This window comes from Frateuria sp. Soil773 (assembly GCF_001428405.1).
In the GTDB taxonomy this organism is placed as follows: Bacteria; Pseudomonadota; Gammaproteobacteria; order Xanthomonadales; family Rhodanobacteraceae; genus LMSL01.
The window spans coordinates 1-57,671 of the sequence record NZ_LMSL01000036.1 but is presented as its reverse complement, the minus strand read 5'-3'; the positions used below and the strand labels follow the sequence as shown (position 1 = coordinate 57,671).

Annotated in this window: 13 protein-coding genes (1 of these 13 running past the window's edge); all 13 read left to right on the top strand. The window is 63.2% G+C overall.

What is annotated here, in order from left to right; translation table 11 throughout:
* A protein-coding gene (locus ASG87_RS11460) for a ketoacyl-ACP synthase III (RefSeq protein ID WP_162258361.1) crosses the window boundary here: on the top strand, positions 1 to 362 show its end. It extends 667 nt beyond the left edge of the window; 362 of the gene's 1,029 nt are visible here — the last part of the coding sequence; its start codon lies beyond the left edge, outside the window; its stop codon occupies positions 360 to 362.
* A complete protein-coding gene (locus ASG87_RS20155; protein WP_157511051.1) occupies positions 359 to 688 on the top strand; it encodes a hypothetical protein in 330 nt (109 codons plus the stop codon). The genes ASG87_RS11460 and ASG87_RS20155 overlap by 4 nt, the downstream gene beginning before the upstream one ends.
* A gap of 136 nt (positions 689 to 824) precedes the next feature.
* The gene (locus ASG87_RS11450; protein WP_056005034.1) at positions 825 to 1,085 is read left to right on the top strand and encodes an MbtH family NRPS accessory protein; all 261 of its coding nucleotides are present in this window, start codon (positions 825 to 827) and stop codon (positions 1,083 to 1,085) included.
* A gap of 251 nt (positions 1,086 to 1,336) precedes the next feature.
* A complete protein-coding gene (locus ASG87_RS20150) occupies positions 1,337 to 1,711 on the top strand; it encodes a hypothetical protein (protein WP_157511050.1) in 375 nt (124 codons plus the stop codon).
* 375 nt (positions 1,712 to 2,086) lie between these two features.
* Positions 2,087 to 4,144, top strand: coding sequence for an AMP-binding protein (locus ASG87_RS11445; protein ID WP_162258360.1), 2,058 nt, complete (start codon positions 2,087 to 2,089; stop codon positions 4,142 to 4,144).
* Positions 4,141 to 5,382 carry a cytochrome P450 gene (locus ASG87_RS11440; RefSeq protein ID WP_056004980.1) on the top strand — a complete coding sequence of 414 codons (1,242 nt, stop codon included), beginning with the start codon at positions 4,141 to 4,143 and terminating at the stop codon, positions 5,380 to 5,382. The genes ASG87_RS11445 and ASG87_RS11440 overlap by 4 nt, the downstream gene beginning before the upstream one ends.
* Complete coding sequence (locus ASG87_RS11435) at positions 5,379 to 12,782, top strand: type I polyketide synthase (protein ID WP_082582922.1); 7,404 nt, start codon at positions 5,379 to 5,381, stop codon at positions 12,780 to 12,782. Before ASG87_RS11440 ends, ASG87_RS11435 begins: the two co-directional genes overlap by 4 nt.
* On the top strand, positions 12,779 to 18,526 hold the full coding sequence (locus ASG87_RS11430) for a type I polyketide synthase (RefSeq protein WP_056004976.1): 5,748 nt from the start codon (positions 12,779 to 12,781) through the stop codon (positions 18,524 to 18,526). The genes ASG87_RS11435 and ASG87_RS11430 overlap by 4 nt, the downstream gene beginning before the upstream one ends.
* Positions 18,523 to 27,843 carry a type I polyketide synthase gene (locus ASG87_RS11425; RefSeq protein ID WP_056004974.1) on the top strand — a complete coding sequence of 3,107 codons (9,321 nt, stop codon included), beginning with the start codon at positions 18,523 to 18,525 and terminating at the stop codon, positions 27,841 to 27,843. Before ASG87_RS11430 ends, ASG87_RS11425 begins: the two co-directional genes overlap by 4 nt.
* 2 nt (positions 27,844 to 27,845) lie before the next feature.
* Entirely contained in the window at positions 27,846 to 36,668 is an 8,823-nt protein-coding gene (locus tag ASG87_RS11420) for a type I polyketide synthase (RefSeq protein WP_162258359.1), read from the top strand.
* On the top strand, positions 36,665 to 44,503 hold the full coding sequence (locus ASG87_RS11415; protein WP_056004970.1) for a non-ribosomal peptide synthetase: 7,839 nt from the start codon (positions 36,665 to 36,667) through the stop codon (positions 44,501 to 44,503). Before ASG87_RS11420 ends, ASG87_RS11415 begins: the two co-directional genes overlap by 4 nt.
* Positions 44,504 to 44,505: 2 nt before the next feature.
* Positions 44,506 to 51,162 carry a type I polyketide synthase gene (locus ASG87_RS11410; RefSeq protein ID WP_082582921.1) on the top strand — a complete coding sequence of 2,219 codons (6,657 nt, stop codon included), beginning with the start codon at positions 44,506 to 44,508 and terminating at the stop codon, positions 51,160 to 51,162.
* Positions 51,159 to 57,671: condensation domain-containing protein (locus tag ASG87_RS11400; RefSeq protein WP_157511049.1), on the top strand; the 6,513-nt coding region annotated here is incomplete at its 3' end. The genes ASG87_RS11410 and ASG87_RS11400, both read left to right, overlap by 4 nt.

Here is a 57,671-nt window from a genome sequence, read left to right as displayed (position 1 = left end):
GGTTCTGTATGCGTGCCATACCGCGCAGCATCGGGCGGACGTTGAGCAAGAACGGCCTGTCAATCGATCAGATCGGTATGGTGGTGCTACACCAAGGCAGTCGATTCATAGTCGACGGTATTGCCAGCGAACTGGGAGCTACCGGAAAAACCCCTTTCAGTGCGGTCACCATCGGAAATACCTCCTCGTCGTCCATTCCATTGGCATTGAGCGGCCTGCTTGACGAGGCGGACGAACAGTCGACCGATACTTTCGTTCTATCCAGTTTCGGTGTTGGCATGTCTTGGGCCTCGACCGTCATCAAGCGGCACAGAGGGGACAGTCCAAACGATCGCGCTACACCTCTCGGAGGAAGGCTATGAGCAAAACACTTGGTTTATATTGCAAGGCATACTACCTTCGTGACCTGAGGGGATTTCCGAACTGGCACGAGTGCGCAGACCAGGCGCGACCGGTCTCGGAATCGGTAAAAACGCCGAGACAGCTCGATGCAGATTCGATCGTGTACCTGCAGGCCGATCATTCGGTGACTGATGGGATTTTCATGGGAGAGCACGTGCTGTTTCCCGGCACGGCAGCGGGATGGCGCCAGTTTTGTGAGGAGACGCTGGGTTTTGCTGTGCCCGAAGACGTCCTCGAGGCGGAAAGGCAGGTCCAGAAGGATCTCGAAGCCTTGCAGGTTGCCTGAAAAAAATTCCCCGAGCGTCGCGGGCCCAACGGGGCGGCCTGCGGAAGGGGAGTTGTCGTTGATGCTGCGGTTGCATGCTTCATGGGCCGCGAGGCTTGAGTTGCCCGCGAGGGTCAGGAAACGAGTGGGGGAGATCATGGCTATTGATCAAGAAGAAGATTTGCGCGACTACAACGTCGTCGTGAATCACGAAGAGCAGTATTCGATCTGGTTCAAGGATCGGGAAATTCCCGCAGGATGGCATATCGTAGACATCCCGGCCGACTGGTGGCATGCGTATCAGGAGCAGCATGCGAATGTGCGCGGGCCGCATGCCAAACAGGTATGCCTTGACTACATCGAAGTCATCTGGACTGACATGCGGCCGCTGAGTCTGCGGCGCGCGATGGATGCCTGATTCCTGGTCGGGCCCAGGGGAGCCGTAGTGTTTTGTGCCTTGCGGTGCGATGGGTTCACGATCGAGCAGAGAGCAACGCGCACATAGCGGACCGTTTTCCGGACCGGGGGTCCATGTGCCATGACCCGCCGCCCGCCAATGCCGAGCGACCCGTCGTGGCGAGGATGGAAAAGATCGTGCCGTTGTTGGGGTTTGTAGGCTGATGGAATTGACGTAGGCGGGAGGGTTTGGACCGCCGGGGGCTGGAGCAGATGCCATGCATCTACTTTCTGCGGCAAGGGAGCGAGCTGTACGGTTCGGTGGAAAAACTGTACGGCCTGCGGGGGCTGTATCGATTCGAGAGCTTCGGTTCGGGCGGAGAAGACGCTCCGAGCGAGAACATGAGTGTGCAAGTTCCGGCAATCTGGGCATCACGGTCGCTGCTGCGGCGGCCTGATGAAGGGCCGGAACGGTGCACGCTGTCTGGAGTGCTGCGTGGCCAAGGGGGCAGCCAATGGAATGTTGGGGTGAAGGCGCACATCGGCCTATACAGTCGAGCCAGGCAGATTCGCTCTGTCGTCGTCGCAACGACGAATGTGCACGATTCGCAGATATCCGGCGATCTCCTGCGCGGTCAGGAGACGTAGTTCTGGAGCAACCAGATTCAAAGTGGCCACGGCAAGTCGATCGCCCAAGCGATGCCGTGTGCGAAGGGCTTTGTGCACAGTGCGCGACAGCACAATGCGCCGCGATCTTTCGCCACGAATGGGCCGGCAAGTTCATGCTGGGTTCGGCGAGCGTGGTTTCGTCCGAAACGGGGCATTGCGCCCGGGTCCCTTCGAAAAGGCGGAAGGTGCAGCGAAAGCGGCCTGAAACGAGGGCAAGAAGTGAGGTAGGGCGTTCCATTCGAATCAGGCGCTCTGGTTCGCCTTCAGGCGACGAACAATCCAGGCACTTCCCAGGAATGAACGCCTCGCTATATGCGAGGCCGCGTGTGCTTTGTCTCTGCGCTGAGGTCAACCATGTCTGCAAGTCATGAAACTCTTGTCACGCGTGCTCGGCAATGGGCCCATCTCCACGCGGAAAAAACAGCCTATACCTTCCTCCGCGATGGTGAACTGATCGAAGACTCGATCAATTACGAGGAGCTCGACAATCGCGCCAGGGCGCTGGCGGCCTCGTTGCAGCAACGTTTCGGACGCGGTTCGCGCGCCTTGTTGCTGTTTCCTTCCGGAATCGATTTCATCGTTGCGTTTGTAGCCTGCCTATATGCCGGAGTCATTGCCGTTCCGGTAAACAATCCGAAGCCAAAGCAACTGCATTGGCGGCGGCTGGCCTCCATCGTCACCGACGCTGGCGTGACCGTCGTGCTGACCACGGCCGAGAATCTGGCCAAGAGCGGAGATTGGCTCAGGGACCCGGAGGTTTTCGGTCAGCTTCCCCAACTGGCGGTCGATGCCATCGAGATGGCGTCGCCGGACACTTGGGAGGATCCTGGAGTGTCGCATAGCGACATCGCGTTCCTGCAATACACTTCCGGTTCGACCGGTACGCCAAAAGGCGTCATGGTCAGTCACGGCAACCTGATCCATAACTCCAACCTGATCGAGCGCGCTTTTGGCCACAGCACGCAATCGGTGTTCGTGACCTGGTTGCCGTTGTTTCACGACCTGGGGTTGATCGGCAACGTCCTCCAGGCGCTGTACCTTGGCGCAACTTGCTACCTGATGACGCCGGTGGCGTTCCTTCAACAGCCGGTTCGTTGGCTGCGTGCCATTTCGACTTACCGTGGCACGACGAGCATGGCGCCGAATTTTGCCTATGAGCGTTGCCTGAGCATTCCACTCGAGCAACGCACCGGCTTGGATCTTTCCAGTTGGTGCCTGGCGCTGAATGGCGCGGAACCTATCCGCGCCCAGACGGTACTCGATTTCGAGGCAACATATGCCGCCCACGGTTTCCGTCGGACAACGACATTCCCGGCCTATGGGCTGGCGGAGATCACGTTGATTGCGCTGACCGCCGATCACGACGGACTGGCCCAGATCGTGGATGCCGACGCCGACGCGTATCGGAATGGCCGCATGGTGGACCATGGCGAGACGAGCCACGCTTCGGCCATGGCCTTGATTGCTAGCGGCAAACCACGCTCCGACCTGAGGATCGTGATCGTTGATCCCGAGACTATGGCGTCCTTGCCGGACGGCCACATCGGCGAGTTATGGATTCATGGGGGCAGCGTATGTAAGGGCTACTGGAATAAGCCCGAAGAGAGCGCACGCATTTTTGCCGCACGTACCGTGGATGGGGATGGCCCGTTCCTCCGCACCGGCGATATGGCGTTCCTCCGGAACGGCGAGGTCTTCATTTCCGGCCGCCTAAAGGAAATGGTCATCGTCCGTGGCCAGAACCATTATCCGCAAGACCTCGAAAACATCCTGCAGCAATCGCATCCGGCGCTCCGTGAGGACTGCGGTGCAGCGTTCGCGGTCGAAGTCGATGGCGAAGAGCGGCTGGTCGTGGTGCAGGAAGTCGAGCGCACCGCTTTGCGCAATCTGGATGCTGATGCGGTCTGCGCTGCGATTCGTTCATCCGTTGTGGAAGCTGCCGACATCCAGGTCCACGGAATCGTGCTGATCAAGCCGGCGACTTTGCCGAAAACCTCCAGTGGCAAGATTCAACGCCGTCAGTGTCAGGCGACGTTTGTTTCCGGGGGGATTTTTGAAGGCGAGATTGTGCGCGACATCGCCTCGTCCAGCGATGTGAGCCAAGTGGATGCCGATGTTCGTCTGCCGTTCGATGCCGATATCGATCACGTCCATGCCTTGATCGTAGCGAAACTGGCCAAGCAGCTCCGCATGCCCGTGGCACGCATCGATCCCGGTGCCTCGTTCTCCGACCTGGGCCTGGACTCGTCCGCCGCAGTCGGGTTTGCCAGCGACGTCGAACGCTGGATCGGCAGGCGGCAGGATTCAAGCCTGTTGTGGATCTATCCGAATATCGATGCGCTCTGCAATCACGTGTTGCATGAACTGGCCAGCGTTCGCACCCATCACCAGCAGGCCGAGATGTCTGCATGAGCGCCGTGCCGCTCTACAACCCGTTTCTGCCGGAGTTCCGGCGGGATCCTTATCCTGTGTACGCGGCGATCAGGGCCAAGGAGCCCGTGCATCGATTTGCGGGGTTCCGCGGGGAACAGTGGTTGTTGGTACGGTATCGGGACGTTCGATCGTTGCTCGCGGACGCGCGCTTTCGAGTGGACGATCTTCCGGAGCAGATGGCAACCAAGGCTGCGTTGGCGGGAACCAACTTCGATCGTTTGATCGCATGCATCAAGCATTGGTTGTTCTTTCGCGATCCACCAGACCACGACGTGGTGCGGAGGCTGTTTAGCCGCGACCTTTCACCGGGCGGCGTCGAGCACCATCGTGCCCTGGTGTTGAACATCGTCGACGCGCTGCTCGACCAGGCATTGCTCCAGGGCAGTTGGGACCTGATCCGGGACCTGGCCCATCCGCTACCAACCTTGGTCATGGCCGCGCTGCAAGGAATTCCGGCGGCCGAGATGCCGCTGGTGGTGGAATGGTCCAGACGCCTCTTCGGCGTGCTGGTGCCACCGCAGCCGTTGGATTCCTATCGGCGCATGGACGAGGTGGTACATGACTTCGTACGGTTTTTTGCACCGCATGTGGCCAAGGCCCGCGCGGAGTCGCCAAGGAACTTGCTGGGTCTCCTGACACGCGCGGAAGCGGACGGCCAACTTGACGAAGCGGGGGTATACGCGTTCGCGATCATGTTGTTCAGCGTCGGCCAGGAGACGACCGAAAACCTGATCGGCAACGGCATGCTTGGATTGCTCAGGCATCCAGACCAGGCCGACATGCTCCGCAATGACGTTGGCCTGTGCGCCGATGCCGTCGATGAAATGCTTCGCTACGACACGCCGGTACAGGGTGTGGCTCGCCTGAGCACCGAACCGGTGATGATCGATGACATCGTGATACCGGCCGGCGCGCGTGTGAATTTTTCACTCGGCGCCGCCAATCGCGATCCGGTGCAATTCCAAGACCCCGACCGGTTCCTGATTCAGCGCACCGAGCGGAGCAAGCTGCCATTCGGCGCTGGCATCCATTTTTGCCTGGGCGCGCATTTGGCGCGCCTGCAGGCGGAGTGCGTGGTTCAGCGCCTGTTTGAGCGTGCGCCGGACATCCGGTTGCATGCCAGCGAGTTCGAATGGCGTGAAAGCGTGCTGTTGCGCGGCATAAAGGCACTGCCAGTGGTGACTTCACCGATACCGAAACGAGTGGCGGCACAATGATCCGGCGCGCGCCAGTCGCCATCGTCGGGATGGCAGCCCGTTTCCCGGGCGCACCGAACCTGCGTGCATTCTGGAAACTGCTGCGCGAAGGCCGCGATGCCGTGCGACCGATTCCGGAGGATCGACGGTTCGATCTCGCCGATCTGTTGCCACGGCTGACACCCGAGCAAAAGGCGGCGGTCGGCTTTGGCGGTTTCATCGACGACATCGATCAGTTCGACGCGCCGTTTTTCGGTATTTCCGCTACGGAAGCCAAAGCGTTGGACCCCAAGCAACGACTAGCGCTTGAGGTGGCATGGTGCGCACTCGAAGACGCGGCCATCGCACCGGACAGTTTGCGTGGCTCGCGCACCGGCGTATACATGGGCACCTCGGTTTACGATTACTACGAACGCCTTTTTGATGCGCAAGCCGTCGATACTTACTTCGGGTCCGGCAATTTCAACTGTGTCATCGCCAACCGTATCTCCTACCTGCTCGACCTGCGGGGGCCGAGCATGGCCATCGAGACCGCGTGCTCGGCATCGTTGACGGCATTGCACCAAGCCTGCAGCGCGCTGCACGATGGCAGTTGCGACCTGGCCTTGGCTGGTGGCGCGATGAGCCTGCTGTCGCCGGCGGTGACGGTCAGCTTCGCTCTCGGCGGTTTCCTGGCACCGGACGGGCGTTCCAAGGCATTCGACAACAGCGCCGATGGCTACGTTCGTGGTGAAGGTGCCGGCATGCTGGTGCTGAAGCGGCTTGATGAGGCCGTGCGCGACGGTGATCGCATCTGGACGGTAATCGAAGCCAGCGCGCTTAATCAGGACGGCCGCAGCAATGGGCTGACCGCACCGAATCCAAAAGCCCAGGAAGCTCTGCTGCGCGAAGCCTATGCGCAGGCGCGGGTCGCACCGGCACGCATCGATTATGTGGAAGCTCACGGGACCGGCACACGCCTCGGAGATCCGATCGAAGTCAATGCACTCGGCGCTGTCTTGGGGGCGGAGCGTGATCCGGCCAAGCCGCTGCGTATCGGTAGCGTCAAATCCAACATCGGCCATCTGGAGGCGGCGGCAGGCATTGCCGGCATCATCAAGACCAGCCTGGCGATGTACCACGGCGAGTTGCCACCCAGCCTGCATTTCCGGCAACCCAATGCGTTGATTGCGTTCGAACGCATGTGCGTACGTGTCCAGGATCGTCTGGAAGCCTGGCCTCTTGGTGCTGATGGTCGTCGTTGGGCAGGGGTGAGCGCGTTCAGTTTCGCCGGCGCCAATGCCCATGTGGTGTTGGCCTCTGCTCCGGCATCGCCGCACGGGATCACCGCGGCCCCGGCGGGTTCGCCAGAACTGTTGGTGCTATCCGCTAAATCAGAAGCAGCGCTGGATGCGCAGATCCGCAACTTTGCTGCGCACCTGGATGAATCTGATTGCCCCGATCTGGCAGCTGTTTCGTTGAGTCTTCAACGCGGGCGAGCATCGTTCAGGCATCGTGCCGCATTCGTCGCCCGGTCGTTGCAGGATGCACGTGTACAGTGTCGAGATGGATCGTCGGTATGCCGTGGCGAGGCAGGGATGCGCCCCCCAAAGGTAGCGTTCCTGTTTCCGGGGCAGGGCGCCCAATATGCTGGCATGGCACGCTCGTTGTATGAGACCTGGCCGGCGTTCCGAAAGCGGCTTGATCAATGTGCGGCATGGATGGCTGTCGCTCTGGACGGCAACCTGATCGATCTTTGCCTGCATGCCGACGATCGTCGTTTGGCAAGGACCGAGAACACGCAGCCGGCGTTGTTCGCGATGCAATGGGCACTGGCTGACGCGTTGCGTGAGCTTGGCATGATGCCGGCCGCCGTGTTGGGCCACAGCGTCGGCGAGTACGCTGCGGCGGTGATGGCCGGCATCATGGATGCCGAAGCGGCGGCCTTGGCCGTTTGTGCGCGAGGACATGCGATCGCAGCCATTCCTGACGATGCCGGCATGACGGCCGTGCGTCTTGACGATGCCACCGTGTCGGCGCTTGTCGCCGAAATCGGTCAGGCACTCGCTATAAGCGCGATCAACGCGCCTGACGCTGTGACGGTTTCTGGCGGCTTTGCCGCGCTTGCGGTATTGGAGCGGCGCCTGTCCGAACTGGGTGCATCGTGGAAACGTCTCGACGTTTCCCGCGCTTTCCACTCGCCTTGGGTGGCCGGTGCGCAGGAATCCTTGGCGCAGGCATTCGACGGGGTGGTATTGCAATCGTCGCAATTGCCCACCTATTCGAGCAGGGATGGCGGTCTGGATCGTGGCGCCATGTCGGAATCCGACTATTGGGTTTCCCAGATGGTTGCGCCTGTGCGCTATGCCGACGCGGCGAAGGCATTGATGGCGTCCGGAGTCGATCTTGCCATCGAGATTGGACCGAGCTCCGGCTTACCAGGTTTGACGCGCCGAAGTGCGCCGGACTCCAAGGCCGTACTGCAGGTGACACAGAGCCGCCAGATCGACGGCTGGACTGGCATGCTGCAGGCGTTGGCGCGTTGGTATGTCGCCGGTGGCGCACCGGACTGGTCGATCTTGGGCCTTGTCGGACGCACCCAGCCGGTGTCGCTGCCGCACTATCCATTTCAGCGCCAGAGATTCTGGTACGACCAGGTGCCTACATCGACTTCCCTGGCTGGGGATGCAGGCACCGCGCCAGATGATCGTATTGCCCATACCGATATCCAGCTCGCCGTGCCGCAACGAGTCCGTGCCGGCAAGGTAGGTTTGAAGCGGTTACCTGCACTGGCCGGCCACTTCGTGTTCGGCGAGGTCGTCATCCCCGCTTCGCTCAGCCTGGTCGCTGCATTGGAGGCTATCGCCGATAGGCACGGCCACGTTGCACTCGACGACGTGCATTGGCCAGCCGCCGCGACTTTGGCTACCGGCCTACCGGATCTGGATTTGCAGGTCGTGCAGGCCGACGACCAGGTATCGGTTCACGTGCGTGCACAGGACGATCAGGGATCCTGGCAACGCTTGATGCATGCAGGCGCCATCGGTCGGATCGATACCATGGTCGTACCTGTCACGATTGAGTGGCCCGAGGCGCAACGCTTGCTCGAGCAAGCTCCGAATCTTGGCGGCGATGCGTTGTACGAGACCCTGGAGGAGCTTGGACTTGGCTATCGGGCACCGTTCCGCGCCGTACAGGCTTTGGTCGGTCACGAAAGCACTATCGTCGCCCGCATTTCGGCCGTAGACGGGCTTTCGCCGGCTTTGCAACGGGTTGTCTTGCTGGATGCGGCCATGCATCCGGTTGCCATGTTTGCGCCCGGCACAGCGCACGTTCCGTTTGCCCTGGAGCGCTTGCAACTGGGTCGGCTCGATATGGACCACTTGACGGTTTGCTGGCGGCGGCGTCCCTCGTTGCAGGCGAACAACGACGATTTGATTGTCGACGGTGTGGCATTCGATCCGCAGGGCGAGAAGGTGCTGGCATGGCAGGGCCTGCACCTGCGCCGGGCACAGCAGTTTCATCTGGTTTCGTCGCCCCGGCCGGTGCATTGGAAACTGCCGTCCGCAGACAGCCTGTTCAGCGCTGAATGGTTGGCGATGGATGGCCCGGAGACCAGCATGCCGGTGCCGATGCCCTTCGAGAAATGCGATGCCTTGACGCCGCCATTGCTGGGCTACCGGGATGCGATGGCGGCCCTCGAGTCGCGGGTACTGCACTGGCTGCCGGCGGTGTTGGTCCAGTTCGGTATGCCGGCGGCCTTCGGCACCACAATCTCCGATTCGGCGGTCGACGCCTTGGCCCATCGGCTGCCGGGCCATCGTGCCCGACTGTTTCGACGTTGCCTCGCGCGAGCCGTTGAAACCGGAATATTGAACCGTTCGGAACAGGGCCTGGATTGGTCGGCAGATGCCCGGCTTGGAATACGGTTGGCCGAAGTGTCCGACGTGGGCCTGGCCGAGTCGGATTACGAGGCGCGCCTATTGCATCGATGCCTCAGGGCTCTGCCGGAGATCCTGGCCGATGGCCGGGATGCCGTGGAACTCCTGTTTGAGGGCGACGGCCGTGCGCTGCTCGCCGGCGTGTACGGGCAAAGTGTCGGTGCTCAAGCATGCAATCGGGAACTGGCGAAAGCACTCCACGCCCTGCAGCAACAACTCCCGGAAGGGCGCGCGCTCAGCGTCCTGGAGGTTGGCGCCGGGACGGGAGCCACCACGGGCGTAGCCCTGGAGATCCTGGATGGTGCTCGGCTGAATTACATGTTCTCCGACGTTTCCGCCGCCTTCATGGCCGGAGCACGTGAGCGTTTCGCCGATCATCGAAGCTTGCGCTGGCGAGTCTTTGATCTGGAGAGCGACGAATCGGTCGCCGGGTTCGACGGCGAACGCTTCGACGTGATCGTCGCTGCCAATGTCGTGCACGCCACAAAGGATATTCCTGCCAGCCTGGCGCGCCTGCATCGACTGCTTCGGCCTGGCGGCTATCTGTTGCTCTTGGAAGTGACGGAGCAACAGCTTTGGCTGGATCTTGTTTTTGGACTCACCGGTGGCTGGTGGGCCTTTACCGATGCGCGTCAGGACAGTGCCCTGCTCGATGCCCAAGCGTGGGATGAGCGCTTGCGTGCCTCGGGCTTTACCGAGGTGGGGCGGCGTGCGGCGCACTGGAAGCTGCACCAGCAGGTATTGATCGCGCGCAAGCCCGAGCTGCTGGAGACGGTCTGCCTGCGTCCTGCGCAATTTCCGTCCAATGAAGGGGCGACTTCCTTCAGCGTGCCCGTACCTGTTTCGGCAAGCACGTATTTGAGCGCGGATGGCAGAGCGCTGGCCCAGGTACTGGTGGTGCCGAGTGGCGTGGCCCCGCTCGACGCGGGCACTGCCGTGCTTGCGACACTGAACGCCTTGGCCAGGGACGCAGAGATTGCGCCGCCTCGGATATTCGTGCTGACCAGCGGCGGACAGGCGGTGTTGCCCAACGAAGCCGTTAACGATCTCGCTGCGGCGAGCATCCAAGGTCTGGTCCGTGCGTTCGATCTTGAGCGTCCGGAATTTGGGGCGACGCTGATCGATGTGGATACGGTCGAACCACTTAGTGCGGAACGCCTTGTGGCGTACCTGGAGTGCGAATTGCAAGCGGGCTCGCGCGAGCGCGAGCTGGCATGGCGCGACGGACAGCGCTTCGTACACCGCGCGCACGTATGGGTGCCTGCCGCGGCTGGGTGCGACAAACGCCTCCTGGCAGGTGGCGCGAGCCTTGATGATATCAAGCTGGTCGATGCAGGAATTTCGGCACCGGCGGCAGGGCAGGTGCGCATACGCACGACCTGGTCCGGCATCAATTTCCTCGACTTGCTCGACGCACTGGGTGCGTTGCCATTCAAGCGGCCGGAAGGTTTGGGCAGCGAATGCGTAGGACAGATCGAAGCCATTGGCGACGGGGTCCATGGGCTGGCTGTCGGCGATTGGGTTATGGCCATTGCACCAGGATCCATGGCCAGCGTTGCGACCATCGATGCTCGCTATACGCATCCGGTGCCCAGGCACTGGCCGCTGGAGCGTGCGGTCAGCGTGCCGGTAGCGTTCCTGACCGCGCTGCGCGCGCTCGATCTTGCCGAGGTTGCGCATGGCGAGTTGGTACTGATCCATGCTGCGGCCGGCGCAACGGGATGGGCAACGTTGCAACTGGCACGCGCGCGCGGCGCGCGCGTGGTCGCAAGCGCCAGTCGTCACAAGGCTGATTGGGTGCGCTCGCAAGGCGCCGAGGCCGTATTCGATTCGCGGCGTACCGATTTCGCCCAGGAAGTTTTGGGGTATACGCAGGGGCAGGGGGTCGCAGTCGTCGTCAATAGCCTGACTTCACCGGGATTCATCGATGCAAGCCTTGCCTGCCTTCAACGGGGCGGACGGTTCGTGGAACTCGCCAAGCAGGGCATTTCGAGCGATGCCGAGATGGCATCGAAGCGTCCGGATGTCCGCTATCACGTCTTGGATCTCTACCGGGAGACTGCGAGCTGTCCGGAACTCGTCGCCAATGGCCTACGCGACATCGTCGCGACGATCGATCGTGCACGGCTTCCCTTGATGCCGGTACGCACGACGTCTCCGGAACAGGCAACCAGTCTGTTTCGGCGCATGCAGCGCGGCCAGCACATTGGCAAGCTGGCCATTCAATGGCGTGCCAGCTTGTCGACACGGCAACTGGCGACTGACCTGGATGGCTCGTACCTGATTACCGGCGGCACGGGCGGCCTGGGATTGATCGTAGCGGACTGGCTAGCCTCGCGGGGTGCCAAGCATCTTGTGCTGGTGAGTCGTCGCGGCCCCGTCGATGCCAGGGCTACGGCAATGGTTGAATCCTTGCGGGAGCGAGGCGTCATGGTTGAGCTACCGGTGCTCGACCTGAACGACGACACCGCCCTGACCACGCTCTGTGCCCGCTTTGGTCAAGACTGGCCACCGGTACTTGGCGTCTTTCACGCAGCAGGTGTGCTATCCGATGGTCTCCTGCCGCAGCAGGACGGACATACGCTAGCGCCCGTACTTACGACCAAGCTCACGGCCGCATGCCAATTGGCGAACCTGCTGGCGGCGCAACCGCTGCAGTATTTCGTGCTGTTCTCTTCGGTCGCGGGTGTCTTCGGTTCACCTGGACAGGCCAACCATTCGGCAGCCAATGCTGGCCTCGATGGGTTGGCCGCGCAACTTCGTGCCCGCGGCGTCCCAGCGTTGAGCATTGCGCTCGGCACGGTGTCGGAGGTTGGTTCGGCGGCGTCCCTGGGCGCAGATCGGCGTGCCACCGGAAAGGGCATCCTTCCGCTTCAACCGGCAGAGGCACTGGCGGCTGTCGAACTGGCCATTGGCAGTGGTTTGGCCTGGCTGGCCGCCGTACCGATGAATTGGTCGGAAGCCGATCCTTGCTTACGGCAACGCGCCATGTTTTCGAACCTGGTGACGAAATGCACGCCAGCGGCCATCGATCCTGGGAAGGTGGGCACGGCCGCCTCGACCCCGACGCCGGCGATGCCAGATTGGCAGCGCATGTCAGATTCAGAGCGCCTGCCTGCGCTGGTCAGACTTGCTCAACAAGAACTCGCCAGAGTGCTGGGTTTCGCCGCAACCGATCTGGACTTCCATCAAGGCTTCACCGATCTGGGCATCGATTCGCTAGGCGCCGTGGAGATGCGCAACCGATTGCAGCAGGCCTTGGGTATCAGCCTGCCATCCTCGCTGCTATTCGACTATCCGAATGTGCATGCCCTTTCGCAGTACCTGGCCCGACGATTGGCCCCTGTCGGCGCAGCAGGGGCGAACCCGGTCGCCGAAGCCGAGGCGGCACCCGTAGGCACCGTTGCAGCGACCGGCTGTGCCACGGCCATCGATGGCTCGGATGTGCGCAAGCATCTTAGCGACAAACTGGCGCAACTACGCCGCGGAGCAATCGTATGAGCGATCGGGATTCCGAGGCGGTAGAAGCCCTATTGCTGGAATCGCTGGAAGCCATCGAGCGGCTGGAGAAACAGCTGCTGACGGCACGCAACGCGCAATGCATGTCCGTCGCGATCGTCGGTATGGCTTGCCAGTTTCCCGGGGGCGAGGATTTGGAGTCGTTCTGGCGATTACTGCTTGGCGCGGGCGATGCAATCGGCCCGATTCCAAAAGATCGTTTCGATGCCGGGGCGATGTCGGCCGATCGCTTGCGCGTGCGAGAAGGCGGCTTTGTAGGAAACCTGCGTGAATTCGATGCGGACTTTTTCGGAATCTCGCCTCGCGAGGCGAAGTCGTTGGATCCGCAGCAGCGGCTCTTGCTGGAAGTGGTGTGGCAGACACTGGAGCACGCCGGCAAAAGCGCCAGTGAGCTGCGCGATTCGCGTACCGGCGTCTTTGTGGGACTTTGCAGCAACGACTATCAACAGATGCTGGCTCGTCAGAGATTGGAGCAGATCGATGCCTATCTCAGCTCGGGGACCTGTCATTCCACTGCCAGCGGCCGCATCTCGTATTGGCTGGGCCTGAAAGGCCCAAGTGTTGCGATCGACACTGCCTGCAGCTCCTCGCTGGTTGCCATGCACCTGGCAAGGCTCAGCATCCAGGGTGGCAATTGCGACCAGGCGCTGGTCGGTGGCGTAAATCGGATAGTCCTTCCACAGGTGCACATCAACTTTCAGCAAGCCGGCATGCTCGCGCCTGATGGTCGTTGCAAGGCATTCTCGGCTCAAGCAGATGGATTCGGCCGCTCCGAAGGCTGCGGAATAGTCATGTTGAAGCGACTCGACCATGCTGTACGCGATGGCGACCGCATCTTGGCTGTGTTGGCGGGGAGCGCCTGCAACCAGGACGGACGATCGGCCGGTTTGACCGTGCCCAATGGACCTTCACAATCCGAATTGGTCCGGCTCGCGCTGAACGATGCCGGTTTGTCCGTCCACGATATTGATTACGTCGAAGCCCACGGCACTGGCACGCGTCTGGGCGATCCAATCGAGCTGAACAGCCTGGGCGAGGTCTTTGCCGGCCGCGACCCCGCGATGCCACTGCCCATCGGGTCGGTGAAGACCAATATCGGTCACTTGGAGGCAGCCGCTGGGATCGCCTCGGTGATCAAGGTACTTCTGGCCTTGCAGCATGACCTGCTGCCGGCGCAACGCTTCGCCAATGACCTGACGCCGGAAGTTGACTGGCAATCGTTGCCCGTCCGGCCCTTGAATCAGGCAAGGCCATGGGCACGCAGTGGACGTCCGCGGGTCGCCGGCATCAGCTCATTCGGCTTCAGTGGTACCAACGCTCATGTACTGCTGGCCGAGGCGCCGCTGCGAGACGGCGGCGAACCGCCAGTGGTCACGTCCGACTTGCTGCTGCCCATCTCGGCGCGTGACGAGGCGGGGCTTGCGGCCATGATCGGCCACCATGCAGCGGCCCTCGACAAGCTGGATTGCGAGGACGCTGTTCGTCATTACTGCATGGCCGCGGCAACTCGTCGCGATTCGATGCCCTGGAGGTTGTGCGCCAGTGCACAGGATGCGACAGGGTTGCGCGAGGCACTTGCCGCAGCCAAGTTGCCGACCGCACGTAGCAAGTCGGCGCCTCGAGTAGCGTTTCTTTTCACCGGCCAGGGCAGCTTGCACGCACACATGGCCGACGGATTGCTCGCTGCCGATCCGGCGTTCGCGATTCACCTGGGCGCGCTCTGCATGCTTGCACGGCCGCACTGCGACGAGGATCTGTTTGCACTGCTGCAGCATGACCGGGCTTCTCGACTGAGTGATACCCGGTACGCGCAGCCTGCGCTGCTGGCACTGCAATTGGCGCTACTGCGTCGGCTGCGGGAGCTCGGCATCGAACCGGTGGCTTGCCTTGGTCATAGCGTCGGTGAAATAGCGGCCATGGTTGCCGCGGGCATCCTCGATGAAGCATCCGCGATGCGTTTTGCCTGCCAGCGTGGCCAGATCATGAGCCGAGGCATGCCTCCAGGAGGGATGGTCGCGGTCTTCTGCCGGGAGTCGGAACTGGAAGGGTGGCTGTCGGTCGCCCCTGGTCTTGCGCTGGCTGCGTGCAACGCCGTCGACGTGCAGGTCATTGCTGGGCCCGCTGGGAGCGTGGAGGCTTTGCTCGCATCACTGACGGAAGCCGGACAGGCCCATGCAGCGCTCCGCAATCGCCATGCGTTCCACACGGCAGCGGTAGACGCCCTGCTGCCCGAACTCGACGAAGCTACCTCATCGCTTGCGTTGCAGAAAGCCCATTGCCAGTTCGTATCCTCCCAGGACGGCGAATCGCACAGCCAGATCGATCGTGCTTATCTGCTTCGGCAATGTCGCGAGCCCGTGCAGTTTTCCTCGGCGCTGCGGACGCTGGCAGCTGCATCGATCGATGTCTGTGTTGAACTGGGGGCCGGCAAGTCGCTGCTGGGTCTGGTGCGGCGGATGCTGCCGCATGCTGCCCTTCTGCCAACGGGCTCTGGAGCGGAGCGGCCGCAGGAGCGCCTGCTTCCCGCCACGCTGGCAGCACTGTGGCAATTGGGGGCGATGCTTCGCTGGCAAGCTTGGTTCGGCGGGCGGGGGCCAGTCATGGCACTCCCGAGTTACGCGTTCCAGCGTCAACGATACTGGCTGGACGAGACCGAGGCGGCTGCGATGGCGCCCGGCATCCCGGATTTTGCAGAGTGCCTGGCACGCGCGGGAATCAAGGACGTCGATTCGACGGGTCGCGCGCTGCTGCGTCGCTTCCATGCAGCGCTACGCGGTGAGCGATGGCTACCCGGCGGCTTGCTGTATCAGTTGGCGTGGCAGCCGGAGGCAGCCTTCGACCTGTTGCCGCCGACGGCTGTCCCCGAAGCCCCGTCACCGGCGCAGACAGAAAGCCTGTGTCTTTATCAGGCTTATGAGCGTGATCTTGAACGCCTGGCCGCCGACTATGTGCGAGCCATGTGGTTTGCTGCGAATCTTCATTGCCAGGTGCAGGATTTGCAGTCGGTGACGAAGCTTCTGCGGGTTCTGCCAAGGCTGAAACCACTGGTGCCGCGCCTGCTTGCCATGCTGGAGCAGGCTGGCTACCTGGTGCAGCGACATGGCTCGTTCGAGACGACCGAACAGGCGCGTGGCGCAGCCCCTCTCGAGGAGTGTATCGAGGCCTTTCAGGCCAGGCATGGCCGGCGGGTGGAGTTCCGTCTGCTACATCGCTGCGGGCTGGAGCTGGGAGCCGTATTGGCAGGCATGCGCAATCCGGTGCATCTTTTGTTTCCGGACAACAGTTTCGACGACGTTACCGAGTTGTATCGCGACGGGCCGGTTCTGAATGCGTTGAGCCAGAGCATGTGCGAGTGGCTGGAGACGTTGCTGGCTGCCTGCCCGCCAGGCCAGGGCCTGCGCATCCTGGAGATCGGTGGCGGCACTGGCGGTACGACCGCCCATGTGTTGCCGCGGCTGGTAGGACGGGACGCTAAATACTGCTTTACCGACGTTGGTCCCGCGTTCGTGACGCGAGCGCATCGCCAATTCGGGCATCTGCAGGGTTTCTCTGCATTGACCTTCGACCTTGAATCGGATGTCGATGGGTTCGTCGCCGGAGGTGCCAACGATCTAGTGATCGCGGCCAACGTCGTGCATGCGACCCGCGACATCGAGCGTTCTCTGCGGCGCGCGGCAAGCCAGTTGAAGCCGGGTGGATGGCTGGCGCTGGTCGAAGGAACCGAGCAGCAGGCCTGGGTCGATTTGACCTTCGGCCTGACCGATGGTTGGTGGTGTTTTGACCATGATCCATTGCGCGCGGACTATCCGTTGCTCGGCATCTCCGCTTGGCGGCAATTGCTGACGCGGATCGGTTTCGATGCCGTCCAAGTGGTCGATGGCCACCCGGGAAGCTCGCAAAAACTGGTTCTGGCGCGCTATGCCGGCTTGGCGAAACAATCGCCTGCGCGTCTACGGCACGTGCTGATCGGTGCCGATGCGATCTTGCGGCAAAGGCTGCGGGACGCCCTGATCAGGCTGGGCGCCGAAGCATCGGACTTGATCGATGCGCCCGACGGTCTCGGTCCGCTGGCTGAAACGGTCATGACGGGCATGACACCGGTCCGCATGCATGTTTTGGCTGGTCCGTACACGACAGATCTTCTCTCGACCTGCATGCGACTGGCCGAGCTTCTATCCTGGCCGCAGCGGCACGTTGACGCGCGTCTGCGCGTCTGGATTGCTACAGAGAAGGGCATTGCCGGTTCCGTCGGCCAGGGGTTGCTGGCCTTTGCCCGCGTTGCCAGCCTGGAATCCGGCCAGCATGGTATCGCGCGCGTGTTGTTCGATCCCGACGACGGCGACAGCCTGTGCCGGGCAGCCCAGGAACTGGAGCTTCCATCGGCGGCCCGTGAATGCCATTGGAGCGCGGCCGGGCGAAAGTTGCCACGTTTGCTTCCCATGGATGCCAATGCATCCACGATACCGGTGCTGTCCGACGCTCAGTATCTGGTGACAGGCGGCCTGGGCGGTGTCGGATTGGTGGTACTGCGCTGGTTGGCAGATCAGGGCGTGCGTCACATCCGGGTTTTCTCGCGCACAGGGATCGAGACAGCCGTGCAGCGGGATTTGGTGGCGGAACTGCGGGCACGGCAGGTTCGCGTCGTCGTCGATGTATTGGACCTTGCCGATGCCGGTGCCGTTGCTTCGGCGTTCGAGACCATCGCGAAGGATCCGGCGCCCTTGCGTGGAATCCTGCATCTGGCCGGCGTGATTACGGAACCGATGTCTGCAGGAGATCTTCGTCGCGCCGATTTCGAGCGCGTGTTTGCCGCAAAGGTCTTCGGTACGGCGAATCTCGATCGGCAGAGTCGAGCGTTGCCCTTGGATTTCTTCCTATGCTTCTCGTCGGGGGCTTCGGCCTGGGGCTTCAAGGGCCAAGCGCACTATGCCGCAGCCAACGGGTATATCGATGGGCTCATCGCCGAACGCAGGAGTCTGGGTCTATCCGGTACTTCCATCAACTGGGGTCATCTCCGTCCTGGCGGTATGGCCGCAGGCGAGGAAAGTCGCGCTGTGTTGGCAGGCTACGGCGTGCAGGCGATCGACTCGGAAGAGATTGTCGAAGTGCTGGCGGTAGCCACCCGAGACGACCCAGGTGGCATGGTGGTAGCCCGCAACGATTGGCCGCGCCTGCAGGCGTTGATGGCCAGTGCCGGAGAGGGGGCCTTGCTGGCGCACCTGGTCGGCAGGACCGCGCCGGTGGACACGTCTGCCGGCATGGTGCCCGAAGCCCCAATGCCGGCCGCTTGGCGGGCGCGGCTGAGCGGGCTGAGCATGCGCAAGCAGGAAGCGCTGGTGGAAGCGACGGTGATGCCGTTGCTTGCTTCCGTATTGAACGTGTCCGATATCCGTCACCTGTCGATGGATGATGGCTTTCAGGCCATGGGTGTGGATTCTCTGATGGCCCTGGAATTTCGCCAGCGGATCGAACGCGAGTTTCAGCTTAACTTGCCAGCCACAATGATTTACGACTGGCCTAGCCCGGTGAGCCTGGTGCGACATCTGCTCGACATGCTGAGAAAGGAAGCATGCGGAGTGGATGCACATGACTCGCCAGAGACCTGCTTGGCCGGGCTGGCAGCCGAGCGTCAAGTCGGTTCGGACGTGCTCCTTTTGGACGAGTTGGAGGCATCCCTGGAGCGCGAGCTTAGGAATCTGCCTGACCTTGCAGGAGAGCAGCGGTGAGCGAGACCCCGCCTGTCGGTAGCCGCGAGGCGAACCTGATCGAACAGTCGCTGCGTGCATTGCGCCAGCAGCGCCAGCGCGTTGCCGAACTGGAAGCGGCGTGGCACGCGCCGGTAGCGGTAGTTGGCATGGCCTGCCGCTTTCCCGGTGCGGAAGATCTCGACGCCTATTGGCGCTTGCTTGCCAATGGCGTCGATGCCATCGGGCAAATCGATCCGATGCGTTGGGAATTGCCGGCCCAGGCTGGCGGCGAGGAAGCCGGTATGCCGGGGCGCCACGCAGGGCTGTTGGACCGCCCGGGCGATTTCGATGCCGAGTTCTTTGGTATTTCGCCTCGTGAGGCACGCAGCCTGGATCCACAACAGCGTTGGGCCCTCGAATGCGCTTGGCACGCGCTGGAGGATGCCGGCATTCGCGCCGAAGATCTGCGGGGCACCAGGTCGAGTGTGTTCATCGGTGCAACGGCACGCGATTACGCGGCAAGGCTGCAGGATCGCCAGGACGAGTCGCCGATCGATGCCTATTATGTCTCGGGCAATTCCCTGAATTTCATCGCCGGTCGACTGGCCTACCAGCTTGGCTTGAACGGATCGGCAATGGCGGTGGATACCGCTTGTTCCTCCGGCCTGACGGCCGTGCACCTTGCCATGCAGTCGCTCCGTCGCGGTGAGTGTGGCCTGGCCCTGGTCGGCGGTGTCAATATCGTCCTGGCACCGGAAGTCACCGAGGCATCGAGTCGTTCCAACCTGCTTGCCGCCAACGGACGCTGCAAAGCGTTCGATGCCTCTGCCGATGGCATCGTGCGCGGCGAGGGTTGCGGCATGCTGGTGTTGATGAGCCTGAGCCAGGCCGTGCATGAAGGAAGGCCTGTGTTGGCGGTGCTGCGCGGTTCGGCGATCAACCAAGATGGCGCCAGTTCGGGCCTCATGACGCCAAACGGCGCCGCCCAAGTCGCCGTCATGCGTGCCGCATTGGAGGATGCTGGCGTCACGCCTGAGCAGATCGACTATGTAGAAGCGCACGGGACGGGCACGGCGCTCGGCGATCCGATCGAACTGCGGGCGTTAAGCGAAGTGTTCGCGTCACGTACGAGGCCACTGTGGGTCGGATCGGTCAAGACCAACATCGGACACCTGGAGTCGGCTGCAGGCATTGCCGCGTTGATCAAGGTCGTCTTGTCGATGCGTGCTGGTCAGTTGCCCCGGCATCTGCATCTGACAAAGCCGACGCCGCATTTCGATTGGGCGGGCACGCTGTTGAAGGTGCCAACCGAGCATCGGGCTTGGCCGCTGCAGGCGAACGAGTGCCTGGCAGGAATCAGCGCGTTTGGTGGAAGCGGCAGCAACGCCCACGTGATCGTGTCGCAGGCACCGGCGGTGCGGGCGGATGAAGCCGACGAGGAACCGATGCTACTGGCTATGACGGCCAAGTCACCGACGGCGCTGCGGGAGTTGCAGAAACGCTGGCTTTTGGCGCTGGAATCGGCGACGCCAGAAGCCACGCGCGCGCTATGCGCCAAGGCCAACGGCGGACGGGCACGACTGGATTACCGCTCCGTTTGTATGGGGAGCGACGATACGCTGCTAAGGGCCGCGTTGCAGTCCTTGCTCAATGGAGATGGTGGAGCGTCGGTGGCATGGACTGGCCAGGCGCCGGCCGGCAGGCGCAGTGTGGCGTTCCTGTTTTCAGGGCAGGGTGCGCAATACGCTGGCATGGGACGTTCGCTGAGGGCTGGCAATTCCGCGTTTGCCGCCGAAGTGGCGCGACTGGCTCCGGTGTTCAAGGAAGCTGTCGGCATTGACCTGGACGACCTGTTCGGTGCCGAAGCGGATACTTTGATGGGCAACACCCGTTTTGCCCAGCCAGCCTTGTTCTTGCTGCAGTATGGATTGCTGCAATCCTGGGCCGCACTCGGAGTACGACCCGACCTGGTGCTGGGGCACAGCGTCGGTGAAATCGCGGCGGCCTGCGCGGCCGGCGTGTTCGACTCAGCCACTGGACTCCGGCTTGCCGCAGCCCGCGGCCGATTGATGGACGAATGCTGCGAGGCCGGCGCGATGCTCGCCGTCGCGGCAGAGACCGCGCGGGTGCGAGAGCTGCTTTTTGCGCATCCAGAGGTGTCGATCTCTGGAATGAACAGCGAAACGCAGACGGTCGTGGCCGGTCCGGTCGCCGCTGTAGAGGCGCTTCAAGCTGATCTGGCAGCGGAGCGGATTCGCGCCGCTCGACTGGGTGTGTCGCATGCCTTCCACTCCGCCATGATGGAGCCCATGCTGCCTGCCTTTGCCCGGCACGTCGCCGGACTGGACCTGCACGAGCCGACCGTCGAGCTGATTTCCTCGCGGACGGGGCGACTAGCGACGAAGGAACTGACCGATGTGGGCCATTGGCTCGCGCATGCGCGCGAACCGGTGGCATTCACTGCAGCGTTGGGGACCTTGGCTGCCGAGAAGGTCGATATCCTGATCGAAATTGGCCCCGGCAATACACTGATTTGTCTCGCGCGTCAGGCTGGTTTGACCCAGACGGCCGTGCCCAGCCTGATGAAAGCAAACGAAACGGAGGCTTTCGCATCGGCGCAGGCCGAGGTGTTTTGTGCTGGCTTGAATCTGGATTGGCCCGGTAGCGGCCGCCCGTACGTGCGTGCGCCGATGTATCCGTTCCAGCACAAGACGTACTGGCCCGGGGCAGGCCATGCGCTGCGCGGCGGTGGGCGTGTCCTGCCCCACCGCGTGTGCTGGTCCTGGCAGGCCAAATCGGTGCCTGCCAGCGATCAGCGCGTCAGCTTCGAAGTCTTGTGCGATCCTGCGGTGCCGCTCGTCATGCCGGCGTGTTTGAGCCAGCAGGATAGTCAGGCGCCAGTCGGACATATGCTCGATCTGCGTTTTCTGGAGCACCGCACCTATGGCCTGCGCAGGTCGCTTATGCTGTTGGCGGCCTCCTACCAGCGTTTTCTCCAGCAGGACCCAAAAGGCATCTATTGGGTTCTGCTGCCCGGTGCAGGTGAAATCGACGGTGAGGACGCCGTCGCCGTGGAGGCATTGGCCTCTTTTGTCGCTTCCTTGAGTTGGCAGGCACAAGCGAGCATCGCTTGTCTGACTGGCGTCGACGCAGCCGGCTTGGCCAGGTCCGATGTCCAAGCCCTGCTTTCGACGAGTGCGGAGCACATCCAGGCAGAGCCTCGCTGGCGTGTTGCGGAGGATGCGGTGTTGGTGCCGCGCCTGCGAACCGCAACGACGCGGAAGTTGTCATTGGAACGCCGTCGGCCGGCCGATGTTGTCCTGGTCACCGGCGGTTTTGGCGATATCGGCTTGGGCTTGCTGGAAGCTTTGTCGGTACGCGATCACGGTTGCCTGATCGTGCTGTCGCGGCAACCTGAAGCAGCATTGCCGACTTCCAAGCGTGAGCGCCTGCAAGCCATGCGCACTGCAGGCGCTCGGATCGTGTCGATGAACGTGGACCTTGCCAATCCACCGGCATTGGCGTCGGCGGTCGAGCAAGCGCACGGGTACGGCCAGCGCATCACCGACGTCTACCATCTCGCGGGGCAATTGGCCGCCAGTTCGTTGGATGACGCCCAATCGGACGCGCATCTGGATGCGATGCTGGGTGCCAAGCTAGATGGGGCGATGCAACTGCACTTGCTGACGGCGGTTGATGAGCCTGAGCAATTCGTGTTGGTCGGCTCGGCTGCCGGCACCTGGGGCAGTCCTTCTCATGCGATCTATGCGTGCGCCAATGCCGGCCTCGCTGGCCTCGCGGCGTGGCGCCGCCGGCAAGGAATGCCGGCCAGCTACCTGGCATTAGGCCCCGTTGCCGATACGCGGATGGCGGGGGGGACGGAGGGTCACCAACTGGCCGCCGCGGGTCTGCAATCCATGTCCATCCACGATGTGGTTGGTGCATTGCTGGCGACGGAATCGGGCATAGACATGGATGAGGAGGTCCTGGTTTCGGCAGCTTGGCCCCAGTTTCGCGATACCTGCCACAGTGCGCATCCGTTCGCCTGGTTCGACGACATGGTCGCCGTGCCCACTCCGCCCAATCCGGCGGCGAGTCTCCAGGCCGGGGATGACGGCCTGCTGGCGCGCCTGCGTGCGCAGGCTCCTGGCCCGCGATTGCTGGTGTTGCAGGACTTGGTGCGAACGATTGCGGCGCAGGTCCTGGGCTTGTCCAAGCGGGAGCTGCCGTTGGACAAGCCACTGCTCGAGATAGGCATGGACTCCGTGCTTGCCATCGACATCCGCAATCGCCTGAGCAAGACGTTTGCACGGCATTTGCCCGGGACCGTCGTATTCGAGCACGGCAATTGCGCCGCCCTCGCTGGACATCTGGCGCAATCGCTGTTTGAACCGGACCCGGCCCCGCCTGTTGCTCCATCATGGACGGGCGCCCACGACGAACCCATCGCCATCATAGGTGCCTCGGCTCGCATGCCTGGTGGTGCCGACTCGTTGTCCGCGTACTGGCAGAACCTGTTGAACGGGGTCGACGGCATCGTCGATGCCCCCAGCCAGCGCTTCGACCTGGATGCCTGGATGAGCACGTGCAATCCAGAGCGTCCCTACACGATGGCTTTCGGTGCGTTAGCCCATGTCGAGCAGTTCGACGCAGCCGTGTTCGGTATAGGCCCGCGCGAAGCGAAACTTCTGGACCCCCAGCAACGGCTGGTGCTGCAAGGGACATGGCATGCCCTGGAGCAGGCCGGCATCGACCCGATGTCATTGCGCGGCAGCAAGGCCGGGGTATTCCTGGGAGTAGCCGACAACGAGTACCTGCCCTTGCTGCGCCAGCACATGGATCTGACGCCAGATCTGGCCTATCTCGGCACGGGCAGCAAGCTGAACGTGATTGCCGGCCGCGTATCCTATGTATTCGGCCTGCAAGGGCCCAGCATGGCCATCGATACTGCGTGTTCCTCGTCGGCGGTGGCAGTCCACTTGGCCTGCCAAAGCCTGCGCTCGGGCGAAAGCGAGCTGGCGCTTGCCGGTGGCGTCAATCTGATCCTGGATCCTTCGACGTTTGCCTCGCCGTGCAAGGCGAACATGCTGGCCCCCGACGGGCGCTGCAAGAGTTTCGACCGCAGCGCCGATGGCTATGTGCGCGCCGAAGGGTGCGGCATCGTGGTTCTGAAGCGGCTCTCCGATGCAGAGAGGGACGGCGATCAAGTACTGGCACTGGTCCTGGGCTCGGCCTTGAATCAGGACGGCCGAAGCAGTTCGTTGACGGCGCCGAACCCGGCAGCGCAGCAGCAGGTCATCGAAGCTGCCTTGGCGCAGGCAGGTGTGCATGCCGATGCCATCGATTTGATCGAGGCCCACGGTACTGGCACGACCCTGGGTGATCCCATCGAATGGCAAGCCCTGGCTAGGGTCTTCGATCGCCCGACGCGCAACAAGCCATTGTGGGTGGGGTCGGCCAAGAGCCTGATCGGACATGCCGAGGCGGCGGCCGGCATCGCCGGCCTGTTGAAACTGGCCATGTCGCTGCAGTCGGGAAGCATCCCGGCGAATCGGCATTTCCAGCAAATGAATCCACAAGTCGCGGAGATCGGCGCCACGCACCTACGGGTTGCCGGAATGCAGGCGGCACTGCCGGATGCGGGTGTTCGCCTGGGCGGCATCAGCTCTTTCGGATTTTCGGGAACCAATGCCCATCTGCTGTTGGCTTCCGCACCAGAGATTCTCCGGCCTGGGCCTCGCCCATTGCCGATTCTATGCCTGGCTGCCGCCGATACAGATGCCTTGTCGGCATTGAGCGAGCGCTGGGTGGCAGCCCTGGCTGCCTGCGGTGACGACACCGACTCGTATCTGGCGTTGTGCGCAACCAGCCGCCTAGGCCGCTGGTCCGGGCCGGCGCGTGCTGCCATTGTCGCGACCAGCGCCGATGAGGCGCTCGCTTCACTGGCCAGCATGGAGCTGCATGCTCCCGCGATCGCCACGGATTCCGAGCAAGGCCTTGCGATCGAGCTGGACCTTTTCGACATCGACACCAGCCGTGCCATCGTAAAGATGCTCAAGCTGTCGCCGCAGTCCGGAGGCGACTGCTTCGTCCAGGAAGCGGCAACGCTCGCGGTAGCCCTACGCCTGCGTGAGCTGGGAGTGGCGGTACACACCTGGTTGCAGGGGACGGCGCCGCTCCCAGTACTGGCTGCGGTAGCTGCTGGTCTGCAGGGCGAGGCCGCCCAGCGTTGGCTACGAGGCGAAGCGCTGCCCATGCCGGACGCGGGCGCGGTCCATGCGCGTGTCCTGGACCGCCATGGCCGGTCCTTGAATGAATCCTTCGCGCAAGCCGGTTTCTGGAAGCGGGCGACTGGTTTCCAGTCGAGCGCACCTAACACCGATGCGAGCATACCTCTGAGCGCTCGCAGTCTGGGCAGCATGGTCGCGCCGGCTCTGGCGGCGGCGCCCGATGCATTCGATTGGTACTTGCTTGCAGGCGCATTTGTCGCAGGTTTTCCAGTGCGCTGGCCGGATGCCGGTGCGCGGCGCTCGACGAATGCGCCGCTATACCCCTTTGCCGGCACGCGCTATTGGCCGCATGAGCAGCAGGTTCTGGTGCCCACGCAGCCTCCGATGGCAGTCATTTGCGGGTATTACGCGATCGGTGAGCGACTGAGCCTGCCGCGGTCGGCCGAAATACGCTTCAGGCGCCGATTCACCGCGCAATCGCCGGCCTACGTGGACCACCATCGACTGCTGGGAACGGTAGTGGTGCCGGCAGCATCGCACTTGTCCATGGTGCTTTGCGCATGGAAGTCAGCAGGTGGCGCCTGGCCTTGCACGATCGAAGATGTCCGCTTGCTGAGCCCGTTGGTACTGCACGACCGGGGAGCCCGCTGGGTGGAACTTATCCTGACGCGTTCCGGATCCCACTATGGCGTGGAGCTGGTCAGTTGCGACGAGGCGAACGGGGACGACGAGCATGCCTGGGTTACGCACATGCGTTGCCTGGTGCGCGCAGGGGCTATTGGAGGACCAGCTCCCGCAGATGCCGCCGAGGTTACGGCGACTTGGCAAGAGACGATTTCCCGCGAATCGTTCTATGCCCAGTTCTGGGAGCACGGCTACACCCTTGGCGACTCCTTCCGCTGGTTGGGCCAGGGTTGGGTCCGTGGCGAGGAAACGGTCCGCCAGATGTCCTTGCCGGTATTGCCGGACGCGTTGGACGCCTTCGAGCTATATCCGGGGTTGATCGATACATGCTTCTCGGTACTCAGCAGCGGCCAGCTCGACTGGACGACGCAACACGATGCCGATCACATATTCATACCAGTCAGTATCGAGCGACTGGAGTTTTACGGTTGGCATGCCGGTTACGAACAGGCCTGGGCCCACGCACGTGCCCGACAGCAGCCGGTTGCCGAGGGCGCTCGCGCTCGCGAAGACATCTGCCTGTTCGAAGCCGATGGCCATGTCGTTGCCAGGATCGCGGGATTCGAAACGCGCCGAGCCCAGCGCGAAGCGTTGAAGCTGGGCTATCGCGATTCGGTTCGAGACTGGCTGTATCAGACGGCTTGGCAGGACGTGGCGCAGGGTAGCGACATGCCGTCTGAAGGGCAGGTCGGATGGCTGGGGGCCGAAGGGTTGCCGAGCGGCGCGGGTACATCGCAAGAAGGCATGTTTGAGCACCTGCGTTGGCACTTGCCCTGGCCTTCGGCCGACGCCGAAGACGCCGGTGCCATGCAGGTCTGCCTGGATACGATGACGCGGCACCTGAGCAGCGATCCGGTCGAGCGACTCGTGATCTCGGTGCCGGATGTATGCAGTCCGGGCAGTGGCAGGCCGTGGTGCCGCCTGAGGCAATTGCTTGAAATCTGGCAGCGGCTGCTGACCCTCGAGCTGTGCCCGATGCCTCGTCTGTTGATATTGACGCGACGCGCGCAGCATTGGCCGGATAGCGAGTCGGGAAGCTCGCCGCTGGCTGCCGCAGTCTGGGGCTTTGCACGTACCTTGCAGGTTGAACACCCCGAGCTCGACCTGCGTGTGCTCGATATGGATGCCAGTGCGACTCAGGACGAACTGTTGCACGCCCTCCGGCACGTGCTGAGCGTGACGAGCGACGAGCGACTGTGGGCATGGCATCAAGGCCGGCTTCAGGTGCCCCGGCTGGAGCGCTACAAACCTGCACGCAGCCACGGTGAACTGCAGATACGCAAAGATGCCCGCTACTTGGTCACCGGCGGTCACGGCGGCATCGGCCAAGCCCTTGTGAATCATCTGATCGAACAGAATGCAGGTCGGGTGCAGGTGCTGGTGCGTCGCCCCAATCCGGTCATGTTGGCGTCCTGGCAGAACAAGAGCGGCCAGGGCGGTACCCACGTCGAAGAGATCGTGGTTAACGACGGCATACCGGAGGACCTTGGCTCGGATGCCATGCCGATCGGAGGGATCTTCCATGCCGCCGGCACCACGGCAGACGCATTGGCGCTCCAGACCTGCGTGGACGATCTGGATGCCGTATTGGGGCCGAAGTGGGAGATCGCCGAAGCGTTGCTGGCCTTGGCGGATCGTTGCCGCCCCGGCTTCGTGGTGCTGTTCGGCTCGATGGCGGCCACGCTGCCCGCTCAAGGGCAGTCCGCCTATGCTGCCGCGAATGCAGCTCTGGAGAGCTTTGCCGAGCAATTCCAACGGCAAGGGATCGCGGCCATCGCCATTGGCTTCGGGCCTTGGGGCGAAGCTGGCATGACGGCAAGGCTCGGTACGGCCTATGGCAAGCGCCTTGCCGACATGGGGCTGCAGCCGTTCGGTTTGACCCAGGGATTGCACGTGCTCGGACAGTTGGCGCAGGAATCGCGTCCCGCCCTATTGGCGGCGGCGATCGATTGGTCCCGATTCATGGTCCACCGCAACGAGTATGCGGGTAGCCCATTGCTGTCGGCCTTCCGGGAAGGGGCTCAAATGGCGACATCCGCGGAAGTCGGCGGCCTGCGTGTCAGTTTGCAGCGACTGCCGAGCGGGCAACGGGCAACCGAGATGGAGAAGGCGCTGCGGATCGCGATCGCTTCGGTGCTGGGCTTGGCCGGTCCGGAGCAGGTGGGCCGCCAGCGTCGGCTTTTCGACCTGGGCCTGGATTCGATGGCCGCCATGGATCTGCGCGAAATACTTCAGAAAAAGTTGGATCTGAAGCTGCGCGCGACGGTGTTGTTCGATTACCCGAGCGTGGAGGCGTTGGGAAGCTTTCTGCTTTCCGAGTTGTTCGTCGATGCCGTGCAGGAAACCGGTGCCCCTTCTTTCAAAACCGCTGTCGCGCTGGATCTGGATGCACTCAGCGACGCCGAGGCGGAGGCATTGCTGTTGATGGAGCTCAGGGAGTGACGGTGGTGAAGGAAACCGATGTGCAGGCTGCTCAGGTGGCGAACGCCGGCACTCAGTCGACGATCAAGCAGGCTCTGCTGAAGATAACGGAGCTGAAACAGCGCATCCAGGAACTGGAATCGCCGACCGGTGTGCCGGTGGCGATCGTTGGTGCCGGCGTGCGCGCGCCTGGAGGCATCGATTCACCCGAGTCGCTCTGGACGTTTCTGCGACAAGGCCGGTGCGCAGTGTCCGAGGTGCCGATCGATCGATGGGACGCCGCTGCCCTGTTCACCGCCGAGCCCGGTACTCCAGGCACGGTCTACACGCGACACGGCTCTTTCATCCCGGGAATCGATCAGTTCGATCCCGCCTTTTTCAACATTTCCGGGCGTGAGGCGGAACAGATCGATCCGCAGCAGCGCCTGCTGCTGGAGACGACGTGGGAGGCGCTGGAAAACGCCAGCATCGCTCCGACTAGCCTGCTCGGCCAGTCTTGCGGCGTGTTCGTCGGCATGATGAACCAGGATTACGCAGACTTCTGCACCGGACCGGGTACGTCTGCCAGCGTGGCCTCGGGGCGGCTGGCTTATGTATTTGGCGTCCACGGGCCGACGCTGACAGTCGACACTGCCTGCTCCTCGGGTCTGGTAGCGCTGCATTTGGCCTGCAAGGCGCTGGCGCGCGGCGAGTGCGAGATGGCCATCGTTGCGGCGGTGAACCTGCAGATCACAGCCAAGATGACGCTGGCTGAATGCGAGGGGCGCATGCTCTCGCCGGATGGCATCTGCAAGACTTTCGACGCAGGCGCTGACGGTTTTGGCCGCAGTGACGGTTGCATCACGCTGGTGCTGCGGACAGCCGACCAGGCAGCGCGGCGGAACGATCGCATGCTTGCGATCGTTCGCGGCTCGGCCGTTAACCACGATGGCGCAAGCGGCGGCTTGACGGTTCCCAATGGACCAGCGCAGGAACAAGTGCTTCTGGCCGCGTTGAATGACGCGGCATTGCAGGCTGGAGACATCGACCTGATCGAAGCGCACGGCACAGGTACGCCCCTGGGCGACCCGATCGAGCTGAATGCGATCGAGGCGGTCTACGGCAACCATCGTGGACGTCCTTTGCTGGTTGGTTCGGCAAAGACAAATTTTGGACACATGGAGGCCGCGGCAGGCTTGATGGGTGTCCTGAAAGCGGCGTTGGCCGTCACGTATGGATATGTCCCGGCGCACCTGCACTTACAAGAGCCGAATCCGCATTTCGATTGGCAAAGCTCCTGCATCCAGGTACCACTTGCGACGATGCCCTGGCCGACCACCGGCCAGTTGCGGCGCGCTGCGGTCAATGCGTTCGGCATCAGCGGCACCAATGCCCATGTGATCATCGAACAGGTTGCCCAGGCCGCTGCCGTCCATGTGGAGCACCCCAAGGCGGCGACCGTACTCAAGCTCAGCGCTCGCACGAAGGCGGCGCTGCGCGATTCGGCCGCGCGCTTGGCGGCATTCTTGGCTAATGCCGAGGCGAGCAATCCACAACTCGCGCGAACCTTGAATCTCGGCCGGGCCGACTTCGAGCATCGCCTTGCTTTCGTCCATCGCCATGGCGACGAGTCGGTGTCGGCACTGCGGGCGTTTACGGAGGGGGGCGACAGCGAGTGGTTGGCGCAAGGCGAGGTAGAGGCCGGGCAAACCCGCAAGCTGGCGTGGCTTTTTACAGGCCAGGGCTCGCAGTATGCGGGCATGGGACGGGTGCTGTACGACGACGAGCCCCGCTTCCGGGCCGCACTTGACGAGGCCGGCCTGGCCTTGCAACCGCATCTGGGCATGGCGGTTCGAGACCTCCTGTTCGATGGCGGCAGCACGAGCCTCGACGATACCCGTTATACCCAGCCGGCCTTGTTTGCGTTGCAATATGCGCTCGGCAAGTTCTGGCTAGGCATGGGGTTGCAGCCCGATGTGCTGGTCGGCCACAGCGTGGGCGAATTCGCGGTTGCTTGTCTGGCCGGAGTCTTCAGCCTCGAAGATGCTGCCCGGCTCATTGCGGCTCGCGGTCGCCTGATGGATGAATGCTGCGCCCCAGGCGCAATGGCTGCTGTGCTGGCGCCGCTGACCCGCGCGCAGATCGAGCCGTGGCAGGGCAAACTGTCCATCGCCGCCTTCAACGGCCCGGCCAACACCGTCATCTCGGGCGAACCGGAAGCCGTTTCTGCATGGCAGGAGTCCTTGCGGTCCACCGGTGTCCAGGTGCAGGCGTTGAACGTTTCGCATGCCTTTCATTCGCCGATGATGCGGCCGATGCTCTCGGCCTTTGCGGACGTCGCGGAGGGAGTGACCTACCACGCGGCGCAATGGCCCATCGTTTCGACGCTGACTGGTCGACGCGAAGAGGGGACGATGAGCTGCGCCGATTATTGGGTGCGGCACGTTTCGCAACCGGTCCGGTTTGCCGATTCGGTCTCGACCTTGTGCGCCGAAGGCGTGGACGCCACTCTGGAGATTGGCCCGCAAGGCACGCTGACAGCCATGTTGCGTCGTTGCCCGGGCACCGGCGGTATGGCGTCGTACGTGTCGCTCCGCAAGGGGGCGGCCGATACGCTGGATACGCATCGCACGCTGGCCGGACTGTATGCGCTTGGTTGCAATCTGGATTGGAAGGCAATCAATTCCAGTTCCGTGTTGCCGGTCTGGGCGCCAACTTATCCGTTCCAGCGTCAGAGCTACTGGATCGCTGGGAGCCCGAAAGTACCAACGCGCGGCAATCTGCAGAGTACGGGCTATAACGCGGTCTGGCGGGAACATGCTCTGCCGGAAGCCATCGTGGCCCAGGAGCAGCGTATCGCGGTGTTGGGCAGCAAGGGCGACCTGGCCGCCTGGTTGCCGTTGTTGCAGGGTGGAGCAGAACACCCCTTGACCCCGCTGCAAATCGAGCTGCCCGACATCTGGGAAGATCTGCTCGAGCAGGCCGACAGCACGGATGTCGTCTATCTGGATGATTCGGTGGCTTGCACAGGCCCCTTGCTGCGAGCCATGCAGACGGCTCTGCGTCGCGGCATCCGATTTTGGTCGGTACGCGTGAGCGACGATCCCGATATCGCGCCCCCAAGCATGAACCAGGCCATGCTGCAGGTTGCGGCGACGGAGATGCAGAAATGCTGGGGCGCGGCCATTACCGTGGCGCAAGCGGATCACGACCATGCCGATGCGATTCTGCAGGAACTGCGTACGCAAGCCGGCGAAGACCAGATCTTCTGGCAGGGCCGTGTGCGCCGGGTCCGGCGGATAGCGGTCGAACGACTGGCAACCGGACAACTCGAAGCGCTCGATCCGGATGCCTGCTATTGGGTTACCGGCGGGCTGGGTGACCTGGGGTTGGCATTGGCATCGGCCCTCATCGAACGCGGCGCGCGCAATCTGGTGCTGATCAGCCGGCGTGGCGAACGTGGCTGCGATGAACGCGTCGGGCATCTGCTGCAAGCATGGCGCGCGCGCGGTATCGCCCTCGATGCGCCGGCGCTGGACATTACGGATGCGTCGGGAGTGCGGGCACTGATGCTTGCCTCGGGTACCAAGCTGCGCGGGTTGGTCCATGCGGCAGGCATCGAGGATTTCTGCGAACTGGCCGACCTGGACGAGGCGCGGTTAGAGCGAATGCTGTCGGCCAAGGTTGACGGTTTGCAGGCGCTGGCGTCGCAGTTGCCTTGGTCACGGCTGGATTTTCTGGTGGCGATCACGTCGATGTCGGCGCTCTGGGGCGGGCAGGGCAGTCTGCATTACGCCGCTGCAAACGCCTGGCTGGAATCCTGGATCGGCTGGGCGCGATTGCAGGGCCTGCCATGCGCTGCGCTGCGGCTGGGCCCGGTGCTAGGCGCCGGCATGGTCGATGGCGCGCGCGCGGAGCAACTGGCTCGGATCGGTCTGTTGCCCCTATCCAGGATGGCAGCGCTGAGCCTGCTAGATGCCGCCTTGCGCGGAGAGCGCGCTGTCTTGACCAGTTGCGAACTGGATCTGCCGCGATTCCTCGCCGCGATGCAAGCACGCAGGGGGCGGCCGGTCTTTGGTGGACTTGTGCCGGCCAGTGCGGGCGATGAGCCTGCGGTGGCGACTGAAGCATGGCGCACATTGTCGCCCGAGCAATTCCAAAACCGTCTCTGGGATCTGCTGGAGCGAACGCTTCGTGCAGTGCTGCGTTTGCCGGATGCCGTCGAGATCGGCATCGGCACATCGGTGCAGCAGTTGGGGGTGGATTCCTTGCTTGCCATCGAACTGCGCGATCACCTGTCGGCAGCGTTCGGTCTGGCCTTGGCAAGCACCTTCGTGTTCGACCACGGCACGCCCAAGGCCATGGCGCGAGCGCTGACCGATCTGTTGAGCGGCGACCGACCGGAGCAGGGTCGGGACGCCACCGAAGATGTGCGCGAGGGGTCGATCGCAGTGGTCGGCGTGGCGTGCAGGTTTCCTGGCGGCGCCAATGACCCCGAATCGTTCTGGGCATTGCTGAAGGAGGCGCGCTGCGCGATCGACGATATGCCTGCGCGTCTGCGCGCGCACCGTTTCCATCATGCCGACCCGGACACTCCAAATCACGCCTATTCGATGAGCGCTGGCTTGATCGATGACGTCGAGCTCTTCGCGGCGCCATTCTTCGGGATCTCACCGCGAGAAGCCCTCTGCATGGACCCGCAGCAGCGATTGGTGCTGGAAACCGCCTGGGCAGCCATTGAGCGGGCTGGCTGGCACCCGGATGACGATTCGATGCGCTCGACCGGAGTCTTCGTTGGCGTTGGCAGCAACGAATACGCCGACTTGTTGATGCAGGACGCTTCGGTCAACGAGTTCATGGGGCACGTACCAACCGGCAATGCGCTCAATGCCATCGCAGGCCGCGTTTCCTTCACCTTCGACTTCGAAGGCCCATGCATGGCCATCGATACCGCATGCTCGTCATCCCTGGTGGCAATCCACGAAGCCATCGGGGCATTGCGACGGGGCGATTGCGGGTTTGCGTTGGCCGGCGGCGTCAATCTGGCACTGAAGCCCGAAAGCTTTGTCATGCTGTGCAAAAGCAAGATGCTTAGTCCGAGCGGGCGTTGCAAGTCCTTCGACGCCGAGGCCGATGGTTATGCACGCGGCGAAGGCTGTGGAATGTTGGTGCTTCGCCGCCTCGAAGAGGCCGAGCGCGATGGCGATCCGATATTGGGGGTCATACATGGCTCGGCGGTCAACCAGGACGGCCGCAGCAGCAGCCTGACAGCGCCCAACGGTACGGCGCAGCAACGGGTTCTGCGTGCCGCCCTGGCCGATGCCAGGTTGTCTCCCGACACGGTGTCCTACGTGGAGGCACACGGCACGGGGACTCCATTGGGCGACCCCATCGAGATGCATGCGCTGGCTGCCGTCTATGGGAGTTCGGACCAGCGCAAAGCGCCATTGCTGGTCGGGTCTGTCAAATCGAACCTGGGCCATCTTGAAGCGGCGGCGGGCATCGCGGGCGTCATCAAGGTGCTGCTGATGCTTGAACGGCGGATATTGGTGCCAAGCGTGCATTTCCGTGCCCTGAACCCAAGGATCGAGCTGGATTCCGAGCGTGTGCGCGTCTGCGCCGATGTCGAACCATGGAGCGGACAGGGGAAGCTGGTCGCAGGTGTCAGTTCGTTTGGATTCAGCGGCACCAACGCACATGTGCTGATTGGCAGCCACGATGCATTGGATGCAGTGGGTCCGCCCAGCGGGGGCTCCGCAGTCCTGCCGTTCGTGCTGTCCGCCCGTTCGGACGCAGAGTTGCGCGCCTATGCCGGAGAGATGGCAAGGGCCATCGACGCGCTGAGCGACGACATCTACCTACAGGCAATTTGCGCCAGCGTCCATACAGCGCGAAGCGACCTGGGCGACTGGCGCCTGCTGGTGGCGGTGTCGTCACGTGGCCGACTGGTCGAGGCGCTGCTCGCGGTAGCTGACGGCCACGAACATGCCCATGCTTTGATTTCGCGGGAGAAAAGGCGGCGACGCGGTACCGGGACGCCAAAGCCGATGCAGACGCTTGGCCTGCTGACGGGTCTTTCCGAGCCTTGGCAACGACTGGCTTCGGAATGGCTGCAAGGCTTGCCGGTCGCCTGGCCTCGCGCCGCCGGAATGCGCCGCGTGGCGCTACCGAGCTATCCGTTCGAACGTCAGCGGTACTGGCCTCGAGTCGGAAACGCGAACCGATCCGCGGCCGACTCCGGTTTGCGACGCCTGTCCTTGCTGGCAGAGAATGGCGCGGTCTATGAACAAGCTGTGGACGCGTCAGTACCGGCGCATGTCCGAGACCATCGGATTTTTGGCGAAGTGCTGCTCGCAGGAGCGTCGCATGTTGCCGCGGTGCTGCGCGCCGCCCTCCAAGAATGGCCGACGCAATGCGTGCAGCTCGACGATCTGGCCTTCGAGCAGGCGCGCACACTGATCGGCGAGCAGTGCCGTTGGCAGATTGCCTTGAGCCCGGCCGGCGATGCCTGGCAGGCAGAGTCCTGGACGCAGGTCGTCGACGAGCCGCCGGCGACGCCGGTTCGCCACTTCAGTGCACGCTTGCGTTGGCCGGCCTTGCCCGGCGAGTACGGCGGCATGCCGTTACCTGATACCTCCCCGAGCCTGTTTGGCCCAAATCTGTACCGCGACATGCAAGCCCTGGGCTATCACCTCGGCGATTCATTCCAATGGCTCGACACGGGCTGGCTGCTGCCGGATCAGCAGAGCTTATGGGCCTTGCGTGCGCCGGTGCTGCCGGAGCCCTGGGCCGACTACCCCATTTATCCTGGCCTGATCGATTCCTGCTTCCATGCCATCGGTGAACGGATGCAGAGCAACGAACCGGCCGGGAGCGAATGGATCTTCGTGCCGTTCTCGGTGCAATCGCTCACGTTGTACGCCCCCGTTCCCGAAGGCCAACGCCTGTATTGCCGTGCTTGGTTGGACGATTCCACCAAGGCCGACGTGGGACAGGCCAGCGGTGGCGCCGCGCTTTTCGATGAACGGGGGCGATTGCTGCTCGGTGTGGAGCGCTTTCGCGCCCGTCGGGCTCGACGCAACGCCCTGCACGGCGATGCGAAGGAGGTTGTGCAGCCACGTGTATATCGATGGCGGGAATTGCCTTTCGTGGCTTCGCCTTCCCGCTCGATTTCCGAACTGGGGGCCACGGTCGTGGCAGGAGCGGGCGGCGGCGTCGCGCAGCTCGTGGCGCATTTGGCCTCACGCGGGGTACCTTCGGTATCCCACTGGGCCTCGATTCGCGCTGGGGAAACAAGCCTGACGGATGCCGCCATCGAGAGCTTGATTCTGGTTTGCGATCCGATCACGGCTTCCGGCCCGATGGACGACGCGTTGGTCGGGACATTCACCGAATTGCAAGCCTTGCTCGGCGGGAACATCGCGCAGCTTCGCCGCGTTGTGATCCTTTTGCCGCACGCCAGTCCACGCGCAGCGGAAGCCGATGCTTTGCTGGCTGCCCGGCTCGGCCTATCGCGTGCCTTGCTGCACGAATACCCGGAGATTTGCTGGCAAGTGCTCGATCTGCCGGATGGCTTGGACGAACGCACGGTCGAAGGCGTCGTTGTCGCACTGGCGCATATGGACTTTGGCCGTCTGAGCGTCAGGACCGACGGAGTCCGGGGCCTGAGCTTGGCTGCCACGCCACTATCGCAACAACTCGGGGAATGGCAGGCAGAGCCCAATCGCACCTATCTGATAAGCGGCGCGTTCGGCGGCATCGGGCTGCGTCTCTGCCATTGGCTACTCGATCACGGTGCCCGCCACCTGTTGTTGTGTGGGCGCAGTGGACGTAGCTTGCCCGAACAGTTACGCGCACATGCCCATGCGCTTGGTGCCGAGCTGCGCATCGAGGTCGCCGACATAGGCGAGACTCACGTGCGTGAGCAGCTCCTCACTGCGCTGGCCGGGATGCCGTCCTTGTCCGGCATCTTTCACGCCGCAGGCATCACCGACGACGGGCTGCTCTCGACCCTGAACGAAAAGCGAGTTCGCGCGATGCTTGCGGCAAAGTGCCAGGGCACGCGAACTCTGCTCGATATCGCCAAGTCGAATGGGGCAGCGTTATTCGTCAGTTTTTCATCGATGTCAGCCCACCTGGGCGTGCCGGGGCAAAGCACCTATGGCGCTGCCAACGCCGCCATGGAAGCGATGACGGTAGCCCAAGGTGGCCGGCACCTTTGCGCATTGTCGGTGGCGTTCGGCCCCTGGGCAGAAGCTGGCATGGCTGCGCGCCTGGGCAGCGAATTCCATGATCGCGCGCATGCCATGGGCATTCGGCCGCTGCTGCCGGATCAGGCCCTGGCCAGCCTGGGAACGCTGATCCAAGGCGGTCAGAGCGGCGTGCGCCTGATGGTCGACTTCGACTGGGAGCGCTTTGCCAATGCCGTGCCGCCGTGTCTGCTGTCGCAGTTGCCTATCAACGATGTCCCATCGCCGAGGCCGCACAATAGCCCGGATTCACTCCGAGCGCTTCGCCACGCCCTGGCTTCCCGGGAAACGCTGGCCGACGCGAACGAGGCGTGCCTGCGCTACTGCGTTGATGTATTCGCCGCTGTGACGGCACAGCATGGCAGCACCATCGATGTCGAACTCGCGCCTGTCGCGCTGGGCATGGATTCGCTGCTTGCGATCGAGATCCGCCGCCGCCTGGATCGGGAATTGGGCATCCATCTGGAAGCCGCCACATTGCTCGAAATACCCAGTCTGCGCGAATTGGCCATCTATCTTTTGCGACAACTCACTGCCGCCGGCACCGCTGCCGGAACGTCGTCCGCACCTGCGGCAGCGAGTGCCGCTGTTGTCAGCACTATTGAGGTCGAACTATGACGGTCACCGCGTTTGTCACCACGCTTGCCGCCAAGGGCGTCGAAATCTGGGCCGAGGGCGAACGTTTGCGGGTACGCGGCCCGCAGGCCGCGTTGACCCCGGAACTAATGGACGAACTCAAGGCACGCAAGCTCGAAGTGCTGCAGTTTCTGGCGGTTAACCCGGACAGCAGCGCAGGTCTGGCTTTGAGCCAGGCGCAATTGCCGATATGGAATGCCTACAGGGCATCGCCCAAGAGCGCCTCGTACCACGTCAACGGTTTGCTGGAGCTGCGTGCCGATTGCGATCTGGAACGGTTCGAGCGTGCGTTGAAGGAAGTGGTATTGCAGCATCCAGGGCTGCGTTGCCGTTTCCGGGTAGGCGACGACGGTCTTCCGGCGCAATTCGTGGATGCCGAGCCCGACATCAACTTGTGCCGCCTGGCGCTGCCCGACGCTGCCGCAGCGGCCGAAACCATGCTTGCCGACTGGATCGATCGGCCATTCGAGTTGGAGCGGGATCTGCCTTGCCGCTTTGCGTTGACAAGCCAGGCCGGCCAGGCAACGCAGTTCCTGTTTGTGATTCATCACATCGCGGTGGATTTCTATGCCGCTGGAGTGTTGCTGGCCCAGATCGATGCGGCGTATCGGCTGGTCGGCCGGCACGAGGCGGTGGCAAGACCTGCTGGTATGGGGTTGCGGGAGTTCATCGAGCAGGAACGGGCTCAGTTGGCAGCCCCCGAGATCGAATCACAGTACGCCCGCCTCGGGGAATGGCTTAGTGACAGCGAAGCGCAGCTAAGCCTGCCGGCCGATCATCCGCATGCGAGCACGAGAACCGAGGCAGGCGAAACCTTGCAGGTGGCGATGGACCCCGAGATTGTCGCACGCGTCCGCGGCGTGGCCAGGCAGTGCGGTGTTACACCCTACACGGTCATGCTGACCATGTTTGCGGGGGTGCTTGCCCGCATCGCCCGCAAGAACCGCCTGCGCCTTGGTATTCCGACTTCCGGACGCGATCGTCCCGGATGCGAATCCTTGGTCGCCAATCTGGTCAATCTCATGCCATTCGTGGCCGAATTGAACGGCGACGCGGATCTGGCAGGCAACCTACACGGGACCAAGCACCGCCTCAATGAAGTGCTATCGCTGCAGCACCTTCCCTATGAGGTACAAGTAGAGCGGTTCGCCCGTCGGCGTGAGGCCGGGCACAGCCCCTTCTTCGACGTGGTCTTCAACTGGAACAAAGTCGCGGGTACCTTGCAGGCCGATTCGGTGTTCAGCGCATACCTGCAGGGATCCAGCACGGGCCGCCGCGGCGCCACCCATCACCTGGCGCTATCGATCGTCGAGCAGGGCGATGCGCTCCACTGCCTGTGGACCTTCGACCCGAAGCGTTTCGGTTCGGCCAGCGTGCGACGCATGGCCGAAGCCTATCTTGGCCTGCTGGATCGCTGGACGGCATCGCCACTCACCGCGCTGGGCGCGCAGCGCCTGTGCGGCGAAGCCACGCGCGCGGAGGCGCTTCATCTCAGCCAGGGCAGGAGCGAGCCAAGGCCCGTCCGCAACGTACTCGAACAATTGCAGCTCGTTGCCCAGTCGCAACCGCAAGCCGTGGCTCTGCGCGACCGGGAGCATGAGATCACCCATGGCGAACTGCTGAAGCGGGCGCGCCACTGGGGTGCGGCCTTGCGCGAGCAGGGTGTGGGCTCCGATCACGTTGTGCTGTTGCCGATGCATCGGGGCGCTGATTTCGTCTGTGCCTGTCTAGCCGTCTGGTCGGCGGGGGCTGCGTTTGCGCCGCTTTCCAGCGAGCTTTCGTTCGAGCGGCTGGCCGGCATCGTGAAGGACAGCGGTGCGCGCGTGGCCATCGTCGATGCTGTTGACAGCGACCTGGGCGAGATGCTCTCGTCTTCTGGCCTGATGGCGTTTGCCCCGCATATGCTCGATCGGCACGTTCCGCTGGAACGACTCGACGCCGCTGCACCGTTGCACGAAGACCAGCTCGCGTATGTGATCTTCACCTCCGGGTCCGCTGGCCGCCCGAAAGGCGTGATGATCAGCCATAGCGCGCTTGCGCATTACGTGGGCTGGCAAATCAGCCACTCGGCTCTGGATGCAGGTACCGTGACGCTGCAGAGCGGCAGCATCACGTTCGATGCCAGCATCATCGAACTCTGGCCTGTCCTGTCCGCCGGCGGACGGGTGGTGTTCGTGCCGGGCGAGATCTCTGCGCTGCCCGAGTCACTGCCGCGTTTCGCCGCCGAGCACGGCGTAACCTGGGCCTTCGTGATCACGCCTGTGCTGGAGGCCATTGCGCCTGGAGCCTGGCAACAGGTGCCGGGCCTGAAGGGTTTGGCGACGGGTGGTGACCGCCTACGCAAGCGTCTGGACGTAGGCGTGCCGCTCAGCAATCTATACGGTCCAACCGAGGCGACCGTCCTGGCCACCTGCGGCGAAGTGGAGCGTGGCGGGGAGGGGCTTCCCGACCTGGGTCGGCCCATCGACCGGGCCGCGGTGTACGTGACCGACCTCTACGGCTGGCCTGTTCCGCAGGGGATGCCGGGAGAGATGCTGATCGCCTCTGAAGGTTTGGCGCGAGGGTATCTTGGCGATCCGCGTCGGACTGCGGACGCCTTCCGGCCAAACCCTTTTTCACCCACGCCGGGCGAACGCATCTATCACTCCGGCGACCTCGGCCGCTACGGCGAGGAAGGACGTCTGGAGTTCCTTGGGCGTGCGGACCGTCAAGTGAAACTGCGTGGTTTCCGCATCGAGCCTGCGGAAATCGAGGCGGCCATGTTGAACCAGTCGGGCGTATTGTCGGCTCGTGTGCTGTTGTCCTCGGATACCCAGCGCCTTTTGGCGTTTTACGTGGGCACACCCGTGCCCGAGGTCGTGCAATCGGCACTGCGGAAGAATCTGCCAGCCTATTTGGTGCCTGGCGAATGTCGGCAGTTGGCGACCTTGCCGCGCAATCCCGCCGGCAAGATCGACGACCAGGCATTGCGAACCGTCACCAGTTCGACGGATGCACGCACGGTACGTGCTCCGCGCACGGAAACCGAAGAGCGGTTGCTACGGATTTGGCGGGATGTGCTCGGCCACGACGACATCGGGATCGATGACGACTTCTTCCAAGCCGGAGGCCATTCGCTGACCGCGGCCCAGATGATCGAGCGTGTGCGTCAGGACATGGGCCGCGACCTCCGTATGGAATCGTTGATGTCGACAGCCACGGTCGAAGCACTCGCTGGGCATTTCGACAGCGAGTGCAATGCCGCGCCGGCGGATTCATTGGCGCCGGTACTTGACGCCAATGCAGCAGAGCGCTTCCTTTCCTTTCCGCTGACGGACGTCCAGCATGCCTACTGGGCGGGTCGTGCAGCCAGCTTCGAACTCGGCAATACGGCCACGCACATCTATACCGAACAGGAGCTTTCGAGCTTCGACCCGGACCAGGTCAACCGAATCTGGAATGTGCTGATTGGTCGGCATGACATGCTGCGCGCGGTGGTGTCGATCGACGGTATGCAACGTGTGCTGCCTGAGGTGCCGCCCTACCGGATCGAGGTCGAAGACCTTTCCTGCCTCGAGGAGGCGGCGGCGAGCGAGCGTTTGCTGGCGATCCGGGAGCGGATGTCGCATCAAGTGTTCGACCCCCAGCACTGGCCGATGTTCGAGATTCGCGTCAGCCGAATCGGCATTGATCGCTTTCGCTTGCACACCAGTATCGATGCATTGATCGCCGACGCGCGCAGTTTCGGCTTGCTCGAAGCTGAGTACGGCCTTATCGAACAAGGGCGCATCCGCGAGCTGCCGGCGCTCGACATCACATTCCGCGACTATGTGCTGGCCGAGCGGCAAAGCCGCATGGGTGCGCGATACGAGGCTGCCAGGAACTACTGGACCGAACGCCTGGCCCGTTTCCCGGGGCCGCCACAGTTGCCTTTCGCGCGTGATCCTTCCGAAATCACCAAGCCGCAGTTCGTGCGTCGACAGTCGGTGCTGGCAAAGCATGCCTGGCAGGTCTTGCGACAGCGGGCCCGCGAGCTGCGGGTCACACCCTCTGCGCTACTGCTGGCCGCTTACGCGGAAGTCCTGGGGCGCTTCAGCACGGAGCCGCGCTTCAGCCTCAATCTCACTCTATTCAATCGTCAACCGCTGCATCCGGACGTCGAACACCTGGTAGGCGATTTCACCTCGCTGACCCTTTTGGAAGTCGAAACGGGAGACGCCACCGACTTTGCGACGCGTGCCGTACGCTGCCAGAACCAGCTCTGGCGAGATCTGGAGCACCGCAGTTTCTCCGGTGTCGAAGTGCTGCGCGAGCTGACACGCCAGCAGCAAGGTCGGGTTGCTGGCATGCCGGTGGTTTTCACCTCCATTCTGCCGCTGGATGACGACGGCAATGGAGCGGCAGTTAGCCAGCCCGACTACGCGATCACGCAGACCTCGCAAGTATGGATCGACCACGTGGTCGAGGAACGCGCCGGTGACCTGCATTTCCATTGGGATGCCGTCGAAGCCTTATTCCCGACAGGCCTGCTGGATGACATGTTCGCCAGTTACGAGCGATTGCTCGGCGATCTGGCCAAGCATCAGGAACTGTGGCAAAGCCAACGGCCGGTTCGGCTGCCCGGACGACAGCTTGAAGCTTGGCGGCACTACAACGAGACCGATGCACCGGTGCCGACCGGCAAGCTCTATGAGCCTATTCTTGACCAGGCCGCACGCACGCCCGATGCCCCCGCGGTGGTAGACGCCCGGCGGACTTTGAGCTACGGGCAATTGAGTGCGGAAGCCAGTGTCCTGTCGAGAAACCTGCGCGATCGCGGGGTCGGCCCAAACGAACTGGTCGCCGTCGAGATGCGCAAGGGCTGGGAGCAGGTCGTCGCCGCGCTTGCAATCACCATGGCCGGCGGCGCCTATCTGCCGATCGATGCCAGTTTGCCGGCGGCACGGCGTGCGCAACTGCTGGAGCAGGGCCGCGTGCGCATTTCACTGGTGCAACTCGACGCTCCGGTAGAGTCTCTTCCCGGCGTGATCCGCTTGCCGGTCCTGGCCGGTTCGGCGATTGTGGATCAACCGTTCGAAGCACATCCGCAATTGCGCGATACCGATCTCGCGTATGTGATTTTTACCTCCGGTTCGACCGGTGTTCCCAAGGGGGTGATGATCGATCATCGCGGCGCATTCAACACCATTGTCGACATCAACCGGCGATTTCAGGTATGCGCCAGCGATCGGGCGTTGGGATTGTCCTCGCTCAGCTTCGACTTGAGCGTGTATGACCTGTTCGGGCTTTTGGCGGTGGGTGGTACGGTCGTATTGCCCAGCGATGAGCAGACCCGCGATCCCCAACGGTGGGCAGCGTTGCTCGATGAGCACCGGATCACACTGATTAACGCAGTGCCGTCTTTCATCCAGATGCTCGTCGATTATTTGGACACTGGTGCCGGTGCGGGCCTGGGTTCGCTGCGACTGGTCATGATGAGCGGCGACTGGATTCCGCTGGCATTACCGGAACGGCTACGTGCGCGCGGACCGTCAATCCATATCGTGTCGCTGGGCGGTGCGACCGAAGCGTCCATCTGGTCGATCTTGCACGAGATCGATCGGGTGGAACCATCCTGGCGCAGCATTCCGTACGGAAGGCCGATGCTGAACCAGCACATCCACGTACTGAATCGGCAAGGCGAGCATTGTCCGGAGTGGGTGGCGGGCGACCTCTACATTGGCGGTGTCGGGCTGGCCCAAGGCTACTGGGGAGATCTCGCTAGGACCGAGGCTGCGTTTATCAGGCATCCGGAAAGCGGCGAACGCCTTTATCGCACCGGCGACCTCGGGCGAATCCGCCCGGAGGGATGGATCGAGTTCCTGGGGCGCGTCGACAACCAAGTCAAGGTGCAGGGCCACCGCATCGAGTTGGCCGAAATCGAATCGCACCTGGGCGAGCATCCGGCGGTTCGTGAGGTTGCCGTCGCGGTGAAAGGCGACGGCCCCGGTCGTGGCCTGTTTGCCTATGTCGTGCCGGCATCGGGCAAAGTGCGCGAGCTAGCGGCCGATGCCGCGCGCAGCGCAGCGGATTTCCAAGCCGATGGCCAGCAACCGGCAGAGGCGGGAACCGACTTTATCGAGGACCCGATCGACCGTCTCTTGTTTAAGTTCGCGCGCCACGGTTTGCGCCGCACGCCCGCCGACGCGCCGCGCGTGAGTCTGCATGGCGACGAGCGACTGGATCTGGCGATGGCCACTCCCAAGGTCGGAACGGTTTCGCCGATTAGTCTGGAGCAGTTGTCGAGCGTATTGACGGGTGTACGTGCGATCGCGCAACCTGGGACGCCGTTGCCAAAATACTTCTATCCGTCCGCGGGCAGCTTGTATCCGGTTCAGGTCTACCTGCAGGTGGGCATCGGGCAGGCATTGGCGCCGGGCCACTACTACTACGAGCCGGACCGGCACGAACTGGTGCTGGTATCCGACGTGGATCCGCAGGCCGAGATCTTCCGGGTGGTTTTGGTTGCCGACTCGGCGGCGATCGAACCGCTATATGGTTCGCTGGCGCCCCATTTCTGCGCGTTGGAATGCGGTTACATCGATCGCTTGCTGACCGCCGGAGCGGCGTCGGTCGGGCTCTCTTGGTCAGGACAGGCCGTTACTGTGTCCGAGCAGGAGGCGATTCGCCAGCAACTGGGGTTGAGCCGCACGCAGGTGGCGATGGCGGTGATCGCCGCGGCAACGCTCTCCGAGGGGTGCGAACCGGAAATGAGCGTGCCGAACGCAGTCCGACTGCCCGATTCCGATCTGCCGCCGCGCTTCCTGCTATCGCCATTGGATCGCCAGAGCTTTCGCGAGTACGCACCGCGGTCCCTGGGCTTGTCCGAATTCGCCGATGTGCTGTGTGTGGCCGAGCATCCCCATTGCCAGCTCTGGATCTATGTCAAAGCCGGAGGGGTGGAAGGGCTGCAGCCAGGCATGTATCGGTTGGACGCTCGAGCCCGTAGTCTGGGCATCATGCAGGGCGAGGCCGATCTAGCGTTGCGAGAAGCCTTTGCAGGCGATAACCAGGCGGTATACGACCAGTCCGGATTCGTGGTTTTCATGCTTGCCAATCAGGCTGACCGGGAGGCCATGCATGCTGCCGGGCGACAGGCGGGAGAACTGATGGCCCGCGGCGCACGGGCGTTGGTTGGTTTCTGTGCGATCGGCCACCAGCGCACACGGGAGTTGCATGACGCCCTGCCGTGCCTGCGGAACCTCGTATTGCTGCACAGCCTTGTCGGCGGCGCCATCCGCGCCGAGCAAAAGGCAAGTTGGCAATCGGCCAATAAGCCTGATGCAGAAAAGGCGCTCTCGCGCCAGTTGGATGCGCATATTCGTCATCGCCTTCCCGAGTACATGGCGCCGCGCGGCTACATCCTGCTCGACACCATGCCGCTGAACGGCAACAACAAGATCGACCGATCTGCCTTGCCCGCACCGGGCCGGGACATGCATGCCGTACGCGATTTCCAGGCTCCTCAAGGGGCGCTGGAGCAGCAGGTCGCTGCAATCTGGCGCGAACTGCTGGGGCTGGATCGCGTCGGTCGGCACGACAACTTCTTTGCGCTGGGAGGTAATTCCGTATTGATCGTGCAGATGTTCGGCCGCATCAGCGCGCAGGTCACCGGCGAGTTGAATGTCGCGGACTTGTTCACCCACGTCACGGTAGCCGACTTGGCAACGCATCTTGCCCAGGTGCAGGCCAGTTCAGGGGTCGTGCTGGAAGATGACGCAAATGCACGCGCGGCCAAGCGCCGCGAAGCGCGTGGTCGTGATCGCCGGGGGCCGGCCGAGCTGGAAGGTGCCCTCTGACCATGAGCTCGCACGCATTTCCCGTTGTCGCCGTGATCGGACTATCGGGCGCCTTTCCTGGTTCGCATGACGTGCCGAGCTTCTGGCGCCATCAGGCCGAGGGCAAGGTTGCCACGCGGCATTTGAGCCCTGAGGAGCTACGCGCTTCCGGCGTTTCGGAAGCGAAGATCCACGATCCCAACTATGTCCCGGTCGAAGCCGCGCTGGCCGATTTCGACTGCTTCGACGCCGAATTCTTCGGTGTTGCGCCACGTGATGCTGTGATGATGGATCCGCAGCATCGGCTGGCGCTCGAGCATGCCTATTGGGCGCTGGAGAATGCAGGCTACCGGCCGCGCAGCGTACCGCACAGCACGGGCCTTTTTCTGGGCATCGGCTACAACAATTACATGCTGCATTATGTGCAGTACGCATCGGCTGGCCAGGATGCCAACGGCGAGCTGGCCGTGCTGCTTGGCAATGACAAGAGCTACGCAGCCACGCGGATCGCACATCGGCTCAATCTGCGCGGTCCATGCATGGCCGTGGATACCGCCTGCTCGACCTCCCTGGTGGCAGTGCACCAGGCCTGTGCTGCCCTGCTTGCGCAGGAGTGCGACATGGCTCTGGCCGGTGGTGCGCGCGTATTGCTTCCTCCCGGGCAGGGTTATTCCTACGTCGAAGGCGGCGTCTATGCGCGCGATGGACTGTGTGCCCCGTTCGATGCGCGGGCAGCGGGTACGTTGCAAGGCAGTGGCGTCGGCATGGTGGTATTGCGTCGACTGGAAGACGCCCTAGCCGATGGCGATCCGATTCGGGCCCTGATCCGGGCCAGCGCGATCAACAATGATGGCGCCGCGAAGATCGACTATGCAGCTCCATCGGTGGCTGGTCAGGCCGAGGTCATCGAGGCAGCCCTCGCCTTGGCGGACATCGATCCGGCGACGATCGCGTATGTCGAGACGCATGGCACTGGAACCGCGCTTGGTGATCCGATCGAGTTCGCGGCGCTGCAGCGCGCTTTCAAGAGGAGCAGGACCACGCGTCGAGATCGCTGCTATCTCGGTGGCGTAAAAGCGAATATCGGCCATTTGGATGCTGCCGCAGGCGTTGCCGGCCTGATCAACGCGATCGGCGTGCTCGAACAGCGCCGCGTTCCACCCATGGCGAACTTTCAGCACATCAACCCACGCATCGACCTGGAGCAATCGGCATTTTCCGTGCCGACAGAGGCGGTGCCTTTGGCAACCGAAGCCGGACACGCCTGCTTGGCGGCCGTTAGCAGTTTCGGCATTGGAGGCACCAATGCACATGTCCTGCTGGAATCGGCTCCGGCGCCAGAACCCACGAAACGCAGCCGCCGCTATCAACTTCTTCCCCTGTCGGCGCGGTCGCCAGACGCGTTGGCACAGTTGGCCCGCTCGGTTGGCGCGGCCATTGCGACACAGGTTGATCTCGACGCCGTTGCGCAAACCTTGCAGCACGGGCGAGATCTGCATGTCTGGCGAGGCGTGCTGGTTAGCGACGACCCGGGCGCGGCGGGCCAGCGCTGGATTCACGATACGCAGGCCTGGCTGGCCGAGAGCGTGGATGCCACCACGCCGCCAACCTCGATAGCGTTCCAATTCCCCGGCCAGGGCACCTTGCCCGTGGCGGTGGCCGCGCCACTGTACGGAGCGTTTCCGGGCTTTGCCGAGGCGCTGGACGATGCGCTTTCCGACGCGCCTGCCGGTGTGAGGGAGCGCTTGCTCGATACCGGTGTGGTTGCCGGTGCCGATGATGAAGTCGAGCAGGTCGCCTTGGTGGTGTTCCAATATGCGCTGGCGAAGACCTTGATGGGCATGGGCCTGCGGCCGACCACCGTACTCGGGCACAGCCTTGGGGAATATGTGGCGGCGGCGGTTGCGGGGGTGTTCGATTTGCAGACGCTGATCCGCCTGGTCAGCGCCCGAGGCCGCGCAATGGCGAAGATGCCGGTAGGCGGCATGCTGTCGCTGGCCTTGCCGGAAGTGCGGGTGCGTGAGCTGTTGGCCCGCCACCGGGATCTTGATCTGGCGGCGATCAATACCGGCGACCAGTGCGTACTGGCCGGCTCGTCCGATGCACTCGCCGCGCTCGAGCATGAAGCGGCGGAGCGCGCCTGGGTATGCAAGCGGCTGAACGTCCAGCGTGCCTTCCATTCGCGTCAGACCGAAGCGGTTTTGCCCGAGTTCGCCAAGGCATTTGCCGACCTGCACCTGAACGCTCCGAAATGCGAGCTGATTTCGAACGTACTCGGCGATGTGGTGAACCAGGAGCTGACCCAGCCCGAGTACTGGCTGCGGCATCTGCGTTCGCCGGTACAGTACGGCCGCGGCATCGAGCGCTTGCGGCAACGCCAAGGCGTGGTACTGATCGAAGTGGGTGCGGGGCAGGTCTTGACCGCCTTGGCGAAAGCGCAGGGCCTGCCTGCGCGGCAGGTTTTTCCGCTGTTGCCGCAGGACGCACGGGGGGGCGAATTCGCTCTCCTCAAGAGTTTGGGCGGACTGTGGCAGTTGGGTTTGCCAATGGATTTGGGGGAGCTTGATGGGCGGGTGAGGCGTCGCCGGGTGCCCTTGCCGGGCTATCCGTTCGCACGAAAGCGCCATTGGTTGGATCTGGTTCCCGAGGATTGGCAGTCGGCGCCGGCGTGGAAGGAAGGCGGCATGGCCCATCCTCACCATGAGGAAACGGGCGTGCCGGATCCTTCTGACTCGCGGCCATCCGGTCCGATCCTTTCGGCCTCGGTTTGGCAGCGTGACGCATCGATCGGTCTGGAGTCCGCAGCGAGCATGGAGCCTGACCGCCTGATCGTGCACGGCGATGCAGAATCGATTTTGGCCGGGAGGCTTGGAGAAGCGCTGCAAGCGTGTGCGGTCAGGCTCGACCGGCTACAGGATGCCCTGGCCGACCGGTCGCCAGGTGCGGCTCAACTGCTTCCGCTGCAGGTGCTCTACGTTTTCCCGAAATCGGCCGCTGGCAGCATGCTTCAGGCCGACCTGCCGGATCGCCTGGAATCGGCGCTGGTGGATTTGTTCCGGGTTGCACGCCTTTGTTCGGACAGCGGCGAGCGCATTCAACTTCGCTTGTTGTCGACCGCAGCCATGGATGTGCTGGGCGACGGCAGGGTCAATGCGCTGCACGCCGCACTTGCCGCGTCGGCAAGGAGCTTGGGTCTGGAGCATCCCGAGCTGGACATCCGCCTGCTGGATCTACCCGACGACGATGGCGACACCGACCTGTCGCTCGACGTGCTGCCGCGCATGCTCGCCGAAGGCGGCGATGTGACCGAACGCGCCATCCGATTTGGCAGGGCTTGGAAGGAGGAATTCCAGCTATTGCCGATCCGCGAGCGGAAGATGGCGGCGCTTCGGAAAGGAGGCCGCTATCTGGTCCTCGGCGGCCTCGGCGGCGTCGGCCGCGCACTGGTCCTGGCCCTGACCGAGCCGGCCGAAGCACGCGGCGCGCATTTGATCCTGGTCGGCCGTTCGCAACTGCCGCCCCAGTCGGAATGGGCCGCGATCCTAGACGCGGGCGGCGATCCCGAAGCTTGCGCACGTATTCGTTGCTTGCAGCAGTTGCAGGCGCGGCAAGTAACTTTCGACGTGCGGATAGCCGGTTCCGGTTCGATCGACTTGCCTGGTTGGATGGAGTTCATTGGCTCCTGCGGTCCTCTGCACGGTGTCGTGCATGCGCTGGGCCAGCCCGGCGAGGGGGTTGCCCGGACGCGTGAGCAGGATGCGATTCGACGCGTATTGCGGACAAAAATCCTGCCTCTGCTTGCTGTCTTGAACATGGCGCCATCGCATGTCTTGGACTTCGTCCTGCTGGTGTCGTCCTTGGCCTCGGCCGCAGGCGGGCCAGGACAGGCTGACTATGCCGCAGCTAATGCAGTGCTGGACACTGTCGCGCGTGCTAACGGCGCGGCGAAATGGCTGGCGGTCAGTTGGGACCAGTGGGCCGATACCGGCATGTCGCAGACGAGCGGCGGCTTGCGCTGGTGGGATCGGTCGTGCCTGCCGCCAAGTTGGACCCAGGCCACGAAAGCCGGCCAGACACGCTTTCGAATTCAACGCGAGCGGGACTGGAGCTTGCGCGAGCATGTACTGACTGGTGTTCCGGTTCTGCCGGGCACGGCCATGATTGATTTGTTTCTGCGTGGCTCGGGAACTTCAGCGATCCATGATCTGCAATGGTTGGAAGCGGCTGTCGCGGACGCCCACGGCGGGATTGACGCGGAGCTGCGGATTACTCCCCGTGGCGCTGAAACCGAATTGGAGCTCCTGCGCCGTCGAGGCAATCAACCGCCGCAGATTTTGGCCTCGGCTTGGCTCTGTACTGGGGCCGACGCGCCACCGATACATTCGACCCGCGACGTCGAGGCGATTCAGGGCCGACTGGCACGGACGCTGGCCGCCACGCCGGCAGCAGTGCGAGACGTACTGCCCGCTTATCGCTCGGGCGTACTGCAGCTGGGTCCGCGCTGGCAGTCGATCCAATCAATCCATGTCGGCGAGGGCGAACTTTTGGCGGAGTTGGCTTTGCCCTCCGAATTCGAACACGACCAGACCTATGTGTGCGTACATCCGGCATTGCTCGATTGTGCAACGGGTCTGTTGGCTGCATGCCTGCTGCCGGAAGGCGCCGGTGCCATGATTCCGGCTTCAGTGAGGGAAATACGCCAGTTTGCGCCACTTCCGTCCAGGTGCTGGTCCTGGGTTCGTCGTAATCAGGACCGGCATGGACATCGCTTCGACATCGACCTGATCGCTCATTCCGGCGAAGTCGTGGCATACCTGCATGGTTTCGAGTTGCGGGCAGTGGGAGGGAACCGCTTGCCCCATGCGAACCCGGCGGTGGCCGAGATGGGCCAAGGCCTGACGCCTGCACAGGCACTGGCACCCTTGGCTGCCTTGATCGAAACGAAGCAACCGGCACATGTGGTGGTGAGCTTAGGCAGGGTGATGCAGCGCCGCGCCGATTGGCGACGCTTGAGCATGGGCGCGGAGGCACGGACGGCTGTCGGCTCGGTCATGGTCGATGGCGACGACGTCAGCTCATTGCATCGTGAACTGGCTGGCCTGTGGGCCGAGCAACTCGGCCTGACCCAGGTCTCGCTGGACGACGATTTCTTCCAGATCGGCGGCAATTCGCTGAGTGCCATGCAAGTCGTGGCCAGGTTGCGTGAGCGGCGCGGGCAACAATTCGAGGTCAGGGCCCTGTTCGAGCACCCGACCTTGCGGCGCTTTGCCGAGTTCGTCGGCATCACCGAGGAGTCGGCACGGGCGGTGACAAACTTGGTGCCCAAGGGGCCGGAGCTTCCGGATCATCCGTTGTCGCCGCAGCAGCAGCGCCTATGGTTCTTGGCCGAGACGGAGGACGATGCCGCTACCTACAACATTCCTGTTGTCGTCCGCCTGCGCGGCTTGCTGGACTTGGGCCGACTGCGCCGAGCGCTGGTGCGCGTATGCGAACGTCATCAGGTATTGCGTCTGCGCTGGTTCAGGCAAGAGGGCGAGCTCCGACAGTCACTGTCGGCTTTACAGGGTGCATTACCAGTCATCGACCTGCGGGGCCTGTCCACGGAAGATCGAACGTACGAGTCCCAGCGCCTGATCGCCGCAGATGCCCGCCGTGGCTTCTCATGGTTGTCGGAGGCATTGCATCGAGAGGCGTTGGTTTGCGTCGACGCCGAGCAGCATATCCTGATGGGGTGTCTGCACCATGCGATCGCCGATCACTGGTCGGTCGGCAATCTGCTGACCGACCTCTCGCAGGCCTATGATGGAAAGGCGCTTCCCGCCTTGGCACGCGATTATCTCGATTATGCCTGGTATCAGCACACCGATGCTGTACGGGCGCTGCGGGCCGATGGGCTGCGGTTCTGGCGGCAGGCCTTGCGCGAGGCGCCCGAATTGCTCGAACTGCCCTTGGACCACCCAAGGCCGGCTCGACAGAGCAATCAGGGAGCGCGGCAGGAATATCGTCTTCCGGCTTCCCTGTGCGCCCGTTTGGAACGACTGGCCCTGCAACAAGGCGCCAGTTTGTACATGGTATTGCTTGCTGCGTTCAAGGCCATGCTCAGCAGCTTGAGCGGGCAGACGCATCTGGTGATCGGCACTCCCGTAGCCAATCGTCCGGAGTCGTTCGAGCCGTGCCTTGGCTTTTTCGCAAACACCATTGCCATTGCCACACGTTTCGCAGCCGACAGCCGATTCATCGACGTACTGGCGGCGGTTCGCAGCAGCGCCCTCGACGCCTATGCGCACCAGGATGTGCCGTTCGATGAAGTGGTGTCTGCAGTGGTCGACAAGCGTCGCACTGCGTTCGCACCCTTGGTGCAATGCCTGTTCGTGTTGCAGAACGCGCCCGGCGAAGCCCCCGCCGGTGGTGGCCTGAACATGGATGTCATCGACCAGAGCACCCATACCGCCAAGTTCGATCTGGTGCTGGCGCTGTACCAGGACCAGGCGGGAATCCGCTGCATCGTGGAGTACCGCCGGGAATTGTTCGAGGCCAGCAGCGTGCATGCTCTGCTCGATCGATACCAGCGTTGCCTGAAGACCGCTATAGATGACCCCGAATGCCCCATCAAAGAACTGGCGGGCAATGATCCGGGCGCAAAGGCGCCGGTGAGCGACCTGGAGGAGTTTGTTCTATGAACGCGCGTGACCTGCATTGGCGCCTGCACGCCCGCGGTATCTCGATCGGGATTCATGAAGGACAGTTGCGTGTCCGTGCACCTCAAGGGACCTTGAACGAGTCGCTCAAGACCGAGTTGCGCAGCCAGCGCGACGAGCTTTTGGTCTTGCTGAGAGAGCCTGCGGGCCTGCCTGGCGACCAGGGTCTGTGGGCGGCGGCAAGCGGCCATCCGGATCGAGTGATTCTGGTCGCCCAAGGCCAAGGCGTCACGTTGGCCGATATGAGCAAGCCGATTGCATGGGATGCTTGTGCCGACACCGCGCTCGAAGCCGACGAACTGCTGCGTGCGGCCTCGACAGCGTTCGCTCAAGGGAAGGCGTTGCACGTCCATTTCTCCGAGGCCGGACCGCGCGTTCGATGTTTGCCGGATCGGGCAGCGGGCTTATACCTGGATTGCGGCGAAGGCCGGATACACGTCGGCTTGGAGGCCCTGCGGCGCTGGTGTGCCAGCGAGGTCTGCGTGCACGACGGGGAGTCGGTATGGGTATCGCACCTGGGACGACACCCGCATGGATTGCTGATGGCCATCGCGGCCCTCGCCGCTGGCGCCATCGTACATACGGGCACGTCGCCGACGGACGTGGACCTCGACTTGGTCTGCGGAGACGAGCTGGCAGCGCTGCCCAGCATACTGGCGCGTCGTGTGCTGGTTCTGGGCGATGCGACTGGGGGAGCCTCTATCCAGAAGGCGCTCGCCGAGCATCCTCAATGCTGCGTGGTACTCCAGAACTGTCTGCCGGAAGGTTGGGTACGTCTGCAGAACTGCCTGTACACGACATGCGAACAGGGTCGCTTTGATCTGGTTTCTGCCGAAGTGCGGGATGACGAAGGCGCACGCGTCGATACGCTGGGGCATGGCAGCTTGCACGTCGATTTGGACGGGCAGGCGGTTTTGACCGAGTTGCACCCGTCGTCGGCACGGAAAGGCTGGTTGGATACCGGTCTGCAGGCACGCGTGATCGGGCACGGGAGCTGGGAGCTGCGGAACCAAAATCGCGGCGAGTACCTGGGCTGGCGTCTGGATCCGGCGCTCTATTCGGCTTGTGTGAAGCGCCTCGCAGGCGTCGCCGATGCACGATGTCGACTGGGATCAGACTCGCTGGGGCGAGGACTGATGCTGCTGGAGCTTGCCCTGGACGTCGATGCCGTCGATCGTGATTGGCGCAGCGAGGCGCTGGCAATTTGCCGTGCCCATGGCTTGGCGGCGCCACTACCCTTCGTGGTGCGCGCCATGGCCAGGCTTGCTACTGGTGACGTCATGGACGAATGGATGCCGGAATGGATGTGGGATGAGGCCGACTCTGCACATTGGCGTGCCGAGCTCGAAGATCGCCACGATCGCTCGGCGTTGCTACGCGATGTGGACAAGGTAGATGCACCACGTCTGCATTTGGACGACCTCGTATCGCCGTCGATGCGGCCGAGTTCGGAACCTGGAAAAGGCAATCGAGCAGCGACGACTGACGAGCTGGCGCTTGGCGAGCCGGAGGGAACGTCGCCGTCCGATCAAGGTCCGGCGCGGGCATGGAGCCTGGTAGCCACTCCCGCCTGTGAGACTCCGTTCGTCGCAGAGACGCTGCCCGGACTGTTGCGTCATGCAGCGTCGCAAAGCGACAAGGGGTTGCTGTTCGTCGATGCCCAAGGAAAGGAACTGGCGCAAAGCTACCGCGACCTGTTGCAAACGGCCGGCCGTGCTGCCGCGGGTCTGAAGGCACTAGGAGTTCGCGCCGGCGACCTGATCGTGCTGCAGGTCCGCGGCAATCCCGAATTGCTGGCCGCCTATTGGGCATGCATTCTGGCCGGTGCGGTGCCGATGCCCCAGGGCCTGCCCAAAACACTTGGACAACACGACAACGATCTGCGCAAGTTGGCAAATATCTGGCAGAGCTATGGGCAGCCCAGGATTCTAGCGAATGGAGATTTGTTCCATGAACTGCCCCAAGCGATTGCCGCCATCCAGGGAAGGCAGCCGCAGCTGATCGATCTTTCCCAAGTACTGGCCTGCGGGGCCGAGTATGCCGAGGTGTCCGTCGAACGTGATGCTCCCGCAGCGATGTTCACCACGTCCGGTAGTACGGGGTTGCCCAAAGCAGTCGTGCAGACGCACCGTACGATTCTGAGCCAGGTCCAGGCGGCGGTGAGCCTCAACGCGTTGACGGCGGCCGACACTTCGATGACGTGGATGCCGCTGGATCATGTCGGCGGCTTCATCATGTTCCACTTGCGCGAGATGGCCACTGGCGCACGCCAGGTCATCGTCGAGAAGGACACCGTACTGGCCGATCCGGTACGGTGGCTCGATCTGCTGGATCGCTATCAGGCTGCCAGCACCTGGGCGCCGAACTTTGCGTTCGCGCTTATCAATGCCCAGGCCGAGACGATCGGGCGTCGCCGGTTCGACTTGTCGCGGCTTCGCACGATCACCAATGCTGGCGAGCTGCTCACGCCACGGACGACGCGGCGTTTCCTGGAGTTGATGGGCCGGTTCGGTCTGCGCGAATCGGCGATGCAGCCGGCCTGGGGTATGACGGAGACCTGCTCGGCAACGATCTACCTGACCGATTTCCAGCTCGCGTCGACCGACGACGACGATGAGGCAGTCTGCCTCGGCAGCCCGATTGCCGGCATGGCGATGCGGATCGTCGATGAGCAGCAACAGATGGTGCCGGAAGGGATCAACGGGCAATTGCAGGTACGGGGAGGGTGTGTCACGCCGGGTTATTTCGACAACCCGGATGCCAATGCGTTGAGTTTCACGGAAGATCGTTGGTTCTGCACGGGCGACCGCGGGTACATCCGCGATGGGCGCCTGTTTCTGACCGGCCGCATCAGCGACACCATCATCGTCAATGGCATCAACTATGCCGGCCACGAAATGGAATCCGCCCTCGATCAGTTGGATGGCGTGGCGGTGTCGTTTACCGCGGCCTGCGCGCTGCGCCGACCGGGCGACGACACGGATGTGTTGGCCATCTTCTTCAGCCCGGATACTGGTGCCAGTGGCGATCGCAGAACCACCTTGCAGGCAATCCAGAGGCAATTGTTGGAAGGATTCGGGCTGCAGGCTGCCGTTCTGGTGCCGCTTGCGAGTGAGCGCATTCCGAAAACTTCGCTGGGGAAGATCCAGCGCGCGCAACTTCGAAAGGATTTGCTGGCTGGCCTTTTCGATCGTGAACTGCGCGAGGTCGACCTGCTGCTGGCCAACGAGCGGACGTTGCCCGAGTGGTTCTATCAATGGCGATGGCAGGCCTCTGCGCTCGCCTTGCCGAAACGGCCGCATGTCCAAACCTTGCGCTGCCTGAATTGGCCCGGCCGCCTGGGTACTGGGCAGCCCATCGCGCTGGCAGGGCTCGAACCTGCCTGGATCCGGGTCGATGACCTCCATGGCTTGGATTGGGACGACAGCCCCGAGCAGATTCTCGTATGGTTCTGGGAGCCAACTGCGAAGCCGGAGAGCTTGTTGGCGCGGATCCTCGAATCACAGCGGTTGCTGCGTAAGCTTGATGGCCATGTCGGGCAAGGGCGCATCCGCCTCATCGTTGCGTCGGTCGGCGCCCAACCGGTTCGCGCCATCGATTCTGCCGATGCGGCGCTGGTGGCCGTTCTGGCTTGGCTGCGCTCGGCGGCGGCGGAGCTTTCCTGGTTGACGGTACAAAGCCTGGATACCGATCCCGATGCCACGGCACTGCGCAACCTGCATTGGCTGCGCGACACTCTTTGGGCCAACGACTCCGAACCCGCGCTGGCATGGCGCGATGGCCGGCGGTATGTGCAGCGGCTCAAGGCCCTGCGCCCTCAGCAGGCGCGGGAACCGTTGCTGGCCGCCCAGCAGTACTGGATTCTGACCGGTGGTCTTGGCGGCATCGGGGCGCAACTGGCGGGCTGGATGCTGCGGTCCGGGACTGGGCGTGTCGTGCTGACGGGGCGCGTGTCACTGGACGATCTGCAATCGGCGGCGGAGACAGGAGATAGCAACGCGGCATCCCGTCTTCGTGCCTGGCAGGCGCTGGCGCAGTTTGGCGAACGGGTAGCCTATGTCCGTGCCGACCTGAGCGAGAGCGATGGCCTGATGCCGGCCACGATGATGGCGGAGCAGAGCGGGTTCGGCGCTCTCGAAGGTGTGATACATCTGGCTGGCCACGGCCACTTGAACCAATTCGCCGATCCAGACCTGCGCGCGTTGAACGAGTGCGCCGAGTCCATCCAGGCGTTTCTGGCTCCCAAGGTCGATGCCATGGCGAGCCTGCATGGGTTGGCGGCGCGTTATCCGGGCTTGCGGCTGGTGCTGCTTTCCTCGGTCCTCAGCCAGGACGGCAGCGCCGGATTTAGCTCCTATGCGGCCGCCAACGCTTACTGCGAGGCCTCCGCGGCGGAGTTGCGCCACGCTGGCGCGGGCAGCGTGCAGGTATTTTCGTTCGGTATCTGGCTCGATCTCGGCATGAGCCATGGCGGCCTGAGCGCGATGGTCGAGGCGGCGCGCGCGTCCGGTCATTTGGCCTTGTCGGCGGTCCAGGGCCTATCCAGCCTCGCAGCCGCAATCGCATCGGACTGGCCGCGGGCGAGCATCGGCCTGGACCCGGTCGCACCTCGCTATCGCTGGCGCCTGGATAGCCCGGATGCACCGCTATATCGTCTGCATGCATTTGCGGAAGCAAAAGATGCATTGGACCCGCCAGCACCCTTGGCCTTGAAGGATCGCTTCGGGCACACTCGCATGCTGGAAGTCCAGCCTGTCTGGCCTTGGCCGCTGGATGCTTCCGGCAATACCGATGCGGCGATGCTTTTGCGCGATACAGGGGGCGCCAGGGATGGGTTGCTTGACGATGAGTCCGTTCGTGCCATGGGCGAGCTTTGGTCGGCGTTGCTTGGCACCGCCATCAGCCGTGCCGATGCCAGTTTCTTCGAGCTCGGCGGCAACTCGTTGAAGGCCGGGCAGCTGCTTCATCGGGTGCGCGAACGGTTCCGCGTCGAGGCGCCGCTGGGCTTGTTGTTCCGCGAACCCACGTTGTCAGGCTTTGCCAAGGCCGTCGCCGACCTGCAGGCGACCGAATGCACGTCGTTGCCCGATTTGGCCCCTGTCGCCCGCGATCGAAAGTTGCCGTTGTCATTCTCGCAACAACGCCTGTGGGTATTGGATGCGGTACACGGCACGTCGGCGGTCTACAACGTAGCCTTGGCCCTGTCAGTGACCGGCCCATTGGACGTACTCGCCATGGAACAGGCGCTGGTAGGCCTGGTTCGACGGCACGAGGTTTTCCGCACGCAGTTTGTCGAGGGTGACGAAGGTCCGGTCCAGGTCGTGCTGGATGAGGTGGATTTCAAGCTCGAGCAGATTGAATCGGACGATGTACCGGCCCATGACCTGAAGCTGGCCGACCTCTCGACGCATACGTTCGATCTGCGCCAGGCACCGTTGTTCCGTGCGCATCTCCTGCGACTATCCCCCAATCGGCACACATTGTTGCTGATGATGCATCACATCATCTCGGATGGCTGGTCGTTGGGTGTACTCGCGCGCGAGTTTCGTGCGCTCTATGAGGCGGCTCACCTCGGCCTGGAAAACCCGTTGCCTCCGCCTGCGTTGCAATATGCGGACTATGCGGTATGGCTGCGGCGACGCCAGGAGGCCGGCGACGTCGCTGCGCAGGAACGCTACTGGCAAGGGCAGTTGCAGGATGCGCCGGCCTCGCTCGAATTGCCTTCGGTTCGCCCTCGGCCGGCCGTGCAGGACATGCGCGGTCGAAGTTTCGAAATCACGGTACCCGCTTCTCTGCGCGATGAGTTGCAGGCCCGGGCCAAACGCGAGCGTCGGACGCTGTTCATGATGCTTCTTGCCGGAGTCCAGGTGACGCTGGCAAGGCTCTCGCAGCAATACGACCTTGTTGTCGGCACGCCCGTGGCCAATCGTCCCGAGCCGCGGCTGGAGTCGTTGATCGGTTTTTTTGTCAACAATTTGCCGATCCGCTCGCGGCTGCGCCCTGGTATGAGTCTCGACGAGGCGCTCTCGGTAGTTGAACAAAGCGTCCTCGGCGCCTTCGAAAATAGTCTTGTTCCGTTCGAGCGCATCGTCGAATTGAGCGGGGTGCCGCGCCAGCTCAGTCATTCACCGCTGTTCCAGGTCATGGTGGTCCTGCAGAACGCACCGAGCGATGAGAGCGACATTGGAGAGTTGCGTTTTTCTCCGGTCGTGACAGACACCGGAACCTCAAAATATGACCTCACCTTGATGTATCGGGAGCACGAGCAGGGTCTGTCGCTGTTTGTCGAGTATGCGACTGACCGCTTCGAGGAGGCCACGATAAAGAGCTGGCTTCAGGCTATCGAGTCCTGCCTGGCGGAGATCGCCAACTACGGCACGCAGCAGTTGGAGCAACTGCCTATCTGGCAACCGGAAATGCTCGACCGCGAGCTGCATGCGTTCAACCGGAGCGAGCAAGAGGGACTGCGGGAGGGCGACCTGGTATCGGTG

Bases quoted from the DNA above. Each gene is read 5' to 3' on its own strand.
- ASG87_RS20155 (WP_157511051.1), top strand. From the start codon at position 359: ATGAGCAAAACACTTGGTTTATATTGCAAGGCATACTACCTTCGTGAC.
- ASG87_RS11450 (WP_056005034.1), top strand. From the start codon at position 825: ATGGCTATTGATCAAGAAGAAGATTTGCGCGACTACAACGTCGTCGTG.
- ASG87_RS20150 (WP_157511050.1), top strand. From the start codon at position 1,337: ATGCCATGCATCTACTTTCTGCGGCAAGGGAGCGAGCTGTACGGTTCG.
- ASG87_RS11445 (WP_162258360.1), top strand. From the start codon at position 2,087: ATGTCTGCAAGTCATGAAACTCTTGTCACGCGTGCTCGGCAATGGGCC.
- ASG87_RS11440 (WP_056004980.1), top strand. From the start codon at position 4,141: ATGAGCGCCGTGCCGCTCTACAACCCGTTTCTGCCGGAGTTCCGGCGG.
- ASG87_RS11435 (WP_082582922.1), top strand. From the start codon at position 5,379: ATGATCCGGCGCGCGCCAGTCGCCATCGTCGGGATGGCAGCCCGTTTC.
- ASG87_RS11430 (WP_056004976.1), top strand. From the start codon at position 12,779: ATGAGCGATCGGGATTCCGAGGCGGTAGAAGCCCTATTGCTGGAATCG.
- ASG87_RS11415 (WP_056004970.1), top strand. From the start codon at position 36,665: ATGACGGTCACCGCGTTTGTCACCACGCTTGCCGCCAAGGGCGTCGAA.
- ASG87_RS11410 (WP_082582921.1), top strand. From the start codon at position 44,506: ATGAGCTCGCACGCATTTCCCGTTGTCGCCGTGATCGGACTATCGGGC.